Source organism: Mycobacterium sp. IDUB_39 (assembly GCF_055419205.1).
The window spans coordinates 1-57671 of record NZ_JBVAXF010000002.1; the positions used below are offsets into that span (position 1 = coordinate 1).

The 57671-nt window shown below is 64.6% G+C and carries 25 protein-coding genes; 12 read left to right on the plus strand and 13 right to left on the minus strand.

Annotated features, from left to right (window positions below; all coding sequences use genetic code 11):
* Window positions 1–9293: amino acid adenylation domain-containing protein (locus ACZY0X_RS06275; protein WP_463768799.1), on the plus strand; the 9293-nt coding region annotated here is incomplete at its 5' end.
* Window positions 9294–9477: 184 nt separating this feature from the next.
* Window positions 9478–23898, plus strand: a complete 14421-nt coding sequence (locus ACZY0X_RS06280; protein ID WP_463770519.1) for an amino acid adenylation domain-containing protein — start codon at window positions 9478–9480, stop codon at window positions 23896–23898.
* A gap of 1 nt (window position 23899) precedes the next feature.
* Here ACZY0X_RS06280 and htpG read toward each other — a convergent pair whose 3' ends face one another.
* From htpG to pks2, 3 genes are all read right to left on the minus strand, one after another.
* A complete protein-coding gene (htpG, locus tag ACZY0X_RS06285) occupies window positions 23900–25852 on the minus strand; it encodes a molecular chaperone HtpG (protein WP_463768800.1) in 1953 nt (650 codons plus the stop codon).
* A gap of 110 nt (window positions 25853–25962) precedes the next feature.
* Window positions 25963–26796 carry a GAP family protein gene (locus tag ACZY0X_RS06290; protein WP_463768801.1) on the minus strand — a complete coding sequence of 278 codons (834 nt, stop codon included), beginning with the start codon at window positions 26794–26796 and terminating at the stop codon, window positions 25963–25965.
* 2 nt (window positions 26797–26798) lie between these two features.
* Window positions 26799–33107, minus strand: coding sequence for a sulfolipid-1 biosynthesis phthioceranic/hydroxyphthioceranic acid synthase (gene pks2 / locus ACZY0X_RS06295; protein ID WP_463768802.1), 6309 nt, complete (start codon window positions 33105–33107; stop codon window positions 26799–26801).
* 259 nt (window positions 33108–33366) lie between these two features.
* Between pks2 and ACZY0X_RS06300 the strand changes: the two genes are divergently transcribed.
* Window positions 33367–35112, plus strand: coding sequence for an AMP-binding protein (locus ACZY0X_RS06300; protein WP_463768803.1), 1746 nt, complete (start codon window positions 33367–33369; stop codon window positions 35110–35112).
* Here the strand turns inward: ACZY0X_RS06300 and ACZY0X_RS06305 are convergent.
* Window positions 35088–35198, minus strand: coding sequence for a hypothetical protein (locus tag ACZY0X_RS06305; RefSeq protein WP_463768804.1), 111 nt, complete (start codon window positions 35196–35198; stop codon window positions 35088–35090). The genes ACZY0X_RS06300 and ACZY0X_RS06305 overlap by 25 nt on opposite strands.
* Between ACZY0X_RS06305 and ACZY0X_RS06310 the strand changes: the two genes are divergently transcribed.
* The 5 genes from ACZY0X_RS06310 to ACZY0X_RS06330 all read left to right on the plus strand — a co-directional run bounded on the left by ACZY0X_RS06310 (window position 35148) and on the right by ACZY0X_RS06330 (window position 43094).
* Entirely contained in the window at window positions 35148–35894 is a 747-nt protein-coding gene (locus tag ACZY0X_RS06310) for an alpha/beta fold hydrolase (protein ID WP_463768805.1), read from the plus strand. The two genes, ACZY0X_RS06305 and ACZY0X_RS06310, sit on opposite strands and share 51 nt — an antisense overlap.
* Before the next feature lie 553 nt (window positions 35895–36447).
* Window positions 36448–36858: an MmpS family transport accessory protein gene (locus ACZY0X_RS06315; RefSeq protein ID WP_463770521.1), complete on the plus strand. Its 411-nt coding sequence runs from the start codon at window positions 36448–36450 to the stop codon at window positions 36856–36858.
* Window positions 36859–36914: 56 nt separating this feature from the next.
* On the plus strand, window positions 36915–39758 hold the full coding sequence (locus ACZY0X_RS06320; RefSeq protein WP_463770523.1) for an MMPL/RND family transporter: 2844 nt from the start codon (window positions 36915–36917) through the stop codon (window positions 39756–39758).
* 11 nt (window positions 39759–39769) lie between these two features.
* Window positions 39770–42685, plus strand: coding sequence for an MMPL/RND family transporter (locus ACZY0X_RS06325; protein ID WP_463768806.1), 2916 nt, complete (start codon window positions 39770–39772; stop codon window positions 42683–42685).
* Window positions 42686–42755: 70 nt separating this feature from the next.
* Entirely contained in the window at window positions 42756–43094 is a 339-nt protein-coding gene (locus ACZY0X_RS06330; RefSeq protein ID WP_463768807.1) for a hemophore-related protein, read from the plus strand.
* Here ACZY0X_RS06330 and ACZY0X_RS06335 read toward each other — a convergent pair.
* Complete coding sequence (locus ACZY0X_RS06335; protein WP_463768808.1) at window positions 43088–44008, minus strand: IclR family transcriptional regulator; 921 nt, start codon at window positions 44006–44008, stop codon at window positions 43088–43090. The genes ACZY0X_RS06330 and ACZY0X_RS06335 overlap by 7 nt on opposite strands.
* 178 nt (window positions 44009–44186) lie before the next feature.
* On the opposite strand from ACZY0X_RS06335, the gene ACZY0X_RS06340 reads away from it, so the two are divergent.
* From ACZY0X_RS06340 to ACZY0X_RS06350, 3 genes are read left to right on the plus strand one after another with little or no spacing between them, the layout of a single operon-like run.
* Window positions 44187–45314, plus strand: coding sequence for a hypothetical protein (locus tag ACZY0X_RS06340; RefSeq protein ID WP_463768809.1), 1128 nt, complete (start codon window positions 44187–44189; stop codon window positions 45312–45314).
* A 2-nt stretch (window positions 45315–45316) separates the two neighbouring features.
* A complete protein-coding gene (locus ACZY0X_RS06345; RefSeq protein WP_463768810.1) occupies window positions 45317–46099 on the plus strand; it encodes an SDR family oxidoreductase in 783 nt (260 codons plus the stop codon).
* A complete protein-coding gene (locus tag ACZY0X_RS06350) occupies window positions 46099–47247 on the plus strand; it encodes a sulfotransferase family protein (protein WP_463768811.1) in 1149 nt (382 codons plus the stop codon). The genes ACZY0X_RS06345 and ACZY0X_RS06350 overlap by 1 nt, the downstream gene beginning before the upstream one ends.
* A gap of 3 nt (window positions 47248–47250) precedes the next feature.
* Here ACZY0X_RS06350 and ACZY0X_RS06355 read toward each other — a convergent pair whose 3' ends face one another.
* Genes ACZY0X_RS06355 through ACZY0X_RS06380 form a run of 6 tightly spaced genes read right to left on the minus strand, consistent with a single transcriptional unit; the run spans window position 47251 to window position 53479 of the window.
* Window positions 47251–48888: an amidohydrolase gene (locus ACZY0X_RS06355; protein WP_463768812.1), complete on the minus strand. Its 1638-nt coding sequence runs from the start codon at window positions 48886–48888 to the stop codon at window positions 47251–47253.
* A 27-nt stretch (window positions 48889–48915) separates the two neighbouring features.
* Complete coding sequence (locus ACZY0X_RS06360; protein WP_463768813.1) at window positions 48916–49758, minus strand: ABC transporter permease; 843 nt, start codon at window positions 49756–49758, stop codon at window positions 48916–48918.
* The gene (locus ACZY0X_RS06365) at window positions 49755–50696 is read right to left on the minus strand and encodes an ABC transporter permease (protein WP_463768814.1); all 942 of its coding nucleotides are present in this window, start codon (window positions 50694–50696) and stop codon (window positions 49755–49757) included. The genes ACZY0X_RS06360 and ACZY0X_RS06365 overlap by 4 nt, the downstream gene beginning before the upstream one ends.
* Window positions 50696–51826: an ABC transporter substrate-binding protein gene (locus ACZY0X_RS06370; RefSeq protein WP_463768815.1), complete on the minus strand. Its 1131-nt coding sequence runs from the start codon at window positions 51824–51826 to the stop codon at window positions 50696–50698. The genes ACZY0X_RS06365 and ACZY0X_RS06370 overlap by 1 nt, the downstream gene beginning before the upstream one ends.
* 1 nt (window position 51827) lies before the next feature.
* Entirely contained in the window at window positions 51828–52967 is a 1140-nt protein-coding gene (locus ACZY0X_RS06375; RefSeq protein ID WP_463768816.1) for an ABC transporter ATP-binding protein, read from the minus strand.
* Window positions 52964–53479 carry a gluconokinase gene (locus tag ACZY0X_RS06380; RefSeq protein ID WP_241402968.1) on the minus strand — a complete coding sequence of 172 codons (516 nt, stop codon included), beginning with the start codon at window positions 53477–53479 and terminating at the stop codon, window positions 52964–52966. The genes ACZY0X_RS06375 and ACZY0X_RS06380 overlap by 4 nt, the downstream gene beginning before the upstream one ends.
* A 173-nt stretch (window positions 53480–53652) precedes the next feature.
* On the opposite strand from ACZY0X_RS06380, the gene ACZY0X_RS06385 reads away from it, so the two are divergent.
* Window positions 53653–54360 carry a FadR/GntR family transcriptional regulator gene (locus ACZY0X_RS06385; RefSeq protein ID WP_463768817.1) on the plus strand — a complete coding sequence of 236 codons (708 nt, stop codon included), beginning with the start codon at window positions 53653–53655 and terminating at the stop codon, window positions 54358–54360.
* A gap of 15 nt (window positions 54361–54375) precedes the next feature.
* On the opposite strand, the gene ACZY0X_RS06390 is transcribed toward ACZY0X_RS06385, so the two are convergent.
* Both ACZY0X_RS06390 and glpK read right to left on the minus strand, forming a co-directional pair.
* Window positions 54376–56094: a glycerol-3-phosphate dehydrogenase/oxidase gene (locus ACZY0X_RS06390; protein ID WP_463768818.1), complete on the minus strand. Its 1719-nt coding sequence runs from the start codon at window positions 56092–56094 to the stop codon at window positions 54376–54378.
* Between the two features lie 41 nt (window positions 56095–56135).
* Window positions 56136–57653: a glycerol kinase GlpK gene (gene glpK / locus ACZY0X_RS06395; RefSeq protein ID WP_463768819.1), complete on the minus strand. Its 1518-nt coding sequence runs from the start codon at window positions 57651–57653 to the stop codon at window positions 56136–56138.
* Window positions 57654–57671: the final 18 nt, after the last annotated feature.

Here is a 57671-nt window from a genome sequence, read left to right on the forward strand (position 1 = left end):
CGGCCGAGATACGCACGCGACTGGCCGATCGGCTCCCGGCCTATATGGTGCCGACCGCGGTCGTGGTGCTCGAGGCGCTGCCGCTGACCGTCAACGGCAAACTGGACCGCCGTGCCCTGCCGGCTCCGGAGTACACCGATGGCGATCACTACCGCGCACCCACCACACCCGTAGAGGAGATCCTGGCCGGTATCTACGCCCAGGTGCTCGGCCTGGACCGCGTCGGTGTCGATGACTCCTTCTTCGACCTCGGTGGTGACTCACTCTCAGCGATGCGACTCATCGCCGCGGTCAACACCAGCCTGGACGCCGAGCTCGCGGTGCGCACCCTGTTCGACGAACCCACCGTGGCGCAACTGGCACCGCATGTCGGTGAGGGGTCGAGCAGACGAGAGCCCCTGACCGCACAGCAGCGACCAGCAGAGGTGCCGTTGTCCTACGCCCAGAACCGCATGTGGTTCCTGGATCAGTTGCAGGGTCCGTCGCCGATCTACAACATGGCGGTGGGGCTACGGCTGACTGGGCCTCTGGACGCTGATGCCCTGGGCGTGTCCTTGGCCGATGTCATTGCCCGCCAGGAGAGCCTGCGCACGCTGTTCATCGCTGTCGATGGTGTGCCACGACAGGTGGTCGTGCCTGCCGAGCAGGCAGATTTCGGGTGGAAGGTAGTGGACGCCGGCGACTGGCCGGCGGAGCGGTTGGAGGCGGCCGTCAGCGCGGCGGTTTGTCGCAGTTTCGACTTGTCCGCCGAGATTCCCGTACGGGCAACGCTGTTCCGCGTCGACGAGGGTGAGCATGTGCTTGTGGCGGTGGTGCACCATATCGCCGCTGATGGCTGGTCGGTGACACCGCTCGTGGCAGATCTGGGGATGGCCTATGCCAGCCGCAGCGCCGGACGGGGCCCCGATTGGGCGCCGCTGCCGGTCCAGTACGCCGATTACACACTGTGGCAACAGGAGTGGCTCGGTTCGGAATCAGATACCGACAGCGTGGTAGCCGGCCAGCTGGCCTATTGGGAGCAGGAGTTGGCCGGCCTGCCCGAGCGTTTGGAACTCCCGACGGACCGGCCGTATCCGCCGGTGGCCGATTACCGCGGGGCCAGCGTGGCGGTGGAATGGCCTGCGCAGCTGCAGCAGCAGATTACTCGTCTGGCACACGAGCACAACGTGACAAGCTTCATGGTGGTGCAGGCCGCCCTGGCGCTGGTGCTGTCGAAGCACAGCGCCAGCTCAGATGTGGCGGTGGGATTCCCGATCGCCGGTCGCGGCGAGTCCGCGCTGAACGAGTTGGTGGGCTTCTTCGTCAACACGCTGGTGCTGCGGGTGGACCTGGCCGGAGATCCCACCGTGGCTGACCTGTTGCAGCAGGTGCGCCAGCGGGCCTTGGGCGCCTATGAGCATCAGGATGTGCCGTTCGAGGTGTTGGTCGACCGGCTCAACCCGGCCCGCAGTTTGACCCATCATCCGCTGATCCAGGTCATGCTCGCCTGGCAGAACTTCGGTGGGGACCCCGCAGCCGATCTTGCGCTGGGCGATGTGCAGATCACGCCGCTGTCGGCGGAAACGAGTACTGCCCGGATGGATCTGGCGTTCTCGCTGTCTGAACTGTGGACCACTGATGAGGAGCCGGCCGGCATCTCCGGGACGGTGGAGTTCCGTACCGATGTGTTCGATGCCGCTGGTATCGAGACACTGGCGGAACGGCTTCGGCGGGTGCTGGTGGCGTTCACCGCCGATCCGTCCCGCACATTGTCATCGGTCGATGTGCTTGACACGGTGGACCATTCCCGTCTCGACGAGGTCGGCAATTTGACGGCACTGAGCCAGCCCGAGATGGCGATGTCGATTCCGGCGTTGTTCGCTGCACAGGTGGATCGTTGCGCTGACGAGGTCGCGATCAGCGCCGAAGGCTGCCAGATGACGTATCGAGACCTCGATGAGGCATCGAATCGGTTGGCACACTTGCTGGTCGGTCAAGGTGTGGCGCCCGGCGACACCGTGGCATTGCTGCTTGAGCGCTCACCGCGAGCGGTCGTGGCGATGCTGTCAGTGCTCAAGGCCGGGGCCGCCTATCTCGCGATTGATCCGATTGTGCCTGATGAGCGGCTGCGGTTCATGGTGGCTGATGCGGAGCCGATCGTCGCGCTGACCACGGCAGCGTTGGCTGAGCGGCTGCACGGCTCCGACGTTCGGACCCTTGAACTCGACGGTCCCCGGGTAGCCGCCGGTCCTGACACGGCGTTGCCGATGCCATCCCCCGATGACATTGCCTACCTCATCTACACGTCAGGCACTACCGGCACCCCCAAGGGGGTGGCCATCACGCACCGCAACCTGGCTCACGTGGCGGAGTCCATGCCCGCTTTCCTTCCGGCGGCGCAGGTGTGGACGCAGTGCCACTCATATGCGTTCGACTTCTCCGTATGGGAGATCTGGGCTGCGCTGCTGACTGGCGGGCGGTTGGTGGTGGTACCCGAAGCTGTGACGGGATCGCCGAATGATTTCCACGCCTTGCTGATTGCCGAACAGGTCAACGTGCTCACTCAAACCCCGTCGGCGGTGGCTGCACTTTCCTGTGAGGGCTTGGATTCGGTGGCATTGCTCCTCGGTGGCGAGGATTGCCCGTCCGAGGTGGTGGATCGGTGGGCGCCGGGACGGGTGATGATCAACGCCTACGGCCCGACCGAGACCACGATATATGCGTCGATGAGTGCACCGTTGTCGGTGGGATCGCCCGCGGTGCCCATTGGTGCTCCAGTGCCGACCACAGCGCTGTTTGTACTGGATGCGTGGCTGCGGCCGGTGCCGACTGGGGTGGTCGGTGAGTTGTATGTGGCCGGTCGCGGTGTGGGCGTCGGCTACGTGCGTCGGGCGGGGTTGACGGGGTCCCGGTTTGTGGCTTGCCCGTTCGCCGATGCCGGGCTACCTGGAGCGCGCATGTATCGCACCGGGGACCTCGTGCGCTGGGGAACTGACGGGCAGTTGCAGTATCTCGGCCGTGCTGACGAGCAGGTCAAGATCCGCGGGTACCGTATCGAACTCGGCGAAATCCAGACAGTGCTCGCGGATCTGGATGGGGTCGGGCAGGCGGTGGTGATCGCCCGCGAGGATCGTCCGGGTGACAAGCGACTGGTGGGTTATGTCACCGAATCAATCACCGGGGTATTTGATGCAGTGGTGGCGCGCGCCGCCCTGGCGCAGCGGTTGCCGACGTATATGGTGCCTGCCGCTTTGGTGCTGATGGATGCGCTGCCGTTGACGGTCAGCGGCAAACTCGACAAACGGGCGTTGCCGGCACCGGAGTACCAGCTGAGCGCTGCCTACCGCGCGCCATCGGGCCCCACCGAGGAGATCCTGGCCGGCATCTACGCCCAGGTGTTGGGTGTGGAGCGGGTCGGTGCGGACGACTCGTTCTTCGATCTTGGCGGTGACTCGCTACTGGCCATGCGGGTGATCGCCGCGATCAACACCAGTCTGGACTCCGGCCTTGCGGTGCGGACCCTGTTCGACGCCCCGACGGTGGCACAGTTGGCGCCGCGTATCGGTGAGGGATCGAGTGGGCGTAAGCCGTTGGGGGTGCGACAGCGGCCGGCGGAGGTGCCGTTGTCATACGCACAGCAGCGGCTGTGGTTCCTCGATCGGTACGAGGGTGGGGTCGCGACCTACAACATGCCGATCGCGTTGCGGGTCGACGGGCCACTGGATGTCGACGCGTTGGATTCGGCCCTTGATGACGTGATCGCCCGCCACGAGTCGCTGCGCACGGTCTTCCCCGATGTGGACGGCGTGGCGTTGCAGCGGGTGCTGGCCGCACAGGAGGGCATGTGGCGGCGCGGCGGTCCGGCGGTGGTGTCGGTGCCGGAGTCAGATGTGGCCGCCGACTTGGTGGCGTTGGCGGGGTATCGCTTTGATCTCTCGGTTGAGATCCCGATCCGGGCACAGATCTTCCAGGTGGGTCCCGAACAGTATGTGGTGGGGATGGTGCTGCACCACATTGTGTTTGACGGCTGGTCAATGGCGCCGATGGTGCGTGATGTGGCCGAGGCGTATCAGGCGAGGCGCCAGGGCCTGGCCCCACGTTGGGTGCCGTTGCCGGTGCAGTATGTCGATTACACGCTGTGGCAGCAGGATTGGCTTGGATCAGTGACCGATCCCGACAGTGTGATTGCCGGGCAACTGGGCTATTGGCGGCAGGAGTTGGCCGGGCTGCCCGAGGTGGTGTCGCTGCCGACGGATCGGCCTCGGCCGCCGGTGCCCAGTTACCGCGGTGACGGTGTTGAGATGCGGATTGACCCGCAGATCTGGGTGGGAGTCAAGGCGTTGGCGGCGACGCACAACGCGACGGTCTCGATGGTGCTGCAGGCCGTGGTGGCGGTGCTGATGCATCGGAGCGGAGTCGGTGAGGATGTGGCGTTGGGTACGCCGATCGCCGGACGATTGGACGCCGCGCTCGATGGGTTGGTCGGGTTCTTCGTCAACACCTGGGTGTTGCGGGTGGGGGTGAACTCCCACCAGCAGTTCAGCGATGTGGTCGAGCAGGTGCGGCAGAAGGCGCTGGATGCCTACGGCAATCAGGACGTGCCGTTCGATCTGCTGGTCGAGCAGCTCAACCCGGCGCGGTCGACATCGCATCATCCGCTGTTCCAGGTGGCGATGGTCTTCCAGAACAACGTGCGCCCAGAGGTGGCGCTCGAGGGGGTCAGGGTCGAGCCGCTGTCAACTGATACCCGCACCGCCAAATGGGACTTGGACATCGATTTGAGGGAGGTCCCCGGCGAGGGTGCTGCCGGGGTGGTGACATACGCCACGGATCTGTTCGATCGGTCCACGATCGAGCGGCTGGTCGGTTGGTTCGGCCGGGTGGTCGAGGCGGTGGTGGCCGACCCGTCGGTGGTGGTGGGCGATGTGGACCTGCTGGATCGCGGTGAGCGCGAGCTGGTACTAGCGCAGTGGTCTGGTGCACAGGCCGGTGCGCCGGTGGGGTTGGGGCCGCAGTTGTTGTCTGCGGCGGTGGCCGCTGACCCGGATGCGGTGGCCGTGGTCGATGGGGCCCGTCAGTGGTCGTATCGCGAACTCGACGAGGACTCGAATCGGTTGGCCCGGTCGCTGATCGGCGCGGGGGTGGGTCCAGAGCGCGCAGTGGGCGTGGCGATGGGCCGGTGTGCGGAGTTGGTTCTCGCGTGGTGGGCGGTGCTCAAGGCCGGTGGAACCTATGTGCCGGTGGATCAGACCCATCCGGTCGAACGCATTGCCACGGTGCTCGACACTGCTGAGGCGGTGTGTGTGTTGACTCGTGATGCAGATGCAGTGGCAGGGGCTGGGAGCCGTCCGGTGTTACGGGTCGACGATCTGGACGTGTTGGGGCTGTCTGCGGATCCGATCACCGATGCTGACCGGCTCGCGCCGCTGCGCGTGGATGATGCCGCCTACGTGATCTTCACGTCGGGGTCCACTGGCACCCCGAAGGGGGTGGCGGTCAGCCATGCCGGACTGCTGGGTGAGGCCGCAGCGCATCGTGCGGTATTCGGTTTGGAAGCGCGGTCGAGGGTTCTGATGGTCGCAGCACCGACCTTTGACGCCTCGGTGTTCGAGTGGCTGTTGGCGGTTGCGTCGGGCGCGGCGTTGGTGGTGGCGGCGCCGGATTGTTATGCGGGGGAGGCATTGACCGCGTTGGTGGCCGAGCAGCGGGTGGATGCGGCGTTGTTGACTCCCACCGTGCTGGCGACGCTGGACCGATCCCGGCTGGACGGGCTGAGGACGTTGATCACCGGTGGGGAAGCCTGTCCGGCTGAGTTGGTCGCGGCGTGGGCGCCGGGTCGGCGGATGTTCAACGCATACGGCCCCACCGAGGTAACCATCTGGGTCACCTGGAGTGCGCTGTCGACGGGGAAGCCGGTGGGTATCGGCGTCCCGATCGCCGGAGTCAGCGCGCTGGTGCTGGATGCACGGCTCAACCCCGCCCCGGTGGGGGTCGTCGGTGAGTTGTATCTGGGTGGGCCGCCAGTGGCGCGCGGATATGTGGGACGGGCGGCGTTGACCGCGGATCGCTTCGTGGCCAACCCGTTTGGTGATGCCGGGGAGCGCATGTATCGCAGCGGGGATCTGGTCCGTTGGACTGAGGCGGGAACGTTGGAGTATCTGGGTCGTGCCGATGCCCAGATCAAGCTGCGCGGGCAACGTCTGGAACTGGGCGAGATCGAGAACACCCTGCTGGCCTGCCCGCAGGTGTCGCGGGCCGCCGCGGCGGTGCATCACAGCGACACCGCTGAGCACCTCATCGCCTACATCGCCCTAGAGCGCACCAACACCGCCGACAAGGAGGCCGAGGTCGTCGATCAGTGGCAACACGTCTACGACGAACTCTACGACGCTGAGGCCAAGGTTGAGGTGGTCGAGTTCGGCAGTGATTTCCGGGGTTGGAACAGCAGCTACACCGGTGAGGCGATTCCGCTGCCGCAGATGCAGGAGTGGCGTGCGGCGGCGGTGGACCGGATTCTGGCGCTGCGGCCAGGTCGGGTGCTGGAGATCGGTGTCGGTTCTGGGTTGGTGCTGTCACAGGTCGCCCCGGTGTGTGTGGAGTACTGGGGCACGGACTTCTCCGCACCGACAATCCAGACCTTGCAGGCCGCGGTGGCCGGGCAGTCGTGGGGGGATCGAGTTCAGCTGCGGACCCAGCCCGCGCATGTCACCGGGACTCTGCCGCGGGACTACTTCGACACCATCATCGTCAACTCGGTGGTTCAGTACTTCCCGAGCGCGGCGTACCTGGCCGACGTCATCGACAGCGCCGTGGAGCTGCTGGCCCCCGGTGGGGCACTGTTCATCGGCGATGTGCGCAATCACAGCCTGCAGGGTGCATTCCAGACCGGTATCGCATTGGCGCACACCGGAGCCGGTGCTGACGCCGACGAGATCCGGCAACGTGTGCAGCGCGCAATGCTGGGGGAGCCCGAATTGCTTTTGGCGCCAGAGTTCTTCACCACCTGGGCTGCGGAGCATCCGTCCGCGGCTGGGGTGAACATTGCGGTCAAACGTGGGGAGGCCGACAACGAACTCAGCCGCTACCGCTACGACGTCACCATTCACAAGACCCCTACGCGGGTGTGCTCGCTGGCCGGTGCACCGACCTGGGAGTGGACTGACTGTGCAGGGCTCAGTGGACTACACGCCGAGTTGACGGCGCAACGTCCGGCCATGGTGCGCGTCACAGCGATCCCCCGCACCGGTGTGATCGCCGACGTGCACATCCAGCAGGCTTTGGCCGCCGGACTGCCCATGGCGGATGCGCTGGCCCAGGACCCCTGCGAGGTCACCGCGACTGCCGAACAACTGCACCGTCTTGGCGAGACCGCCGCATACCAGGTCGCGGTCACCTGGGGAGCGGCACCGGGCACGCTGGATGCCGTCTTCACCGCCGTCGTTGACGGGCCCGTCGCGGCGCTGACAGACGTGTACCTGACCTCCATCGAGGCCCGGCAGCGCAGCAGCTACGCCAACGACCCCCATACCAACACCAAGGTCAGTGCGGTGCGGCAGTGGCTGAGTGAGCGGGTGCCCGAGTACATGGTGCCCACCCAGATCGTGGTCCTTGATGAGTTCCCGTTGACCTCCTCGGGCAAGATCGACCGAAAGGCCCTGCCGGCACCGGTATTCGCCGTCAGCACCTTCCGCGCACCGCAGACCCCGACCGAGAAGACCGTCGCCGAGGTCTTCGCGGAGGTACTCGGACTCGAGCGGGTCGGCCTCGATGACGACTTCTTCGCCCTGGGTGGGGACTCGTTGATCGCCATCCGGGTCACATCGCGTCTGGAGTCGGCACTGGGCAGGGAAGTGCCGGTGCGCTATCTCTTCGACGCGCCGAAAGTCACCGAACTCGCCGACCACCTGGACCGCAATCTTGGCGATGCGGCCCGCCCACCAATACAGCAGACGCCCCGCCCGCACCCCATCCCATTGTCCTACGCCCAGCAGCGGCTGTGGTTCTTCGATCAGTTGCAGGGCCCGTCGCCGATCTACAACATGGCCGTCGCATTGCGGTTGCGCGGGCCACTGGATGCTGGTGCGCTCGGCCAGGCACTGGACGACGTGGTGGTCCGCCACGAGAGCCTGCGCACGCTTTTCACCACACCGGAGGGGACACCGCAGCAGCTGGTGGTGCCCGCCGAGGAGGCCGATCTGGGCTGGCAGGTCATCGATGCCTCCGATTGGTCGGCGGACCGGGTGAAGGAGGCCGTCGGCGCGGCAGCGCGTCACAGTTTCGACCTATCTGCCGAGATACCGCTGCGGGCAACGCTTCTCCGCGTCGCGGAGGATGAGCACGTGCTGGTGGCGGTCGTGCATCACATCGCGGCCGACGGCTGGTCAGTGACGCCGCTGGTGGCTGATCTGGGGATGGCCTACGCCAGCCGGAGCGCGGGACGGCCCCCGGAGTGGGCGCCGCTTCCGGTGCAGTACGTCGATTACACGCTATGGCAACGAGAGTGGCTAGGGGACGAGTCTGATCCCGAGAGTGTGATCGCCAAGCAGTTGGCCTACTGGGAACAGGCGTTGGCTGGGCTGCCCGAGCGGCTCGAGTTGCCCACCGACCGTCCCTATCCGCCGGTGGCGGAGTACCGCGGCGCCAGTATCGCCGTGGACTGGCCGGCCGAGCTGCAGCAGCAGGTTGATCGAGTTGCTCGCGAGCACAACGTGACCAGTTCCATGGTGGTGCAGGCCGCCCTGGCGGTGCTGCTATCGAAGCTGAGTTCCAGTTCTGATGTGGCCCTGGGAATCACGACCGCCGGCCGAGGAGATCCAGCGCTGGATGATCTGGTGGGCTTCTTTGTCAACACGCTGGTGCTGCGCGTCGACGTGGGCGAGGATCCCACTGTGGCTGAGCTTCTGGCTCAGGTGCGCGAGCGTGGTCTGGCGGCCTACGAGCACCAGGACGTGCCATTCGAGGTCGTGGTGGATCGACTCAACCCGGCTCGCAGCCTGACCCATCATCCGCTGGTTCAAGTGATGTTGGCATGGCAGAACCTGCCCTGGCAGCACAGTGGGGACTCCGCTGCCGGGCTGGCGTTGGGTGATGTGGCTGCCACGCCGATTCCAGCGGAGACCCACACAGCCCGAATGGATCTGGTCTTCTCGCTGGCTGAACGCTTCAACGGTACCGGCGGCCCCGCCGGGATTGGAGGAACAGTGGAGTTTCGCACCGATGTGTTTGACGTGGACGGTGTCGAGCGGCTGATCGAGCGATTGCGGCGGGTACTGACGGCGATGACCGCTGAGGCGGAGGGCGGCAATGACCACTAACCCGCCCCGGCGGCTCTCGTCGATGGATTTGATGGATGAGGATGAGCGCACGCGGCTGGACGAGTTCGGCAACCGGGCGGCGTTGACCCGGCCGACGGGAGAGTCCACCTCGATTCCTGCTGCGTTCGCTGAGCAGGCGTCTCGTACACCAGAGGCGGTGGCGCTGAGCTTCGGCGGTAGATCGATGTCGTATCGCGAGCTGGACGAGGCCTCGAACCGGTTGGCGCACTTATTAGCTGGGTTGGGATCGGGCCCGGGGCAGTGTGTGGCGGTGCTGTTCAATCGGTGCCCCGAGGCCATCGTGTCGATACTGGCGGTGCTCAAGACCGGGGCGGCGTATCTGCCGATAGATCCGGCTCATCCCGATGCACGGATCGAGTTCATGGTGGGCGATGCCGCACCGTTCGCGGCGGTGACCACCGCTGGACTCGCGGACCGGCTGGACGGATGCGATCTGCGGGTTGTCGATATCGATGATCCCGGCCTTGGGGCCCAGCCCAGCACTGCGCCGCCCGCGCCGGCCCCAGATGATGTTGCCTACCTCATTTACACCTCGGGTACCACCGGTGTTCCGAAGGGGGTGGCCATCACCCACCGCAACGTGACCCAGTTGTTGGAGTCCCTGGATGCCAATCTGGAGCTGACGGGACAGGTGTGGACGCAGTGTCATTCGTTGGCGTTTGACTACTCGGTCTGGGAGATCTGGGGTGCGCTACTGCGTGGTGGGCGGCTGGTGGTGGTGCCCGAAGAGGTGACCCGTGCACCGGAGGACCTGCACGCGCTGTTGGTCGCGGAACAGGTGAGCGTGTTGAGCCAGACCCCTTCGGCGTTCTATGCGCTGCAGACGGCCGACGCGCTACAGCCCGAGCTGGGGCGCCAACTGAAGCTCGAGACAGTGGTGTTCGGCGGTGAGGCACTGGAGCCGCAACGCCTTCGGGCGTGGCTGGAGAGCCATCGGGGATCACAGCGCTTGATCAACATGTACGGCATCACCGAGACGACGGTGCATGCCTCGTTCCGCGAGATCAGCGAGGGCGACCTCGAGAGCAGCGCCAGTCCCATCGGGGTTCCGTTGGCCCACCTCGGCTTCTCTGTCTTGGACAAGAGATTGCAGCCGGCGCCGGTGGGCGTGGTCGGTGAGCTGTATGTGGCCGGTGCCGGGCTGGGGTGCGGGTATTGGCGCCGCGGCGGGCTGACCGCGGCACGGTTTGTGGCGTGTCCGTTCGGTGGGCCGGGGGCCCGGATGTACCGCACCGGGGATCTGGCTTCCTGGGGTGCTGACGGACAGCTGCGATACGTGGGCCGGGCCGACGAGCAGGTCAAGATCCGCGGTTATCGCATCGAACTGGGGGAGATTCAAACAGCTCTGGTCGAACTGGATGGGGTCGAGCAAGCCGCGGTGATCGCCCGCGAGGACCGCCCCGGTGACAAACGCCTGGTCGGCTACATCACCGGGACCGCCGAACCGGCCGAGCTACGAGCCCACCTCTCACAGCGTCTGCCGGCGTACATGGTGCCGGTGGCTGTGGTGGTGCTCGACTGCCTGCCTCTGACGGTCAACGGCAAACTGGACAAACGGGCCCTCCCGGCCCCGGAGTACACCGAGGGTGATCACTACCGTGCCCCTGCCACGCCCATCGAGGAGCTTCTGGCCGGTATCTATGCCGAGGTGCTCGGGCTAGACCGGGTCGGTATCGATGACTCGTTCTTCGACCTGGGTGGCGATTCGCTGTCAGCGACGCGGGTGATCAACGCGATCAACACCAGCCTGGATGGCGAGCTTGCCGTGCGTGCGGTGTTTGAGGCGCCCACGGTGGCCCAACTGGCGCCGCGGATCAGTGCGGGTTCGGGTCGGCGGACGCCCTTGACGGCACGGCAGCGGCCCGCGGTGGTGCCGTTGTCGTACGCCCAGCAGCGATTGTGGTTCCTGGATCAGTTGCAGGGACCGTCGCCGATCTACAACATGGCGATGGCGTTGCGGCTGAGCGGACGGCTGGATGGCGATGCGCTCGGGCGGGCGCTGGGCGATGTGGTTCGCAGGCATGAGAGCCTGCGCACGGTGTTCACCGCGCCCGATGGCGTGCCCCAGCAGGTGGTGGTGCCCGCCGGCCAGGCCGATTTCGGTTGGCGGATTGTTGATGCCAGTGGCTGGTCTGCGGGCCGGTTGGGCGAGGAGATCGACGCGACAGTTCGTACGGTGTTTGATCTGTCCACTGAGATTCCGCTGCGGGCAACACTTTTCCGTGTCGCCGAGGATGTGCATGTGTTGGTGGCCGTGGTGCACCATATCGCCGCGGACGGTGCTTCGGTCAGGCCGCTGGTGGCTGACTTGGGGCTGGCGTATGCCAGCCGGTGTGCCGGCCGGCCGCCTGAGTGGGCGCCGCTGCCGGTGCAATACGTCGATTACACGTTGTGGCAGCGCGAGCATCTGGGTGATCTGACGGACGTCGACAGCCGCATCAGTAGACAGGTGGCCTTCTGGGAGCGGGCGTTGGCGGGCCTGCCGGAGCGACTGGAGCTACCGACGGATCGGCCCTATCCGCCGGTGGCCGATTACCGCGGCGCCAGTGTGGTCGTGGACTGGCCGGCACAGTTGCAGCAGCGGGTTACCCGACTGGCCCGTGAGCACAACGCCACCAGCTTCATGGTGATGCAGGCGGCCCTGGCGGTGCTGCTGTCGAAGGTCAGCGCCAGTTCTGATGTCGCGGTGGGATTCCCGATCGCCGGGCGCGGTGACACGGCGCTCGACGAGTTGGTGGGATTCTTCGTCAATACCCTGGTGCTGCGGGTCGATCTGACTGGCGATCCCACCATGGTTGAGCTACTCGGCCGGGTGCGCGAGCACGGTCTGGCGGCCTTTGAGCACCAGGATGTTCCTTTTGAGGTGCTGGTGGATCGGCTCAACCCGACTCGATCGCTGACTCATCATCCCCTGGTGCAGGTGATGTTGGCCTGGCAGAACTTCGCCGGAGACCCCGCATCGGAGTCGGCGTTGGGCGATGTACAGGTCACCCCTCTGCCTGCCGACGTTCAAACCGCTCGAATGGACCTGACATTCTCGCTGTCCGAACGATGGACCGACGTCGGTGAGCCCGCCGGCATCGGCGGGACCGTGGAGTTTCGCGCCGATGTGTTCGACGCGGCCGGCATCGAGGCGTTGACGCAACGACTGCGGCGGGTGCTGGAGTCGATGACGGCCGATCCTGACTGGTCGTTGTCGACCGTGGATGTGCTTGATGCCGGTGAGCATGTCCGACTGGATGAGTTCGCCAACCGGGCGGCGCTGAGCAGGTCTGCGACCGCAGTGTCGATACCGGCGATGTTCGTCGAGCGGGTCGCGGGCCAGCCGGAGGCGGTGGCGATCAGTTTCTGCGGCCGCTCCATGACCTACCGCGAACTCGACGAGGCCTCGAACCGGTTGGCACATCTGTTGATCGGGTTGGGGGTGGGCCCCGGGCAGTGCGTGGCCTTGCTGTTCAATCGGTGCCCCGAGGCCATCGTGTCGATACTGGCGGTGCTCAAGGCCGGAGCGGCGTATCTGCCGATCGATCCGGCGCATCCTCAGTCGCGGATCGAGTTCATGGTGGGTGATGCCACGCCGATCGCAGCGATCAGCACTGCGGGATTGGCTGACCGGCTCGACGGCTGTGATCTGCTGGTCATCGACATCAACGACCCGCGGATCGACTCAGCCCCCCCGGCGGCATTGCCAGCGCCGATGGCCAGCGACATCGCGTACATCATCTACACCTCGGGTACCACCGGTACACCGAAAGGTGTTGCCATCACGCATCACAACGTCACCCAGCTATTGGACTCGGCGAACGCCCACCTCGATCTAGCGGGCCAGGTGTGGACGCAGTGGCACTCGTTGGCCTTTGACGTCTCGGTGTGGGAGATGTGGGGTGCGTTGCTGTATGGGGGCCGGTTGGTGGTGGTGCCCGAGGCGGTCGCGCGTTCGCCGCAGGACTTCTACGCATTGCTGGTCTCCGAACGGGTTAGCGTTTTGAGCCAGACTCCGTCGGGGTTCTACGCGCTGCAGACCGCCGACGCGCCGGAGACCGGGCCGGGAGGCCAGTTGAAACTCGAGGCGGTGGTGTTCGCCGGTGAAGCGCTGGACCCGCAGCGCCTTCGGACCTGGCTGGGCAACCATCCGGGACGGCCACGCATGATCAACATGTATGGCACCACCGAGACGACGGTGCATGCGTCATTCCGGGAGATCCTCAGCCACGACGTCGACAGCAGTGTCAGTCCCGTCGGGGTGCCCCTGGCGGGTCTTGCCTTCTTCGTACTGGATGCCTGGTTGCATCCGGTGCCGCCGGGTGTGGTCGGTGACTTGTATGTGGCCGGACGCGGTGTGGGAGTGGGATATGTGCGGCGACCGGGGTTGAGCGCATCGCGATTTGTGGCCTGTCCGTTCGGTGAGTCCGGCACACGCATGTATCGCACCGGGGATCTGGTGCGGTGGGGTGCTGACGGGCAGTTGCAATATCTGGGCCGGGCCGATGAACAGGTCAAGATCCGGGGCTACCGCATCGAACTCGGCGAGGTGCACGCGGCATTGGCCGATCTGGACGGGGTCGAGCAGGCGGTGGTGATCGCGCGTGAGGACCGCCCTGGCGACAAGCGTCTGGTCGGATACGTCACCGGCACCCTCGATCCGGCACAGGCGCGCGCCGCGCTGGCCGTTCGGCTGCCGACGTACATGGTGCCCGCAGCGGTGGTGGCGCTCGCGGAGTTGCCGCTGACCGTCAACGGCAAACTGGACAAGCGAGCACTTCCGGCACCGGAGTACACCGATGTCGATCGCTACCGTGCCCCGGACACGCCAACCGAGGAGATTCTGGCCGGTATCTATGCCCACGTGCTCGGCTTGGATCGCGTCGGGGTCGACGACTCGTTCTTCGACCTGGGCGGTGACTCGCTGTCGGCGGTGCGAGTGATCAACGCGATCAACACAAGCCTCGACTGTGGCCTTGGGGTGCGAGCCCTGTTCGACGCGCCGTCGGTGGCACAGTTGGCGCCGCATATCGGTGAGGGAGCCGCCAAGCGTAAGCCGCTTGCGGCGCAGCAGCGGCCGGCGGAGCTGCCGTTGTCCTATGCCCAGAGTCGATTGTGGTTCTTGAACCGGTTCGAGGGCGGCGTGGCGACTTACAACATGCCGACCGCTTTCCGGATCAACGGGGCTTTGGATGTGGCGGCACTGGATGCGGCCCTCGATGATGCGATCGCCCGGCACGAGTCGCTGCGCACGGTCTTCCCCGACCGTGACGGTGTGCCACTGCAGAAGGTGCTGGCGGCGCAGGAGGGGATGTGGCGGCGCGGCGGTCCGGCGGTGGTGTCGCTACCCGAGACCGATGTGGCCGCCGAGTTGGTGGCATTGGCGGGGTACCGCTTCGATCTGGCGGCCGAGATCCCGATTCGGGCGCAGATCTTCCAGGTGGGCCCCGAGCGGTACGTGGTGGGAATAGTGTTTCATCACATCGCCTTTGACGGCTGGTCCCTGGCACCGATGGTGCGCGACATCGGTGCGGCGTATGCCTGCCGCTGTGTGGGCCAGGCCCCGAATTGGGCACCCCTGCCGGTGCAGTATGTCGATTACGCTCTGTGGCAGCATGATTGGCTGGGGTCAGAGGCCGATCCCGACAGCGTGATCGCCGGTCAGTTGGGCTATTGGCGGCAGGAACTAGCCAGCCTGCCCGAGGTGGTGTCGCTGCCGACCGATCGGCCTCGCCCGCCGGTACCAAGCTATCGCGGTGACGAGGTACCGCTGCACATCGACGCGCAGACGTGGGCGGGGCTCAAGGCGGTGGCGGCGGCGCACAACGCGACGGCCTCGATGGTGCTGCAGGCTGTGATGGCGGTGGTGTTGCACCGGGCCGGGGTCGGTGAGGACGTTGTGATGGGTGCGCCGATCGCCGGGCGGATGGACCAGGCGCTCGACGATCTGGTCGGGTTCTTCGTCAACACCTGGGTATTGCGAGTGGGAGTGAACTCCGGACTGCGGTTCAGCGATGTGCTCGAGCAGGTACGACACAAGGCCCTGGATGCCTACGGCAACCAGGATGTGCCCTTCGAGCTGCTGGTCGAGCAGCTCAACCCGGCACGTTCCACATCGCATCACCCGCTGTTCCAGGTGGCCACGACATTCCAGAACAACGCGCGTCCCGACGTGATGAAGATCGAGGGGGTCAGCGTTGACCCGCTGGAGGCTGACACCCGCACCGCCAAGTTCGATCTGGACATCCAACTTAGAGAGATGCCCGGCGAGAGTGAGGGTGCTGGTGCGCCGATCTGCGCCGGCACGGTGTCCTATGCCACGGATCTGTTCGACCGGTTCACCATCGAGCGGTTGGCGAGGTGGTTCGGCCGGGTGGTCGATGCTGTGGTGGCCGACGCGTCGGTGGTGGTGGGGGATGTGGAGCTGCTGGATCGCGGTGAGCGTGAGCTGGTCCTGGCGCAGTGGTCTGGTGCTGACGGGGTCGCGCCGGTGGGGCTGGGTACGCAGTTGTTGGCCGCGGCGGTGGCCACCGATCCGGATGCGGTGGCCGTTATTGATGGGGACCGCCAGTGGTCGTATCGCGAGCTGGATGAGTCCTCTAATCGGCTGGCGCGGCACCTGATTGAGATGGGAGTGGGACCGGAGCACGCGGTCGGCGTGGCGATGGACCGCTGTGCGGAGCTGGTGCTGGCGTGGTGGGCGGTGCTCAAGGCCGGCGGGGTGTACGTGCCGGTGGATCGGGCTCATCCGGATGCGCGGATCGCCACAGTGCTCGACACCGCTGGAGCAGTGGGTGTGCTGACCTGTGGCGATGATGTGTTGGGCGCAGCCGGGACTCGTCCAGTCGTGCGCATCGATGGTCTGGATCTGTCGGGTCGCAGTGCCGATCCGATCACCGACGCTGAGCGGCTGGCTCTGCAAAGTGTGAATGATGCCGCGTATGTGATCTTCACGTCGGGTTCCACGGGTACCCCGAAGGGGGTGGCAGTCAGCCACGCGGGACTGCTGGGTGTGGCGGCGGGGCACCGTGAGGCGTTCGAGTTGGGCGCGGATGCGCGGGTTCTGATGGTCTCGGCCCCGACCTTTGACGCCTCGGTGTTCGAATGGCTGTTGGCGGTGGCGTCGGGGGCGGCGTTGGTGGTGGCAGACCCGGATTCCTATGCGGGGGAGGCGTTGACGACACTGCTGCGCGACCAGCGGGTCGATGCGGCGGTGTTGACTCCGACGGTACTGGCGACGCTGGACCGATCCCGGTTGGATGGGCGGCTGGGCACCCTGATCGCCGTCGGGGAGGCCATCCCGGCGGAGTTGATGGCCGCATGGGCGCCGGGTCGGCGGATGTTCAACGCCTACGGACCGACCGAGGTCACCATCTGGGCCACCTGGAGTGCACTGTCGACTGGGCAGCCGGTCCGGATCGGGTCTCCGATCGCGGGGATGCGCGCGCTGGTGCTGGATGCACGGCTCAATCCGGCCCCAGTTGGAGTGGTCGGTGAGCTGTATCTGGCGGGTCCTCCGGTGGCGCGCGGATACGTGGGTCGTGCGGAGTTGACCGCGGATCGTTTCGTGGCCAACCCGTTTGGGGACGCCGGCACGCGCATGTACCGCACAGGAGATCTGGTGCGCTGGGGTGTCGATGGGCAGTTGGAGTATCTGGGTCGTGCCGATGCCCAGATCAAACTCCGTGGCCAGCGTCTGGAACTGGGCGAGATCGAGAACACCCTGCTGGCCTGCCCGCAGGTGTCGCAGGCAGCAGCGGCGGTGCACCACGCCGAGACCGCGGACCATCTCATCGCCTACGTCGCCCTGGAGCGATCGAGCACCGCAGATCATGACGCCGAGGTCGTCGATCAGTGGCAGAACATCTACGACGAGTTGTATGACGCCGAGGGCGCAGACTCAGTGTTCGGTAGCGACTTCCGGGGCTGGAACAGCAGCTACACCGGTGAGGCGATTCCGCTGCCGCAGATGCAGGAGTGGCGCTCGGCCGCAGTGAACCGGATTCTGGCGCTGCGTCCACGTCGGGTGCTCGAGATCGGCGTCGGTTCGGGACTTGTCCTGTCACAGGTCGCCCCGAGGTGTGAGGAGTACTGGGGCACGGACTTCTCCGCGCCGACGGTTCACAAGCTGAGATCAGCGGTGGCCGGGCAGCCGTGGGGGGATCGGGTGCAGCTGCTCGCCCAACCAGCCGATGTGGTCGAGGGGCTGCCGCAGAACCACTTCGACGTGGTGGTCATCAACTCGGTCATCCAGTACTTCCCGAGCGCTGACTACCTGGCCGAGGTCATCGACAAGGCCGTGGACCTGCTGGCCCCCGGTGGGGCACTGTTCCTCGGCGATGTCCGCAACCACAGCCTGCAGGGTGCGTTTCAGACCGGTGTCGCGTTGGTGCACAACGGTACTGGAGCCGAGACCGATGAGGTCCGGCAACGCGTGCAGCGCGCCATCCTCGGCGAGCCTGAATTGATGTTGGCTCCGGAGTTCTTCACCACCTGGGCGGCGCAGAATTCGTCGGCGGTCGGAGTGGAGATTCACGTCAAGCGCGGGGATGCCGACAACGAACTCAGCCGCTACCGCTACGACGTCACCATCCACAAGACGCCGACATCGGTGTCCTCGCTGGCCTCTGCACCGCGCTGGGAGTGGACCGACTGCGCCGGATTGAGCGGTCTGCACGCCGAGTTGATCGCACAACGACCGGCCATGGTGCGCGTCAGCGCAATCCCTCGCACCGGTGTCATCGCCGATGTGGACATCGACGAGGCACTGGCCGCCGGACTCCCGCTCGCCGACGCACAGTCGGCCGCCGCCACCTCCACAGCCGACACAGCCACGCCCGAACAACTACACCGACTCGGTGAGGAGAACGGGTATCAGGTCGAGGTCACCTGGGGTCCTCAACCCGGAACCCTGGATGCGGTCTTCATCGCGGCAAGTGAGTCCGGGAGTGTTCCGGCGCTGACCGATCTGTACCTGCCCCCCGCCGGCGCCCGCCAACGCAGCAGGAGTTACGCCAACGACCCGCACACCAACACGAAACTCAGCGCGGTGCGTCAGCTGTTGAGTGCGCGGCTGCCCGACTACATGGTGCCGACCCAGATGGTGGTCCTCGACGAGCTTCCGTTGACCTCCTCGGGCAAGATCGACCGAAAGGCCCTGCCTGCACCGGTGTTCGCCGTAATCCGATTCCGAGCACCGCGGACCCCGACCGAGAAGACCGTGGCCCGGGTATTCGCCGAAGTGCTCGGCCTGGACCGGGTCGGTCTCGACGACGACTTCTTCGCACTGGGCGGGGACTCGTTGATCGCCATCCGGGTCAGCGCCCGGCTGGAGTCAGCATTGGGCAGGGAGGTGCCGGTGCGGTACCTGTTCGACGCCTCGACCGTCGGAGGCCTCGCCGATCACCTGGACCGTAATCTTGGCGGTGCGGCCCGCCCACCACTACAGCCGATGCCACGCCCGCAGCACATCCCGTTGTCGTTTGCACAGAGCCGGATGTGGTTCTTGAACCGGTTCGAGGGTGGCGTGGCGACCTACAACATTCCAACCGCGTTGCGGATAAGCGGGGCTTTGGATGTGGCCGCGCTGGGTGCCGCCCTTGATGACGTGATCGCCCGGCACGAGTCACTGCGCACAGTCTTCCCCGATGTAGACGGTGCGGCGTTCCAGAAGGTGTTGCCGGCTCGGGAGGGGATGTGGCGGCACGGGGGTCCCGGGGTGCTATCGCTACCCGACTCCGATGTGCTCGGCGAGTTGGTGGCATTGGCGGGGTACCGCTTTGATCTTGCGGCCGAGGTCCCAATCCGGGCCCAGGTCTTCCAGGTGGGTCCCGAGCAGTACGTGTTGGGTATTGTCGTGCACCACATTGCCTTTGACGGATGGTCAATGGTGCCGATGGTGCGCGACATCGGTGCGGCGTATGCCAGCCGTTGTGTGGGCCAGGCTCCCGATTGGACGCCGCTGCCGGTGCAGTATGTCGATTACGCCCTTTGGCAACAGGACTGGCTCGGATCGGTGACTGATCCCGACAGTGTGATCTCCGGGCAGTTGGGCTATTGGCGGCAGGAATTGGCCGGGTTGCCCGAGGTGGTGTCGTTGCCGACCGATCGACCTCGGCCGCCGGTGCCCACTTACCGCGGTGACGAGGCGCCATTGCGCATCGACGCGCAGACGTGGGCGGGGCTCAAGGCGGTGGCGGCGGCACACAACGTGACGGCCTCGATGATGCTGCAGGCCGTGGCAGCGGTGGTGCTGCACCGAGCTGGGGTCGGTGACGACGTGGCGATGGGTGCACCGATCGCCGGGAGGTTGGATGCCGCGCTCGACGATCTGGTCGGGTTCTTCGTCAACACCTGGGTGCTGCGAGTGGGAGTGAACTCCGGACTGCGTTTCAGCGATGTGCTCGAGCAGGTGCGACAGAAGGCGCTGAATGCCTACGGCAACCAGGATGTGCCCTTCGAGTTGCTGGTCGAGCAGCTCAACCCGGCACGTTCCACATCACATCACCCACTGTTTCAAGTCCTCATGGTGTTTCAGAACAATGTGCGCCCCGAGGGTAGGGAGATCGAGGGGGTCAGTGTTGAGCCGCTGGAGGCCGACACCCGCACCGCCAAGTTCGATCTGGACATCGAGCTCAGCGAGATACCCGGCGGGGATGCGGGTGCGCCGATCTGCGCAGGCACGGTGTCCTATGCCACGGATCTGTTCGACCTGTCCACGATCGAGCGGTTGATCAGATGGTTCGGCCGGGTGGTCGAGGCTGTGGTGGCCGACGCGTCGGTGGTGGTGGGCGATGTGGACCTGCTGGATCGCGGCGAGCGCGAACTCGTGCTGAGGCAATGGTCTGGCGCTGATATCGGAGGCCCGGTGGGGCTGGGTCCGCAGTTGTTGGCCGCAGCAGTGGCGGCCAACCCGGATGCGGTGGCCGTTATTGATGGGGACCGCCAGTGGTCGTACCGCGAGCTGGATGAGTCCTCGAATCGGCTGGCGCGGAACCTGATTGAGATGGGAGTGGGACCGGAGCGCGCGGTGGGCGTCGCGATGGGCCGGTCGGCGGAGTTGGTGTTGGCGTGGTGGGCGGTGCTCAAGGCCGGTGGGGTGTACGTGCCGGTGGATCGGGCTCATCCGGACGCGCGGATCGCCACGGTGCTCGACACCGCTGAGGCGGTGTGTGTGCTGACCTATGGTGTCGATGTAGTGGCGGGGGCTGGGAACCGTCCGGTGCTACGCATCGATGATCTGGATGTGTCGGGGCTCAGTGCCGAACCGATCACTGACACTGAGCGGCTGGCTCCGCAAAGTGTGAATGATGCCGCATATGTGATCTTCACGTCGGGGTCCACCGGCACCCCGAAGGGGGTCACGGTAACTCACGCCGGACTGCTGGGTTGGGCTGAGGCGCAGCGCGAACGATTTGGGCTGACCTCTCTCTCGCGGGTGCTGATGGTGTCCGCGCCCACATTCGATGCCTCGGTCGGAGAGTGGTTGTTGGCGGTGGCGTCAGGGGCGGCGTTGGTGGTGGCACCCCCAGATTCCTATGCAGGAGAGGCGTTGACGGCACTGCTGTCCGAGCAGCGTGTCGATGCGGCAGTGCTGACGCCGACGGTGCTGGCGACACTGGATCGAGCCCGGTTGGCCGGGTTGAGCACGCTGATAGCCGTGGGGGAGGCGGTGCCCGCGGAGTTGGTGGCCGCCTGGGCGCCGGGTCGGCGGATGTTCAACGGCTACGGACCCAGTGAGGTCACCATCTGGGTGACATGTGCATTGTTGTCCGTGGGCCAGCCGGTGCGGATCGGGGCACCGATCGCTGGGGTGAACGCGTTGGTGCTGGATGCCCGGCTCAAGCCGGCCCCGGTCGGGGTGGTCGGTGAGTTGTATCTGGCCGGGCCGGCGGTCGGGCGCGGGTATGTGGGTCGGGCGCGATTGACCGCGGATCGGTTCGTGGCCAACCTATTCGGGGAAGCTGGGGAGCGGATGTATCGCACCGGCGATCTCGTGCGTTGGGGTCCTGATGGGCAGTTGGAGTATCTGGGTCGTGCCGATGCCCAGATCAAACTGCGCGGGCAGCGCATCGAGTTGGGTGAGATCGAGAACACCCTGCTGTCCTGCCCGCAGGTCACCAGGGCTGCGGCGGCAGTGCATCACAGCGATGCCGGCAGCGATCATCTGGTCGGATACATCACGTTGGAGCGATCGAGCACCGCAGATCATGATGCTGAGGTCGTCGATCAGTGGCAGAACATCTACGACGAGTTGTATGACGCCGAGGGCGCGGCCGCAGACTTCGGCAGTGACTTCCGTGGCTGGAACAGCAGCTACACCGGCGAGCCGATTCCGCTACCGCAGATGCAGGAGTGGCGCTCGGCGGCGGTGGAGCGGATTCTGGCGCTGCGGCCGAGTCGGGTGCTCGAGATCGGGGTGGGGTCGGGGCTGTTGCTGTCACAGATCGCGCCGAGGTGTGTGGAGTACTGGGGCACGGACTTCTCCGCACCAACGGTTCACAAGCTGAGATCAGCGGTCGCCCGGCAGCCGTGGGCGGATCGGGTGCAGCTGCTCGCCCAACCAGCCGATGTGGTCGAGGGGTTACCGCAGAACCACTTCGACGTGGTGGTCATCAACTCGGTGGTTCAGTACTTCCCGAGCGCGGACTATCTGGCCGACGTCATCGACAAGGCCGTGGAACTGCTGACCCCGGGTGGGGCACTGTTCATCGGTGATGTGCGCAATCACAGCCTGCAGGGAGCGTTTCAGACCGGTGTGGCGCTGGCGCACACCGATATATGCGCTGACGCCGACGAGGTTCGGCAACGGGTGCAACGTGCGATGCTGGGGGAGCCCGAATTGCTGTTGGCACCGGAGTTCTTCACCACCTGGGCCGCCGGGCATGCGTCAGTGGGTGGGGTGGGCATTGCGGTCAAGCGCGGCGATGCCGACAATGAGCTGACCCGCTACCGCTACGAAGTCACGGCCTACAAGACACCAACCGCGGTGCACTCGGTGGCCGGGGCGTCCAACTGGGAGTGGACCGACTGCGCCGGATTGAGCGGCCTGCAAGCCGAGCTGATCGCCCACCGGCCAACCATGGTGCGCGTCAGCGCGATCCCCCGCACCGGCGTGATCGCCGATGTGGGCATCGACGCGGCGCTGGCCGCCGGACTCCCACTTGCCGATGCACGCTCGGCCGCTGCGACCGCGATGTCTGGCAGCGTCACCCCCGAGCAGATGCACCGGCTCGGTGAGGAGAACGGGTATCAGGTCGCGGTCACCTGGGGTCCTCAACCCGGAACCCTGGATGCGGTCTTCATCGCGGCAAGTGACGCCGGATACGGCCGGGCGTTGACCGATCTGTACCTGCCCCCCGTCGGCGCGCGCCAGCGCGGCAGCTATGCCAATGATCCGCACACCAACACCAAGGTCAGTGCGGTGCGGCAGCGGCTTGGCGAGCGGTTGCCCGAATACATGGTGCCATCCCAGATCGTGGTGCTCGACGAGTTCCCGTTGACCTCCTCGGGCAAGATCGACCGTAAGGTCCTGCCGGCACCGGTGTTCGCCACCACATCCTTCCGGGCACCGCAGACCCCAACCGAGAAGACCGTCGCCGAGCTGTTCGCGGATGTGCTCGCGCTGGACCGGGTCGGCCTCGACGACGACTTCTTCGCCCTGGGCGGAGACTCACTGTCAGCAATGCGCCTCATCGCGGCCATCAAGACCGCACTGGATGTCGATCTCTCGGTACCCACGATATTCGAAGCGCCCACGGTGAGAAGTCTGAGTCAGCGCCTGCAGACCGACGCCATGGTTGTGCAAGAGGTAGCGCCCGTTCAGATCCTGAAGAGAGGCACCGGAGTTCCGCTGTTCTGCATCCACCCCGGAGTTGGGATGAGTTGGGCGTATCACTCGCTCTCCAACTACCTGGACTGCTCGATCATCGGAATTCAACAAGTTCTGCAGGACGACGAAGCCGAACCTCATTCGATTCGCGAAATGGCGAGAAACTATGCCGACAGGCTGATCGAGGCGTATCCGACCGGGCCCTACAGCATTCTCGGCTTCTCCTTTGGGGGCGTAGTCGCTCACGAAACAGCCATTGAGCTGCAACGGCGCGGATGCGTAATCGCGCGCCTCATCCTTCTCGACGCTCAACCCGATATGGACAGCAGCGTGTCAGACCGTGCACTGGACAGGAACGACATACTCGAGGGTGTCCTGCGGCTGTCTGAAATAGACACTCCTGAACAGGAGGGCCCGCTCACCGATGAGCAGGTGGAGCAACTGATTCGTGAACACGCAGCCGTGGAGTTCTCTCGATACGAGAAGCTTCTGGACATGGCCGTTCACAACGTCAACACCAACATCGCATTGTTCGGCGATCACGAGCCCAGCGTCTTTCATGGCGATCTTCACGTGTTCTCCGCCCTGCAGAATGAGAACGAAAACGGTTCCTCTGCCCTGCAGAGTTGGCGGCCCTACGTTGCCGGTGACATCACCGAGTACACCGTCGACTGCACCCACGAACAGATGTTGACTGCCGACACTGTCAGCCTGTACGGCCAACAGCTCAAACTCATCTGTGTCGAGGACACCGTCAAGGGGATTCCCTGAGTCACACCGTACGCGCCAGCCGGTTCGCGAGTAGCGCGGCGAACTTCGCAGGGTCCTCGAGTTCGCCACCCTCGGCGAGAATCGCTGTACCGTAGAGTAATTCGGCACTATCGGCGAGATCCTCTGTCAGCGCTGAATCGCCGCCGGCATTCCTGTGCGCAGTTTGCAGTCCGGTCACGAGGGGATGATCTGCGTTGATCTCGAGGATCCGCTTCCCGACTGGAACCACCTGCCCGGAAGCCCGGTACATGCGCGCAAGTGTCGGTGTGATCCCGAAGGCGTCGGTTATCAGGCAGGCCGGTGACTCGGTCAGTCGTGTGGACAACCGCACTTCCTTGACATGATCACTCAACGTCTCCTTCAACCAGGTGAGCAGGTCGGCGAAATCCCGTTCCCGCTCCTGGCGCTCGGCCTCGTGCGCCACCTTCTCATCCTCGGAGTCGAGGGCCACCTCGCCCTTGGCCACGGATTGCAGCGTCTTGCCGTCGAACTCGGCGACCGTTCCCACCCAGATCTCGTCGACCGGATCGGTGAGCAGCAGCACCTCATACCCCTTGGCCCTGAACGCCTCCAGATGGGGCGACTTCACCAGCCGCTGTAGCGATTCGCCTGTGGCATAGAAGATCTGATCCTGACCGTCCTTCATGCGATCGACGTACTCACCCAGGGTGGTGGGTTCGGATTCACCGTGCGTGGAGTGGAAGGAGGAGATGCGCAGCAGCTTGTCCTGGTTGTCGAAGTCCGATGTCAGACCCTCCTTGATGACGGCGCCGAACTGCGTCCAGAACGTGCGGTAGTCCTGCGGCCGCGATGTCTGCAGATCCTTGATGGTCGAGAGAATCTTCTTGGTGAGATGGCGACGTATAGCGGTGATATGCCGATCCTGCTGCAGAATCTCGCGAGAGGCATTGAGTGACATGCCCTCTGCATCGACAACCCCCTGGACGAAGCGCAGGTACCTTGGCATGAGTTCGGCGCAATCGGCCATGACGAAGACGCGCTTGACATACAGCTGCACCCCGGTTGCGGCGTCCCGGTTGAACAGGTCAATCGGCGCGTGCGATGGGATGAACAACAATGCCTGATACTCAAAGGTGCCCTCACCCTTCAGCGAGATGACCTCGAGCGGGTCATCCCAGGCGTGCGCGATGTGTCTGTAGAACTCGTTGTACTCGACATCGGAGACTTCGCCCTTGGGCCTGGCCCACAACGCCTTCATTGAGTTGAGGGTCTGCGTCTCGATCTCGACGCGCTCCTCGCCCTCTTCCTCGGTGGCCGGGATGCGCCGCTCGACCTGCATCCGGATTGGCCAGGCGATGAAGTCGGAGTATCGCTTCACCAGCTCCCTGATCTTCATCTCGGAGGTGTAGTCATGCAGCTCGTCCTCTGCGTCTTGAGGTTTGAGATGCAGTGTCACCGACGTCCCGACCGGAGCCTCGCCATCTGATGAGTCGACGGTCTCGATGGTGTAGGTGGCCTCACCGCTCGATACCCACCGGGTGGCTTCACTCTCGCCGGCCTTGCGTGTGAGTAGCTCGACCTTGTCGGCCACCATGAACGTCGAGTAGAAACCGATGCCGAATTGGCCGATCAGTTCTTCGGAGGAGGCCTTCTTGGCGTCTTTCAACTGCTGACGCAGCTCGGCGGTACCTGACTTCGCGAGGGTGCCGATCAGATCCACGACTTCCTCGTGGGTCATACCGATGCCGTTGTCGCGAACGGTCAGGGTTCGTGGATCGTGGCCAACCTCGATGTCGATGTGGAGGTCGGAGGCGTCAACGTTCAGGTCCTTGTTGCGCAGCGTTTCCAGGCGCAACTTGTCCAGCGCGTCGGAGGCGTTCGAGATCAACTCCCGCAGAAACGAGTCCTTGTTCGAGTAAATCGAGTGGACCAGCAAATTCAGCAGCTGACGTGCCTCGGCCTGAAACTCCAACTGCTCGACGCGTGCGGCCATGTGACTCCATCCCAATCAAACCCTCGACTACAGATTCCGGGAAGATGATACCGAGGGCGCCATCAGTTGTTGCCCGAATCCTTCTGATGCGCAGGTCGTTTCACGACGCCTCAGAGGCCTCCCGTACCCCGCAGTACCAGCGAGAGACCGATCACTGCCAATATGACGGCCACGAACTTCCGATGGTGCGTGCGGGCCCAGTCGTGCACCTGTCGCAGAACCGCCTGGGTCTTCGCCGGCGCAACCAGATTGCTAACCAGAATGAACTCCTCAACCACGAGCACGCCGATCATGTAGGCGATGACGGCGACGACCTGAGTTCCGACCGCGGCTCCCGAGGCCACGATGATGGCGAGTGCGATGAGAACCCCGTCCAGTGGCGGCAGGATGATGACGCCGAGGACGAACGCGATCCACGGGGATCCGTTCTGCCACGCCTTTCCCGTGCGACCCAGTAGCCGCCGAATTGGGGAGCCGCCCTCTGGTTCTCCACTCTGCGGTGGCCGCAGCAGTCGCGAGAGTATGGGTGGCGTAGCCGGTTCAATCGCCAGGGTCGATGTCCTTGAGTCGGCATTGGCATTGGCATTGGCATGTCGTTCCGGCATGGGCTGCCTACGGCCAACACCCGGTGCCGCCACCAACCCACGCACGCCCATCACCGCGGCGATCACCACCAGGACCGCGCCCATGCCGATCGCGATGCGCTGGGCGGCGGGGTTCGCGGCGGGGTCGGCGAAATCCTTCACAAAAGAGGCCGACGTTGTGTTCGAGTGGAGCACGAACAGAGGAATCAGCAGGGAGGCGTTGCCCACTATCAGGGCGCCAGCCCAGTAGGCGAGCAGGTTTTGCATGGGCCGCGGTCGGGAGAGCACCAGAAGGATGAGGCCGAGGCGCACCGGATTGATCGTCGTCATGAGCGCTAGCGCCAGCAGTTGTCCCCACATCGTTAGGCGACTTCCGCGGGTACGAGCTTCTCGCACAGTAACTGCGCCAAACCGTGAATCGTGGTGATGTCGGTGGCGGAGATCCGCACCCCGGTCCCGGTCTCAATGCGGGTACGTAGTTCGAGTGCGCCCAGTGAATCCAGACCGTATTCCGACAGCGCCCGGTCGGGATCGATACTGCGACGAAGGATCAGGCTGACCTGGTCGGAGATCAGCCGCCGCAGCAGGGTGGGCCGATCGTCTGGTGGCAGCTCACTTAGTTCGGCGCGTAATTTCCCTGAGCCCGTTGAGTTCTGCTGGGTGGAACGGAACGCCCGGGCGAACGGGCTGCGCTCGGCGAAGGCGGTCAACCACGGATCATCCGAGATTGGTGCGTAGCCGGTGTGGGGGCGATCGTGGCGTAGCAGCGCCTCGAATGCGTACGCGCCCTCACTCGGAGCGATGGCAGCGCCGGCATCGCCCGCCCTGGCTGTACCGCGTCCGATCTGGCTCCAGGCGCCCCATGCAATCGCCGTGGCAGGAAGGCCTTCGGCCCGTCGCCATCGGGTGAACGCATCCAGCCAGCTGTTGGCCGCAGCATAGGCGCCTTGTCCGGGCGAGCCCACCAGCGCGGCCGCCGAGGAGAACGAGCAGAACCAGTCCAATGGCTGGTCGGCGGCGGCGGTGTGCAAGTTCCACGCACCGTATACCTTTGGCGCCCAGTTACGTTCTATCAATTCGTCGGTGATGTTGGGCAGGGTGGCGTCCTCGATCACGCCCGCTGCGTGTAGCACCCCGCGCACTGGGAGCCCGGTAGCGGTCGCCGCTGCCATTGCCCGGTCGGCCGTCTCGGGTATGGCGATATCGCCGCACTCCACCACCACATCGGCACCGCCCGAGCGGATGAGCTCGATCGTCTCCAAAGTCAACTCATCGGGCTGGGAGCGGGAGGTGAGCACAATTCGCCCACAGCCTCCGGTGGCCATCTTCTGGGCGAAGAACAAACCCAGCCCGCCAAGGCCGCCGGTGATGATGTAGGAGCCGTCGGCGCGGAATGGACGAACTTGGTTGGGCGGTAGCACCATATCGCTGGCCCCCTCGCGGGGAATGTCAAGGATGAGTTTTCCGGTGTGTTGGGCGGCACTCATCTGGCGGAGTGCGATGGCGGCATCGGCGAGCGGATAGCGTCTACTCTCGGGCATTGGCAGCGCACCGTCTGCGGTAAGTGCGTATACCGTCGTCAGCAACTCGCGCACCCGATCGGGATGACTGACTGACATCAAACCCAGGTCGAGGCCGTAAAACGTCAGGTTGCGACGGAACGGGAACAAGCCCAGCTTGGTGTCACCGTAGATGTCGCGCTTGCCGATCTCGACGAACCGTCCACCGAGAGCGAGTAGTTCGAGACCCGCACGCTGGGCGGTGCCAATGACCGAGTTGAGCACTATATCGACGCCGTATCCGTCGGTGTCGCGGCGTATCTGGTCGGCGAAGTCGATACTGCGGGAGTCGTAGACATTCTCAATACCCATGCCGAGCAGGAGTTGTCGGCGCTGCTCGCTGCCCGCGGTCGCGAAGATCTCCGCGCCGGCGGCACGGGCGATCGCGACGGCGGCTTGGCCGACACCGCCGGTTGCGGAGTGAATCAGCACCTTGTCACCGGCCTTGATCCGGGCCAGATCGGTGAGGCCATACCAGGCGGTCGCATGCGCGGTGGTCACCGCCGCGGCCTGATGGTCGGTCAGGCCAGGTGGCAGCGGCACTGCCATTCGGGCATCACAGGTGACATACGTCGCCCAGCAGCCCTCTGGAGACAGGCCGCCGACACGGTCGCCGACCGCGTGATCGGTGACACCAGGTCCCACGGCAGTCACCACCCCGGCGAAATCGGTCCCCAGTTGTGGCAGCTGTCCGTCAAAGGCGGGGTAGCGGCCAAATGCGATCAGCACGTCTGCGAAGTTGATACTGGATGCGGTGACTGCGACCTCGATCTGTCCCGGACCAGGTGGAACCCGTTCGATGGCAACGAGTTCTATCGAGGTCAGGTCACCTGGAACACGAATCTGCAGACGCATCCCGTCGCGCTGCTGGGCAGTGGTCGTGAGCTGTCGATCCTCGGGGCGTAGCGGAGCAGGGCACAATCGCGCGTTGTACCAGTAGCCATTTCGCCAGGCGGTCTCGTCTTCTTCAGATCCGCTGACCAGTTGCTGTGCCAGTTGCTTGGAGTCGGTGGCTTCATCCATATCAATCTGGGTGGCGCCCAAATGCGGGTATTCATTGCCGATTACACGGATCAGACCCCGTAGCCCGGCCTGTTCCAGGCTTGGCCGCTCGCCTGCCAGCACGCTTTGGGCGTCACAGGTCACGACGTATATGAGAGGCAGCTCGCCTTGGATCTTCAGCACCTCGTTGGTGATGCGCACCAGATGCCGGACCATCTCGCCGCCGAGCAGGGGTGTCTGACCGACTGCTTCGAGGTCTGCGGCGTCGCTCGGTCCCATGAGGAGCGCCAGACGGGTGAAACCGCCGGCACGCACTTGAGCTTCAAGCTGCTCACCGTTCGTGTGGTCGACGCTCACAGGCCAGGACACCGTGGCGCACTGCGCCCCATGCCCGCTCAGAGCTTCGGCTAACGCCGTCGCAAGCACATCCGCGCCGGCGGTGGCACTGATCAGCAGCCAGGTTCCGGCGTCGGCATAGTCGGATTGCGGCAACGGTCGTTGCTGCCATTCGATGGCCAACAGTCCCTCGGCCAGCAAGCGATTCCTGTGTGCTTCGGCGGATTCGATCCCGAACCGCAGCCCCTGCACCACGAGGAGCACCGCGCCGTGGTCGTCGAGCACGTCGATGTCGGCCTCGAACCCGGCGGCGTCGGTGCTGGTGACCCGCGTGTAGCAGTAGTGAGCGTTGCGCACGGAGTCGTAGGCGCGCAGCCGCCGGACGCCCAGCGGCAACCCAAGTACGTCCGCACCCATGGCCCGGATATCCGGATGCGCTTCGACGGACTGGAAACACGCATCCAGTAGTGCCGGGTGCACGCCGTACGCGTCCTGTTGTGAGCGGATCGAGCGGGGCAGCGCGACCTCGGCTAGTACAGTGCCGGTTTTACCGTCACCGGTGTACACGGCGGCCAGACCGGTGAACGCAGGCCCGTACTGCATCCCACGCTGGTCCACGCGCTTGCGAACCTCGTCGCCGTCCTCGCGAGATGGATGTGCGGCGAGTAACGCGGATATGTCCCATGCAGGTGGCCGCTCGTCGGTTGCGTCATGCAGGACTGCCGAGGCGTGGCGCGCTTGCTCGCTGCCCTGATCGGACTCCACCGAGAACTCGATGACGCCGGGCGCCGACAGCGACGCGGCGGCGCCGACCGTGGTCTGCTCACCAAGCAGTAGCGCCTGCTCGAAACGGATGTCACGGACCTCGCAGGTCTCGCTCAGGACAGTGCGGGCGGCCGCCAGCGCCATCTCGCAGTAAGCCGCTCCCGGAAACACGGCCACATCGCGTATCTGATGATCAGCGAGCCAGGATTGGCTGGCGGTTCCGACGTCGGCCTGCCACACATGGCGCTCCGGTTCGCCCTGCAACCGCACATGCGGACCCAGAAGTGGGTGCACCTCAACGGTGCAACCACCGTGTGTCGGGGATTCCTGGCTACCGCTCAGCCACACCCGTCGTTGCGTCCAAGAGGGCAGGGGCGCGTCCACCAGCCGCCCGCTCGGGTAATGCGCGGAGAAGTCGACCGCGACGCCCGCGCTGTGCAGATCCACCAGGAACTCCAGCAGCCCGTATGGCAGCGATTGGTCGCGACGCATGGCGGCCAGCGCCGCCAGCGGTATGTCGCGGCTGCGGGCGGTCTGCTCGAGCGCGTGGGTGAGTAGTGGGTGCGGCGACAACTCGGCAAAGACGCGGTGACCATCGTCCATGGCGGCCTGCACGGCCGCGGCGAAGCGCACCATGCGGCGCATGTTCGTTGCCCAATAGGCGCCGTCGCACACAGGCTGTTCTCGCGGGTCGAAAAGAGTCGCCGAGTAGAAGGGGACATCCGGTGTCATCGGGTTGAGATCGGAGAGTGCCTCGGTGAGTTCGTCGACGATCGGATCGACTTGAGGCGAGTGAAAGGCAACATCGACGGGGATCTCGCGGGCCATCACCTCACGCTGAGTCCAGGCCAGGACCAGGTCGCGCACCGATTGCGTGGCACCGGCTATCACGGTGGACTGCGGGGAGGTCACCACGGCCACCACAACGTCATGGATCCCGCGGCCGGTCAGTTCCGAAAGCACCTGTTTGGCAGGCAATTCCACTGCTGCGGTGGCCCCTCCGCCGGCGATGCGGGACATCAGGCGCGACCGGCGGCAGACCAGCCGCACGCCGTCCTCGAGTGACAGCGCACCTGCGACGACGGCTGCGGCGGCCTCCCCGAGGGAATGCCCGACGACCGCGCCGGGGCGGACGCCATGGGCCCTCATCGCGGCGGCCAGACCGACCTGCATCGTGAACAGCGTTGGCTGGATGCGATCTTGACCGACAACCACCTGCGGCGCGGATATCGCGTCGGTCACCGAGAACCCTGCCTCACTGGCGATCAGCGGCTCAACCTGCGCGATGGTGGCGGCGAACGCCGGTTCGGCCGCCAGCAGCTCCGCACCCATGCCCGCCCACTGCGAACCCTGCCCGGAGAACACCCACACCGGGGGCCGGTCGTCGCTTCCGACCGCCGCCTGAAACTGGGTATCGCTGTCGGCGACCTGGCGCAGGGCCTCGGTGAGCTGCGGTCGGGTTCTGGCGATGACGGCGGTGCGCACTGGGCGGTGCGCACGCCGACGCGTGAGGGTGTAGGCCAGATCCGGCAGCGTCACGTCGTCATGCGCCTGTATCCAGGTGGCCAGCCGGCCGGCGGTGTGGCGCAGTTCGTCAGCCGAGGTGGACGACAGCGGGAATAGCAGTGGTGTTGACGGTGATGCGATGTGCCCATTGCGTTGTGACTCAGTGTTGGTGGTTTCGGGAGCCTGCTCCACAACGGCGTGTGCATTGGTTCCGGAGACTCCGTACGACGATACGGCGGCGCGCCGCGGTGTGTGATCGGACGTGGGCCACGGTGTGTTGTCCTGCGGTACAAAGAGATTGGTCTTGATTCTGGCCATGGCATCGGGCAGGCGATTGAAGTGCAGATTCTGCGGAATCACACCATGCTGAAGCGCGAGCACAGCCTTGAACAGTCCGAGAGCTCCAGAGGCCGCTTGAGTGTGTCCGAAGTTGGTCTTCACGGCAGCGAGCGCACAGGGACCGTCGCGACCGTATACCTCGGCCAGGCTCGCGTACTCGATGGGATCACCGGTGGCGGTGCCGGTGCCGTGGGTTTCCACCATCCGCACGCTGTCCGCGTCCACACCGGCGGCTGCCAGCGCCTCCCGGTAGGCGGCGACCTGCGCGGGTTGTGATGGCGTTGAGATGTTGACCGTGTGGCCATCTTGATTGATCGCCGTACCGCGTATGACAGCCATGACTCGGTCACCATCACGCTGTGCATCGGGCAGCCGCTTGAGCAAGAACATGACGCAGGCCTCGCCGGGCACGAACCCGTCCGCCGCGATGTCGAAGGCGTGGCAGCAGCCGGTGGGCGACAGCATGCCCTCGGCTGACCCGGACGCCCACTTCCGCGGGTCCAGTGTCAGCGTGACGCCACCAGCCAGCGCGAGCGCACTCTCGTGCTCATGCAGGCTGCGGCACGCCAGATGCACAGCGGTCAGGCCAGAGGAACAGGCGGTGTCCACTGTTAGCGCGGGACCGTGGACCCCGAGGGCATAGGCCACCCGCCCCGACGCCAAGCTGAAGTTGTTGCCGGTGAAGCCGTACGGTCCCTCCACGGCGTGCGCATCGGCGGCCAGCAGCTGGTAGTCGGCATGCGTCAATCCCACGAATACCCCGGTGAGCGTGTCGACCAGGTTCTCCCGGGTGAGGCCGGCGTGTTCCATGGCCTCCCACGATGTCTCCAAGAGAAATCGGTGCTGTGGGTCGCTGGCGGTGGCCTCGCGCTCGTTGATCCCGAAGAACTCGAAATCGAAGCCCGCAACGTCATCGAGGAACGCGCCCCACTTGGACACCGACCGGCCGGGCACCCCGAGTTCCGGGTCGTAATACTCGTCGGGATCCCACCGGCTGAGCGGAATCTCGGTGACCAGGTCGTCACCTCGCAGCAATGCCTCCCATAGCTGCTCCGGCGAGTCGATACCGCCGGGAAGTCGGCAGGCCATGCCGATGACAGCAACCGGAGTGACGGGTGTGGTGTGCGCGTCGAGCGAGATTGGCGCGGTTTCGGATACAGCCATGTGTCCCCCTCACAAGCGGACCCAGCAGCGGTCATGCCGCAGCTAGGCTCGCTTCCCCCCTGGTGTGAGCTGTCTACCTACGCCGGCGTCCTCAGCTGCCCCCAGCCTCGTCGGCGTAGATAGCGGACAGTCACATACGTCAACGGTAAATTCGCGCGGCCGAGTTGTCTTGAAATCCGCGCAATCAACCGCCTGCGCGCGAGAACTAATGGGGTGCTGTCATTTCTTGACATCCGGTCGCTATGACGGAGATACCCTGATGTGCGTGGGGGGCACATCTATTTTGACTTTGCTGAGCGAGCGTGCGGGCCTGCAGGGCGACGACCCGGCCGTCACATTCATCGATTATGAGCAGGACTGGGCCGGCGTCGCGGAGAGCCTGACGTACGCGCAGTTGTATCGGCGGACGCGCAACGTTGCGCGGGAACTCGAACAACGCGGGTCAACGGGTGATCGAGCGCTGATCTTGGCGCCACAGGGGCTTGACTACATCGTCGGGTTTCTCGGCGCACTGCAGGCGGGGCAGATCGCGGTTCCATTAGCCGTTCCGCTGGGTGGCGTCAGCGATGAACGAGTCAGCTCCGTGCTGCGTGACTCGTCACCCTCGGTCATCCTCACAACATCCCCAGTTGCAGGCGCCGTAGCGGAGCACTTGAGGTCTGCGCCTGGAGCGGCAACACCATCAATAGTCGAGGTCGACTCGCTGGATCTCGATGCACCGACAGGATCGGTTGCCGTGAGCGAAAGCCGCACGGATACAGCCTATTTGCAGTACACATCTGGGTCGACCCGTGCGCCTGCCGGGGTCATGATGTCGCACCGAAACCTACTGGCCAATTTCGAACAGGTGATGGCCGGCTACTTCGCCAAATACGGAAACATCGCGCCGCCGGGTGCCACCATCGTGTCCTGGCTGCCCTTCTACCACGACATGGGTTTGTATCTGGGAGTCTGCGGCCCGGTTCTGGCGGGCATTCCCGCGGTGGTGACCAGCCCGGTGGCGTTCCTGCAGCGACCGGCCAGGTGGATGCAACTGCTGGCAGGCAACAGTCGCGCGTACTCCGCCGCACCGAACTTCGCATTCGAACTGGCGGCGGGAAAGACCTCGGACGACGATATGGCCGGGCTCGATCTCGCGGATGTGCTTGTCATCGTCACCGGAGCTGAACGGGTGCACCCTGCAACGCTTCGACGATTCGCGCAGCGATTCGCGCCGTTCAATCTGCGCGAGGCGGTGCTGCGACCGTCCTATGGGCTCGCCGAGGCAACGGTGTACGTGGCGACCGGGGCACCCGACGAACCACCGGCCGTGGTGCGCTTCGACTCCGAGAACCTGTCGGCTGGCAAGGCGCAACGATGCGGGGACGAAGGTGGTACACCTCTGGTCAGTTACGCCATACCGCAGTCACCGATGGTCCGCATTGTGGACTCGGAGACATGTAGCGAGTGTCCGAGTGGAACCGTTGGCGAGATCTGGGTGTATGGCGACAACGTTGCGACCGGCTATTGGCACAAACCCGATGAGACAGCGGCCACCTTCGGTGGACGGCTCGTCGATCCGTCGGTTGGCACACCCGAGGGGTCGTGGCTGCGTACGGGCGACTTGGGATTCACCTCTGGGGATGAGTTGTTCGTCATCGGCCGGATCAAGGACCTGCTGATCGTGTACGGGCGCAACCACTCGCCCGACGACATTGAGGCGACGGTCCAGGAGATCACCCGGGGTCGGTGTGCGGCCATAGCAGTTCCGAACGGTTCCACGGAGAAACTCGTCGTCATCATCGAAGCCAAGATGCGGGGTGAGTCCGGCGATGAGTCCATGGCCAAGCTCTCCGTCGTCAAGCGTGAGGTGACCTCGGCGATTTTCAGTTCGCACAGTCTTGGCGTCGCCGATCTGGTTCTGGTGTCGCCGGGTTCGATTCCGATCACCACCAGCGGAAAGATCAGGCGAGCGGCGTGCGTCGAGCAGTATCGGCACGGTCAATTCGCCCGCCTAGACGCATGAACCTGGCTTTCAATGACCACGGTGACGGCGATCCGGTGCTGTTCATTGCAGGCCAGGGTGGTGTTGGACGCACATGGGATCTCCATCAGGTGTCCGCATTCCGGGAAGCTGGGTACCGCGTCATCACGTTCGACAACAGGGGAGTGGGCGCGACCGCGAATGCCGACGGCTTCTCAGCCGCGGCCATGGTGGCTGATACGGCCGAGTTGATCGAGCGGCTCGACGCCGCCCCCGTCCGGCTGGTGGGTGTCTCGATGGGAAGCTACATCGCACAGGAGTTGATGTTGGCCCGGCCAGAGTTGGTGAGGCAGGCGGCATTGATGGCGACTCGCGGGCGCCACGATCGCCTGCGCGAGTTCTGCCGCACAGCCGAACGGGACTTTCTCGACATCGGCGTCCAACTGCCGCCTTCCTACGCAGCGAAACTTCGTCTGCTCGAGAACTTCTCACCACGGACCCTCAACGATGACAAATCCGTTCGAGACTGGATCGACACCTTTACGATGTGGCCCACGAAGGCAACCCCCGGGACCCGTGCTCAGCACGGTGTCTACCCAGCCGAGGACCGACTGCCCGCCTACGCCTCGATCACCACACCGGTGTTGGTGATCGGATTCGCGGATGACCTGATCATGCCCCCGCACCTTGGCGCAGAGGTCGCAGACGCGCTTCCGAATGGGCAGTATGTGGAGATTGCTGACACCGGTCATCTGGGCTTTCTGGAACGCCCGCACGCGGTGAACTCGGCGATTCTTGACTTCTTTGCCGCCGCTCCTGGGTGACGTGATGAGCTGACGGGCCCAGGTGTCGGTGATCGTCATGTGGCGAACTCGCCGAAGCCGCTCTGCGGCTGCAGCGGCGTCGAGGCCGGGGTTCGCCGGCAGCGCCCCGGGCTGTGGCACGGCGGCGACGGCGACGGCGACGTAAGGCCAACGGCACCAGCATCATTGACGGCGCATAGGCGCGCCTTTGACCAGGACGATCAAGGGCGCTTGGCGCGACAAATTTGCAGCCAATCACAAGCGATTGCACAGTTTCTGCAACCGGTTACGACCGATCGAAACTTTCCGTACCGTGTCTGTGCGTACGCGGTATGCATTACGATCCCATATCACAGTGGGGAATGGCTCGATATGGAGGGGGGCCTGCATATTTTACTCGCCAGGTTCGGATTGTGCGTCTGGGGCGACGCACGTTTGCCGTGACCCCCAACACGGCTGGCCTCGGACGCTTAATGCTGCAGAGGTGCCGGCGTCTAGCGTGCCGCGATCGATGGGTATTGCCGGTCTCATAGACGGGTGAAGGGGGTTCGCGATTTTGGGGGTTCTAAGGCGGCTGTGGATTCCGCTGCTGATACTCGTGGTGCTCGCGGTTGGGGGATTCACGGTGTCCCGCCTGCACGGCGTATTCGGCTCCGAGAATCGCCCCGTCTATGCCGATACTGAAACTGAGAAGCGCCAGCCGTATGACCCCAAACAGCTGGTTTACGAGGTATTCGGGCCTCCGGGGACGGTGGCACGCATCAGCTATTTCGACAGCGATGCCGAGCCGCGGTTCGTCGAGGGAGCAAGTCTGCCGTGGTCATTGAAGTTCGCGATGACCGAGGCGACCGCGGGGGCGAACATCGTCGCGCAGGGCGACACCGACAGCATCGGCTGCCGCATCACCGTCGACGATGAGGTGAAAGCGGAGCGAATCAGGCAAGGGCAAAGTGCGTTCACCTTCTGCCGGCTGACAGGCGCATGAGTAACCAGCAGGCGAGCGCCCAGCAGACGAGCACCCGCCCGCCGTTCATACCGCGAATGATCCATCGACTCGCGGTGCCGATCATCCTTGCGTGGCTGGCGATCGCCTATGTCTTGGCTGCGACCGTCCCCCCGCTGGAGAAGGTTGAAGAAGCGCGCTCAGTGTCGATGATTCCCAACGATGCGCCGTCGTTCGATGCGATGCAGCGCATGGGTGAGAACTTCGAGGAATCCAATTCCAACAGTGTGGCGTTGATCGTCCTGGAGGGCGAGGCACCCCTCGGCGATGACGCACATCGCTATTACGACGACCTGATTCGTCAGTTGAAAGCTGACACGGCGCATGTGCAGCATGTGCAGGATTTCTGGGGGGATCCGCTCACGGCGGGCGCGGCGCAGAGCGCCGACGGTAAGGCCGTGTACGTGCAAATGAGCCTCACCGGTGACCTTGGCCAGGGCATGGCGAACGATTCCCTGAAATCCGTCCGGGACATCGTGAATCGCACGCCACCGCCCCCGGGGGTCAAGGCCTATGTCACCGGCCCGGTGGCGTTAATCTCGGATTTGAGTCAGAGCGGCAACAAGACAGTCATCCTGGTCACCGGGTTGAGTCTTGCAGTGATCTTGGTGATGCTGCTCTTCTTTTACCGCTCGATCGTCACCGCCATTGTCCTGCTGATCCTGGTGGGGCTTCAATTGCAGGTGGCCCGAGGGGTCGTCGCATTTCTCGGCGACCATGAACTCATTGGTCTTTCCACATATGCAGTCAATCTATTGGTGACGCTCGGACTCGCGGCGGGAACGGACTACGGCATATTCTTCGTCGGCCGGTATCATGAGGCGCGTCAGGCTGGCGAGGACCGGGAAACTGCTTTTTACACCACTTATCGCAGCGTTGCGAAGGTGGTCTTGGCCTCCGGCTTGACCATTGCCGGAGCGGTTTTCTGTCTGAGCTTCACTCGGCTGCCCTATTTTCGAACCCTCGGTATTCCTTGCGCGCTGGGAATGATTGTCGCGGTTGCGGTGGCACTGACGCTGATTCCGGCGGTTCTTGCCGTGGGAGGCCACTTTGGTCTTTTCGAGCCAAAACGGAAGATCATCGTCCGTCGATGGCGGCGGGTGGGCACGGCGATCGTCCGGTGGCCGGCACCCATTCTCGTGGCGACATTCGCCGTGTCGCTTATCGGGTTGCTGGCGCTGCCGGCGTACCAGCCCGGCTACAACGACCAGAAATACCTTCCCAAAGACATTCCCGCCAACGAGGGATATGCGGCCGCTGACAGGCATTTTCCTCAGTCGCTCATGACGGCGCCCGATATCCTGATGGTCGAGGCCGACCACGATATGCGCAACCCGGCAGACTTCCTGGTGTTGAACAAACTGGCCAAGCGCGTTCTGGCCGTTCCGGGAGTTTCCAGAGTGCAGGCGGTGACCCGGCCCGAGGGCACTCCCCTGAAACACACCACGATCCCGTTCATGATGAGCATGTCGAATGCCAGTCAGCTGCAACTTCTGCCATTTCAGAAAGCGCGCATGGACGATATGCTGACGCAGGCCGGCGAAATGACGAAAACAATTGACGTCATGCAGCGAATGTATGGGCTGATGCAACAGCTCGCCCGTACGACGAGCGATATGGTCGGCAAAACTCATGAGCTGGAAGACGTCACGAATGAGTTGCGCGATCACATAGCGGATTTCGATGACTTCTTCCGGCCTCTCCGCAACTACTTGTATTGGGAGCCGCACTGTTTCAACATCCCCGTCTGTTGGTCGATCAGATCCCTGTTCGACGCAATCGACGGAATCGACCAGATCAGCGACAAGATGCACGCTCTCGTCGGCGATCTCGATCAGCTGAATCTGCTTCTGCCGCAGATGATTGCACAGTTTCCGTCGATGATCGCGACCATGGAGAGCACGCAGACCATGATGCTGTCGATGCACAGCACCATGTCGGGAGTCCTAGCGCAAATGGAGGACGGGAGTCAGAACGCCACCGCCATGGGCAAGGACTTCGACGCCGCGCAGAACGACGACTCGTTCTACCTGCCCAAGGAGATCTTTCAGAACAAGGACTTCAAACGCGTCATGGACGTGTTCATGTCACCGGACGGGAAGTCGGCGCGCATGCTCATCACGCAACGCGGCGATCCCGCTACGCCCGAGGGCATCTCGCGCGTCGATCCGATGAGGACCGCGGCCGAGGAGGGTCTCAAGGGAACTCCACTTGAGAGCGCCAAGATCTACCTCACCGGCAGCGCGGCGATGGCGAAGGATCAGGTGGACGGATCGGCATACGACCTCTTGATCGCGGGAGTCGCCGCGCTCTGTCTCATCTTCATCATCATGCTGATCATGATCCGGAGTCTTGTCGCCGCACTGGTCATCGTGGGCACGGTGGCGCTGTCGCTGGGCGCGGCCTTCGGGCTGTCCGTGCTGATCTGGCAGCACATTCTCGGTTTCCCATTGAACTGGCTCGTGCTCGCGATATCCCTGATCATTCTCTTGGCGGTCGGATCTGACTACAACCTGCTGCTGGTCTCACGCATGAAGGAGGAGATAGGCGCCGGTATCAACACGGGCATCATCCGGGCGATGGCCGGCACCGGCAAGGTCGTCACCTCTGCGGGGCTGGTGTTCGCCTTCACCATGATGGCGATGTTGGTCAGCGACGTGCGCACCATCGGTCAGGTGGGTTCGACCATCGGTATCGGCCTGCTATTCGACACCTTGGTGGTTCGCGCGTTCATGACACCCTCAATCGCCGCGCTGCTGGGGCGCTGGTTCTGGTGGCCACTGCCGGTGCGGCAGCGCCCGGCCAGCGCAATGCTTCGGTCGTCGGGCCCCCGGCCGCTGGTAAGGGCTCTGCTGCTGAAACCAGAAGAGCGCGCACCGTAGATGAAGGCCGCATGAGCATCGGCGGGCAGGAGCGAAGCGACCGGGGAATTGATGCCGACGGTGGAACTGGGGGCCGCCCGCCCTTCATCGCGCGGAAGGTCCATCAGCTGGCGGTGCTCATCATCCTTGGGTGGCTGGTGGTCGTCGGCGTTCTGACCTTTGCCGTTCCATCGTTGGAACAGGTCGGCCGGGAATTCTCAGTTTCCCTGGTACCCAAGGACGCACCCGCGTTCGAGGCGATGCAGCGCATGGGCGAGAGGTTCGAGGAGTCCACCTCAGACAGTGTGGCGATGATCCTATTGGAGGGTGAGGCCCCCCTCGGCGATGAGGCGCACCGCTATTACGACGATTTGGTTCGTCAGTTGCGCGCCGATACGGCGCATGTGGAGCACGTGCAGGACTACTGGGGGGACCCCCTCACGGCCACGGGTGCACAGAGCGCCGATGGCAAGGCCGCGTATGTCCAACTGAATCTCGTTGGCAACCAAGGCGAATCCGTGTCGAACGAATCCGTGGAGGCCATCCGGCAGCTCGTCGCTCAGACGCCACCGCCCCCGGGGGTCAAGGCCTATGTCACGGGCCCCGCTCCGTTGGTGGCGGATATGAACCATGCCGGCGACAAATCCATCATCAAGATCACGGCGGTCACCCTCGTGGTGATCTTGGCGATGCTGCTCTTCGTCTACCGCTCGATCGTCACGGCCGTACTTCTGTTGGTCATGGTCGGAATGCAAGTGCAGGTGGCGCGAGGAGTGGTCGCGCTTCTCGGCGAACACGAGGTCATCGGACTGTCGACATTCGCCGTTAATCTGTTGGTGTCGCTCGGACTCGCGGTCGGTACGGACTACGGCATCTTCTTCGTAGGCCGGTATCACGAAGCACGTCAGGCTGGCGAGGATCGCGAATCTGCCTTCTACACCACATATCGCAGCGTTGCCAAGGTGGTGTTGGCCTCCGGGTTCACCATTGCGGGCGCGATCTTCTGCCTGAGCTTCGCCCGATTGCCCTACTTCCAAACCATGGGTGTTCCCACTGCTGTGGCCATGGTCGTTGCGGTTGCGGTGGCCGTGACGCTGATTCCGGCAGTTCTCGTGGTCGGTGGCCGTTTTGGGCTGTTCGAGCCCAAGCGGAGGGTCAATGTCCGTCGATGGCGGCGAGTGGGCACGGCGGTCGTCCGGTGGCCCGTGCCCATACTGGTCACGGCTTCCGTGGTTGCGCTCACCGGGTTGTTGGCCTTGCCGGGGTACAAGACCAGCTACGACGACCGGTTGTATGTGCCGCAAGACATCCCCGCCAATGTGGGATACGCCGCCGCTGATAAGTACTTTCCCCAATCACGAATGATGCCCGACATCCTCCTGGTCGAGGCCGACCACGATATGCGGAACCCGGCGGATTTTGTGGTCCTGGACAAACTGGCAAAGGGCGTCTTCGCCGTTCCGGGCATTTCCAGGGTGCAGGGGATAACTCGGCCCGAGGGAACCCCGATCGCACGGACATCGATACCGTTTCTGCTGAGCCTGCAGAACGCCAATCAGGTTCAGCTTCTGCCATTTCAGAAGAATGGCATGAAGGATCTGCTGGCCCAGGCCGATGGGCTGACGAAGATGACAAACACCATGCAGGGCATGTACACCGTGATGCAAAAGCTGGTCAACACGACCCATGGCACGGTCCTCAAATCGCATGAGCTGGAAGCGCTCACGAATGAGTTGCGGGACAATGTCGCGAATTACGACGACTTCTTCAGGCCGGTCCGCAATTACTTCTATTGGGAACCGCACTGTTTCGATATTCCCATCTGCTGGGCTCTCAAAGCCGTATACGACTCACTCGACGGCGTCAACGAGGTCAGCGACAAGACGCACGAGCTGATCGGAAGTCTCGATCGGCTCGACGCGCTCATGCCGCAGATGATCGCCCAGTTCCCGGCGATGATCGCGTCCCTGAAGTCAATGCGGACCATGATGCTGACGATGTACAGCACGATGTCGGGGATGTTTGACCTGATGGACGCCACTAGCACGGACGCGACCGCCATGGGCAGAGATTTCGACGCGGCCCAGAACGACGACACCTTCTACCTGCCGCCGGAGATCTTCCAGAACAAGGACTTCAAGCGCGCCATGAACTTGTTCTTCTCACCGGACGGCAAGGTGGTGCGGCTGATCGTCTCGCATCGGGGCGATCCCGCGTCGGCCGAGGGAATCTCGCGCGTCGACGACATCGAGAATGCGGCTCAGGAGGCACTCAAGGTGACTCCACTGGAGAACGCCAAGATATCTCTTGCCGGGACAGCGGCGACGTTCAAGGACATGCGGGACGGTTCAACCTACGATCTGCTGATCGCGGGAGTCGCGGCGCTCTGTCTCATCTTCATCATCATGCTGATCATGACGCGAAGCCTTATCGCGGCGCTGGTCATCGTGGGCACGGTGGCGCTGTCGCTGGGTGCGGCCTTCGGGCTGTCCGTGCTGATCTGGCAGCACATTCTCGGCATCGAATTGCACTGGCTCGTACTCGCGATGTCCGTCATCATCCTGCTGGCGGTCGGCTCCGACTACAACCTGCTGCTGGTCTCACGCATGAAGGAGGAGATAGGCGCCGGTATCAACACAGGCATCATTCGAGCAATGGGCGGCACAGGCAAGGTCGTGACGGCCGCCGGTCTGGTGTTCGCCGTCACCATGATGTCGATGGTGGTCAGTGACCTGCGCATCATCGGGCAGGTGGGTTCCACCATCGGTATCGGTCTGTTGTTGGACACCTTGGTGGTTCGCGCGCTCATGACACCGTCAATCGCTGCGCTGCTGGGGCGCTGGTTCTGGTGGCCGCAGCGGGTACGCCAACGCCCGGCGAGTGCACTACTTCGGCCCTCGGGCACCCGATCGTCGACCCGTTCGCTGCTCGGGCAGGAAGAGCGCTGATTCGTCTGCGAAACCCCGAAGAAGTTCGGGTGCAGTGCTTAGAGTGGGGCTTGGGGGAGGAGGTCAATACATGACCGAAAAATTGTTTACCAGAATTGCCGCCGCAGTCGGCGGTGTGGCGTTATCACTGACGGCCGGGACCGGGATCGCGGCCGCCGAACCTGATCTGGGGCCGATCGTCAACACAACCTGCAGCTACGAGCAGGTGATGTCGGCGGCGAATGCTCAGGATCCGGCGGCTGCCGCGCAGTTCAGTGGATCCGCGCAGTCGCAGGGCTACTTGCGGCAGTTCCTCGGGTCGCCGCCCGATCAACGCCAGCAGATGGCCTCGATGATCGTGAACACGCCGGGAAATCAGCAGTACCTTGGCTTGATGCAGCAGATCTTCGGCAGCTGCAACAACTACTGAGGCGATTGAGCTGGGCGCTGCGGCTTGATCCCGCCGAGTTGCTTGGTCAACTCGTCGGCGGTTGCCGCCAGCGCCTGGGCGCGCTCGGTGATCTCCTTGTCGGTCAAGGCCTTTCCGATGTGCAGTGAGGCGACCATGACTTGGCGCTGGTGATGGTCGAACACCGGCGCGGAGATGACGCTGATGTCGTGCGGCGTGCGACCGCGCGGACTCTCGTCGCGCAGATACACCCGTTCGCCGATATCGGACACCAGTTCGCCAAGTAGCGCGCGCAGCTCGTCGGGCAGGTTCGTCGTCGACATCCCAGCCATCAGCGCGTACAGCCGTCTGCCTCCCGGGGTCAGGCACTCCACCAAATATCCGTCTGCGCGGCAGTTCTCGATCACTCGGTTGAGTTGAGCGGTCTTCGTGCGCAGCGGCAGGGTGGGCTCCTTGGCGAGCCAGTCGCGTAGCGCTTCGTCGTCCCAGAGCACGAACATCAGCCCGACCGGTGGTGCGAAGGGGTAGCTCTGGCCGACCTCCACGCCGGCGCGGAAACCGGGCGGCTCGACCAATTCGATCAGCGTGATGCGATCGTCGATCACTCCGGACAGCGCGGCGGCCACCCGGAAGCGCGCGGACAACCGACCCAGTTCGTCGCGCGCGGCCGGGCTCACGCGCAGGGACTCCTGTGCCTTGTGTCCCAGCGTGATCAGTGCGGGGCCCAGTCGGTAGGTCTTGTCCTGCGCGTCGCGCACCAGGTACCCGGAGGCGGCGAGTGTCGTGACGATACCCAGGCAGGTCGGCTTGCTCACCCCTGCGCGGCGGGCCAGCTCGGAGAGACCGAAGCGGTCGTGTGGATGGCTGGCCAGGAACTCGAGGACGGTGACAACGCGTGTGGTGGGTGGAGACGCCCGGCCGGATTCGCCGTCCATGCTGCACCCCCGTCGCTGGAACGTCTTCGCTGGAACGTTGACTGAGATTAGAACGCGTTCTAGTCTCAGGTCGGAAACTCTACCAGCACGGTCCAATATTGAACCGCCGAAGACGACGATGCTGCGAGGAACGAGCCGCGGAGGAGTCGAGCAGACGATCACGGAGGCAGCAATCCGTATGTATTCACAACCGTTGGTCGACGCCATCGCCGAGGCCGAGCACCTCGTCACGACGGCACCATTCATCGAGTCCGAGGCCGACCTGCTCGAGGGTCTGCAGTACCTGGCCGGTTGCATCGCCGCGTGCACACACGTCGCGTTCGACTACGACCGCGATCACCCGTTCCTCCACGAGGGGACAGGGCCATTCACCAAGATGGGCCTGGACAACCCGGACACGATGTACTTCGGCACCCGGGTGCAGGCCAACCGCGAGTACGTCGTCACGGGCAGGCGCGGCAGTACCACCGACGTGAGCTTCCAGTTGCTCGGCGGTGAGTACACCGACGACAACGTGCCCGATAGCGAGACGGCATTCGACGACCGCAAGCTCGACATCGCCGCAGACGGCACCTTCGAGTGGCGATTCACACCCACCAGTCCGGCCCAGCTCGTCATCCGCGAGGTGTACAACGACTGGTCGGCGCATCGCGGCTCCTTCGCCATCGCGCGCACCGATACCGAGGGCACCGCGCCGCCGCCGCTGACCAAGGAACTCATCGAGAAGCGTTACGCCGTAGCCGGTAAGCAGCTCGTTCAGCGCGTCAAGACGTGGTTGCAGTTCCCGAAGTGGTTCTACGACGACTTGCCCGTCAACACGCTGACCGCCCCGCGCCTGACCCCGGGTGGGCTGGCCACCCAGTACTCGTCGGTCGGGCACTTCGACCTGAAGCCCGAGCAGGCCATCGTCATCACGCTGCCGGTCACCGACGCGCCGTACCTGGGCTTCCAGCTGGGCAGCCTGTGGTACATCTCGCTGGACTACATCAACCACCAGACGTCGCTCAACGGCACCCAGATGCAGGCCGACCCGGACGGCAAGATCCGCATCGTCGTGTCCGACGCCAACCCCGGCGTGACGAACTGGTGCGAGACGCTGGGCCACGGCAAGGGTTACCTGCAGTTCCGGTGGCAGCGGGTCTCGCGTGAGTTGACCGAGGCCGACGGCCCGACGATGGAACTGGTCGACATCGAACAGGTGGCCGCGGCGCTGCCGTACCACGAGGCGAACAAGATCTCCGAGGAAGACTGGCGCGCGCGTATCGCGCTACGTCAGAAGCAAATTGGCGACAGGATGGTGGGCTAGCCGTGGGTGGCATTCTCAAGGACAAGGTCGTCGTGATCAGTGGCGTCGGACCCGCGCTGGGTACGACGCTGGCGCGCCGATGTGCCGAGGAGGGGGCCGATCTGGTGCTCGCGGCGCGGACCGTCGAACGGCTGGAGGACGTGGCGAAGACCGTCACCGATCTGGGGCGACGGGCAGTGTCGGTCGGCACGGACATCACCGACGAGGCTCAGGTGAACAACCTCGTCGAGGAGGCGCTGAAGGCCTACGGCAAGGTCGACGTGCTGATCAACAACGCGTTCCGGGTGCCGTCGATGAGGCCGTTGGCCGACACCACGTTCGAGCACATGCGGGACGCGATCGAGCTCACGGTGTTCGGGGCGCTGCGCCTCATCCAGGGCTTCACGCCGGCGCTGGCCGATGCCAACGGCGCCGTGGTGAACGTCAACTCGATGGTCGTGCGGCACTCGCAGGCCAAGTACGGCGCCTACAAGATGGCGAAGTCCGCCCTGCTCGCGATGTCGCAGTCGCTGGCCACCGAGCTGGGCGATCAGGGCATCCGGGTCAATTCCATTCTGCCCGGCTACATCTGGGGTGGCACGCTGGAGAGCTACTTCAACCACCAGGCGGGCAAGTACGGCACCACCGTCGACGAGATCTACAAGGCCACCGCAGCGGCGTCCGACCTCAAGCGGCTGCCCACCGAGAATGAGGTGGCCTCGGCCATCCTCTTCATGGCCAGCGACCTCTCCAGCGGAATAACGGGCCAGGCGCTCGACGTGAACTGCGGGGAGTACAAGGCCTGATGAACCCGGCACGCACCGACGTCGGAACCGTCGACGACCTGCACGCATCGGCAACCAAGGCCTGCGGTCTCGATGACTTCGGTGTCGACGACGACAACTACCGTGAGGCACTCGGCGTGCTTCTGGAGTCCTTCAGGCGTGACGCCGACCTGACCGAACTCGGAAGCAAGATGAACCGGTTCTTCGTGCGCAACGCGCTCGTCGCCCGGCTGGTGTCCGAGGCGGCATTCGCGCAGTATCCGCAGCACGTCAACGTGCCGATCGAGCGGCCGATATTCGTCACCGGGCTGCCGCGCACCGGCACCACGGTGATCCACCGCCTGCTCACCGCGGACCCACGCCACCAGGGGCTGGAACTATGGCTCGCGGAGTTCCCGCAGCCTCGACCGCCACGCGAAACCTGGTCGCAGAACCCGGTGTTCGCCCAGCTGGACGCCCAGTTCACCAAGGCTCACGAGGAGGACCCGGACTACACGGGCCTGCACTACATGACCGCCGATGAGGTGGAGGAGTGCTGGCAGTTGCTGCGTCAGTCGCTGCACTCGGTGTCCTACGAGACGTTGGCGCACCTGCCCACGTACTCGAAGTGGCTTGCCGGTCAAGACTGGACGAAATCCTATCTGCGGCACCGCAAGAACCTGCAGCTGATCGGTCTCAACGATCCGGAGAAGCGCTGGGTTCTCAAGAATCCGAGCCATCTGTTCGCGCTCGACGCGTTGATGAAGACGTACCCGGATGCGCTGGTGGTGCAGTGTCACCGGCCGGCGGAGACCATCATGGCGTCCATGTGCTCGTTGGCGCAGCACACCACGGCGGGCTGGTCCAACTCGTTCACCGGCGCCCAGATCGGTGCGGACGCCCTGGAGACGTGGTCGCGAGGTCTCAAGCGGTTCAACGATGTTCGGGCCGACCATGACCCGGCTCAGTTCTGCGATGTCGACTACTTCGAGTTCGTCAAGGATCCGGTCGCGGCCGTCGAGGGCATCTATGAGCACTTCGGCATCGGGTTCACCCATGAGGCCCGCACGGCGATCGCCGACAGTCACGCGGAGAGCCAGAAGGGCCCCCGCGCGCCCAAGCACACCTACTCGCTGTCGGACTACGGGTTGACCGACGAGCAGGTCAAGGAGCGCTTCGCCGGGCTGTAGCCATCACCGGGCCGCCGGCGTGACTGCGCCGCGTTCGAAGACGACATCGCCACGCACGATCGTCGCGGCAACCGATACGTCGTGGAGTTCCTCGTTGGGCACCTCGGCCAGAGTACGGTCGAGCACAACGAGATCGCCTTGCCGACCGGGCTCGATCACCCCGCGTGCGTCCTGTCGTGCCGCCCTGGCGGCACCGCTGGTGGCCGCTTCGAACGCCATTCGGACTGACAGCGCCTCCTCCGGCAGGAACGGACCATCGGTATCCCCGGGATAGTCGCGGTTGACGGCGACATGGATCCAGTCCATGGGGTTGGGTGTTGTCACGGGCCAATCGCTGCCGAAGGCCAGCGAGACGCCGGCGCGTGCCATGGAGCGGAACTGATACTGAGTGGCGCGAAGCGATTCCGCGAGATACGGCAGTGTCATCTGCGTCATTTGAGCATCCGACTGCGCCCAGAAGGGCTGGACGTTGGCGATGATGCCGAGCGCCGCCATGCGGTCGATGAGTGCGGAGTTGGTGATCTGCAGATGCGCGATCTGGTGGCGGTGATCGCGGGCGGGCGCACCGCGCATGAAGCTCTCGAACACGGTGAGGATTTCGTCGGTTGCCCGGTCGCCGATGGCGTGCACGTGAATGTCGAATCCGGCATTGTCGATGTCACGCATGATCGATGCGAGTTGAGCCGGTTCGAAGAAGGTGAGCCCGGAGTTCGTCTGCGTGTCATCGGTGTACGGCTGCGAGATGGCGGCGGTGAACGTCTCGCAGACGCCGTCGTACATCACCTTCACCCCGTTCAGGGCCAGGTGATCGTTCGGCGCGACCCGTTCGCGGGCTGCAATGAATTCCGGCAGGGCCTGCTCGGGATGCTCGCGGGGGAGCCAGAGATTGCCGGTCGCCTGCCCGACGATCTCGCCTCGCTCCAACGCCGTGAGGTAGGTCCCGAAGACGTTGGTGGTGGGGACGAAATCGCCGACGATCGCCTCCTGCCAGCCCGTAACCCCCAGCGCCAACAGGTGCTTCTGGCCCGCCCGCAGGCCGGCCAGGCGGGTCGCCTCGTCCATCGGCGGCATCAGCTCGGAAACCAACTGCATGGCCGACTCGTGCAACAGCCCGAGCGCTCGGCCGTCGGCATCGCGTTCGATGCGCCCTCCGGCCGGGTCCGCGGTGCGATCGTCGACGCCGGCCCGGGCCAGCGCCGCGGAGTTCACCCAGGCGCTGTGCCCGTCCTTGTTGGAGAGATACGCCGGGCGAGCTCCGGTGATCGCATCGAGTTCGCCAAGCATGCGGCCGGTGTCCTCGAAGTGATCGAGTGACCATCCGCGACCGATGATCCAGTCGGCGTCGGAGTGTGCACAGTAGTCGGCGATTCGGGCGAGCGCCTCATCGCGAGAGCCGGTGGCAGACAGGTCGCATCGCGCGAGTTCCACGCCCGACTCCACGAGGTGTACGTGTGCGTCGGTGAAGGCGGGGATGACGGAGCGGCCATGCGCATCGAACACCGCGGCGTTGCTCACGGAGTGGTGCGCTGCCATCGGCTCGACTGCCGTTATGGTGCCGTTCGCCACGGAAACGGCATGCAGCCCATCGATATCGAGAAGGGGCAGGTCACAGTTGACGAGGGTGAAATCGGCAACGGTCATGTTTCGACTCTCCAATGAAAAAGGGGGTCAGCCGACGAACGTTCGGGTGACGTCGCGTGACGAGGAGCCGCCGGCGCGCAGAATCACGATGACGACCGCCAGCACCAGCAGGGTGCCGACCAGCATCACGGTGGCCATCGCCGCGAGTTCCGGGCGCAGGCCGGCCTTGATCGAGCTGAACACGTACACCGGCCAGGGCGTGCTGCCGGTGGCCTGTACGAACGCAGAGATGATCGTGTTGTCGAGGCTCAGGGTGAACGCCATCAACCCACCGGCCACGATCGACGGGAGCAACTGAGGCAGCATGATCTGCCGGAAGCCATTCCACTGCGACGCATAGAGATCCGCGGCAGCCTCGGCGAGTGCCGGGTCAAGCGAGCGCACTCGCCCGCGGACGAGGAACGACACGACCGCCGTCGCGAACAGCGAGTGTCCGATCGCGAGCCGCAGCACGCCGTTCTCCAGCGGCCAGATTCCCGCGTCGATGACCAGCGAGGTGAGCCATGGCAGCAGTGATACGGCCTGCACGATCTCGGGTGTCACCAGCACGAGGCCGATGACGCCGACGATGACCGAGGTGACCGCACCGCGGCGCATGCCGATCCCGATGCCGAGGAACGTGCCAAGCAGCGTGGCGATCAGGGTCGCGAGGATCCCGGCCTGGATCGAGACGACGACCGAGTCGAGGATCGCGGAATTGTTGAATGCACCCTGGTAGGCGTCGATGCCGGCGCCTTCCCACGCGCCGAGCAGCCGGCCCGTGTTGAACGAGTACACGACGATCACGAGGATGGGCGCGAACAGGAAGCACAGAACCCCAATGCCCACCACGAGCAGCGCCCGATCGATTGCCGAACGGTTGTTTCTCACGAGGCGGTTCCCCCAATGCCAGCGGTTTCCACAGCGAGTCTGTTGTGCCGGCGAGAGATGCGCATTGCCACCAACCCGGCGACGCCGATGAGCGCGATCGTCAACAGAGTGATCAGGATCAGCATGACCGACATGGCCGATCCGAGCGCCCAGTTCTGACCCTGCTGGAACTGGCCGGCGATCATCTGCCCGACCATGTTGCCGCGCGCGCCGCCGAGCACCGACGCGGTGATGTAGTCACCCATCAGCGGGATGAACACCAACAGCACCCCGGAGATGATTCCCGGACTCGCGAGCGGCAATGTCACCTGACGGAAGGTCGCCCACCGCCCGGCCCCCAGATCCGTACTCGCCTCTCGCAGCGCCGGACTCATGCGTTCCAGCGCGACGAAGATCGGCAGGATCATCAGCGGCAGATAGTTGTAGACGACGCCGAGTTGCACGGCCTGCTTGGTGTAGAGCATCGAGAACGCGCCGTCGACCAGGCCAAGGGAACGCAGCAGTCGGGTCGCCGGACCCTCGGGCGCCAGGATGATCTGCCAGCCAATGGTGCGGACCAGGAAGTTCGTCCAATACGGGATGAACACCAACGCCAGCACCACATATCGCCACCGCGTCGACACCTTGATTGCCAACCAGTACGCGAACGGCAGGCCGAGTGCCAGACAGATCGCCGTGCCCAGGACCGCGATCTGAAGCGTGTTCACGAAGGTCGCCAGGAAGGAGCCGCTGAGCGCCTCCTGATATCGGCCAAGGGACAGTGTGTCATTGGCGTGCGTCGCGTACAGGCTGGGCTTGTGGCCCAGGCTGTACCACACGACCACCAGGATGGGGACGACGAAGAACAACGCGAACCACAGCGCGCCGGGAATGGCGAGAGCGGTGAAGAGACCGCCGCCTCGCAGACGACGGCGCGTGGCAGTCAGCAGGCCAGTCATCAGCCCCCCGCTCGGGCTTTCATCTCGCTGACGATGTCCATCCGCACCTGCTGCGCGTCGTTGATGACACCGGTGTACATACGTGTCTTCTGCTCCGCGGTCGGGAAGATCATGTCGAGCAGTTCGGCGTTCTCGGAGACGAGTCGTTCCTGCGTGCCGGTGACGCCGGTGCCGTACCCGACGAACTCGGTGTTGCGTGCCGCCTGGTCCACGCCCAGCGAGTAGTTGATGAACTCGTATGCGGCATCGCGGTTCGGTGCATCCTTGACGATGGCCCAGTTGTCCATCCACAGGTTGGTCTGCGGGGTCGGCAGGACCCACTTCCAGCGCTCTGGCGTGGGGCTGGACAGGATGCCGCGCCTGGCGTCGCCGTTCCAGCTGTGCATGAGAACCTGCGTGCCCTGCGGGATCGCGCTACTGCCGGGTGACGAGTCGAACGACGAGATGCACGGGGCGAGTTCGTCGACGAGGAATGTGCGGATCTGGTCGAGCTGGGCCGGATCGGTGGTGCTCTGATCCCAACCCCGGGCAAAGCAGAGGATCGCTGCGATCTCACCGGGATCGTCGACGAGCGAGGTCCTGCCCTTGGCCTCGCCCTTGGCGGCGGAGATGAAATCGTCCCACGAGGTGAGTTCCCGTTTGATGACCGTGGTGTCGTAGACGAATCCCGTTGTGCCCCAGAACTTGCAGACGGAGTGGGTGTTGTCGGGATCCCACTTCTGGTTGCGGAAGGCGCCGTCGATATTGGTCACGTTGGGCAGCCTCGACATGTCGAGTGTCTCGAGCAGGCCGTTCTCGGCCATCTGCGGGATGAAGACACCGGTGGGGATGACGATGTCATAGCCGCTGGTCCCGCGTGCTGCAACGAGTTTCGCGATCATCTCCTCATTGGAGGAGTAGGCGTCGATCTTGACCGGCTCACCGAAGCCCGACACGTTCTCGTCGGCGTCGTATCCGGCCCAGGAGTAGACGCGAAGGTCGCCCGATGCGGTCGACCCACCGGGCTTTGAGCACGCGGCGAGTGCGACCGCGGCACTGACGCCGGCGACGCCGCCAAGGAACAGGCGCCGACTGATCGCAGCCTCGCGGCCCCTCGGCACGAGCAATCTGGGCGCTCGGTTCAGTGTCATCTCAATTACCCTTCGTGAGTGCCGGTTCGGGCGTCGTCGCCTGAGCCGTCGGTGAATTGGCCGGGAAGGCCGCGACCGCTGTGTCTGCCCAGGAGCAGGTCACCGTGTCGCCCACGACGATGCTCTCGTCGATGTCTCGGCGCGGAATTCGCGCGATGATCTCCTGGCGCGCAGCCGAGTGCAGCACGTACTGCACGACGTCGCCGAGATAGCTGCGGGCGACGACCGACGTTTCGATGGCGTCGCTGTCGGTGGGATGCTCCACGGCGCGCAGACGCACGGCTTCGGGTCGCACCGCGAGTGTGACCGGATCCCCGGGCATGAGCCCGTGCGGGGCCTGGGTCAGGCTGAAGCGAGTGTCGTCGGCTGTCGCGAACCGTCGGTCGGTGTCCACGACGCCCTCGAAGAAGTTCTGCTGGCCCACGAACCCGGCGACGAACCTGCTCGCCGGTCGGGTGTAGACGACGTCGGGGGCATCCAACTGCTCGATCCGGCCATCGTTCATGATCGCGATGCGGTCGCTCATCGCCAGTGCCTCGTGCTGGTCGTGGGTCACGAACAGGAACGTGGTGTTGAGCCGATGCTGGATGAGTTGCAGCTCGATCTGCATCTGTTCGCGCAGTTGACGATCGAGCGCCGCGAGGGGTTCGTCGAGCAGCAGTACCTGGGGGCGATTGACGAGAGCACGGGCGAGGGCGACCCGCTGCTGCTGTCCGCCCGATAGCTGGGCTGGTCGCCGGTCCGCGAGCGGGGTGAGGCGTACCAGGTCCAGGGCATCGGTGACGCGGTCCTCGATCTCGCTCTTGGCGACCTTGCGCTGCCGCAGCCCGTAGGCGATGTTGCCCGCGACGCTCAGGTGCGGGAAGAGCGCATATGACTGGAAAACGGTGTTGACGTCGCGCTTGTTCGCCGGGGTGTCTCTGACCGAGACACCACCGAGCCGGATGTCGCCCGCGTCGACCGATTCGAATCCGGCGATCATCCGAAGCGTCGTGGTCTTACCGCATCCCGATGGGCCGAGTAGCGAGACGAACTCACCGGGTCGCAGCGTCAGGTCGATGCCCTTGACAACGGTGTTGTCCCCGTAGCGTTTTGTGAGACCGCTCAGTTCGAGGGCGCCGCTGGCATGCGTGTCGGTCATTTCTCCTCAATTCGCTCATCGGCGGCAAATGGTGCGCCGTCCAGCCACGTGACCACGCGATCGATGATGTGTCCCGGTGTCATGGAGATGTCCACCCGGAGACCGTGCTCGTCATCGCGCAGTGGCTCGAGGGCGCCGAGCTGAGACTCCAGCAGTGTCGACGGCATGTATTCATGGGTGCGTTCGCTCAGTCGATGGGCGATCAGCGATGCCGTGCCGTCCAGGTGGACGAATACGACGGTGGGCGCGAAGGACCGTATGCGATCTCGATACTTGGCCTTCAGCGAGGAACACGCGAGGACAGGTGACGCACCGAGTCGCACCTCTCGTTCGATCGCCTGCCCGGCTCGGGTGAGCCACGGCGCGCGGTCCTCATCGGTGAGCGGTATGCCACGCGCCATCTTGGTCTTACTGGGCTCATCGTGTAGATCGTCGGCGTCGATGAACGGCTCATTCAGCCGTGTGGCCAGGCCCATGCCGACGGTGGTCTTCCCTGTGCCGGAGACCCCCATGGCGACTATTGGGGGAACGCGTCGAACTCTCGACACTGGTGATCCCACTTCGCTCCATCCTCTTGCCACTGTGCTTGCAGTCACACTATCGCTTAATAGGCATACGAATGCAACCAAATGATCGACATCGTATGTCTTCAACCACAGGGACCTAGCTATGACAGGATGTATGGGTGGACGGGGACGCGATAGTCGGTGCATTGCATGAGAGTCTGTTGACCGCGCTCGGCACCGCGATCGTGTCGGGGCAGTACGCGTCCGGGCATGTGCTCACTCTCGATCGGGTGGGCGTGGAGCACGGTGTGTCGCGCAGTGTCGCCCGTGAGGCGATCCGGGTTCTGGAGTCGATGGGCATGATTGCGTCGCGTCGCCGCGTCGGTATCACGATTCAGCCGGCGGAGAAGTGGAATGTGTTCGACCCCAGGATGATTCGCTGGCGTCTCGAGTCCGGCGACCGAGCCGCGCAGTTGGTGTCGCTATCCGAACTGCGCCGCGGTGTCGAACCGACCGCGGCGGCGTTGGCCGCCCGACGGGCCGATCCGCACCAGTGCCGGACCATGGCGGCCGCGGTATCAGACATGGTCATGCACGGCCGTTCAGGTGATCTTGAAGCGTATCTCCTGGCGGACAAGGCCTTTCATCAAACACTGCTCGAGGCCAGCGGTAACGAGATGCTACGGGCACTCAACGGCGTGATTGCCGAGGTGCTCACTGGCCGCACCCATCACGGCATGATGCCGGAGAGACCCAACCCGGCCGCCATCGAGTTGCACGATGAGGTCGCGAGAGCGATACGGCTGGGTGATGAGGTGGCCGCCGAGCGTGCCATGCGGGCGATCATCGATGAGGCGGCGGCCGCTGTCGGTGACGGCCTCGACTAGAGGCACCGTGGGCGATCACTGCTCGGCGAGTTCGGCACGTACGTCGGGTGCGCCGAGCCTTGCCGCATCAGCGGTCTGATCGTCGGGTTGGCGCTGCGATTCGATCTCGGCGCTGACTCGAGCCCGGAAGTACGCAACCTCTCGCCGGGTGTGCAATTCGTCCCAACCCAGCAGCGGCGCAACCAATTCGGCGACCTCCTGCGCGACGTCAACGCCCCGGTCCGGGGTTTCGATCGAGATCCGGGTGCGGCGGGTGAGAATATCGTCCAGGTGCAGTGCCCCCTCGTGAGATACGGCGTAGACCACCTCGGCCCGCAGATACGGTGAGTGCGGCGAGATGCGTCGGGCCAGGGACGGATCAGCGTCGACGACACTCAGGATCTCGGTGATCGCGCTGCCGTAGCGGCCGAGCAGGTGTTCGACAGTGGCCAGGTCCAGACCCGCCTCGGTGGCGAGCCGTGCCCGCGCCGCCCACATCTCGTGGTAGCCGGGGGCACCGATCAGTGGAAGCTGATCTGTGCGCGACTTCTCCGCACGGAGGCCTCGCACTGCCGCGTCGATAGCGTCCTTGGCCATCACCCGGTAGGTGGTGTACTTGCCGCCGGCCACGATGACCAGCCCGTCAGCCGGGCTCACCACGGCGTGCTCGCGCGACAGTGTGGAGGTCTGGTCGGAGTCGCCGGCCAGCAGGGGACGCAAACCGGTGTACACGCCGACGATGTCGTCGCCCGTGATGGGTGTCTGCAGCAGCCTGTTGACCTGTTCGAGGATGTAGTCGATGTCCGAGGCGCTGGCTGCCGGATGGGCGAGGTCTCGGTCCCAACTGGTATCCGTGGTGCCGATGACCCAGTGCAGGTCGCTCCACGGGCAGGGGATGACGAAGAGGAGGCTCTTCTCCGTCTCGGTGATGATGCCGGTGCGGGAGTCGATGGCGGCCCGGGGCACGACGATGTGAACGCCCTTGGACGCGCGCACTTCGAAACCGCCTTGGCGGCCGAGGATTTGCGCAACCTCGTCCGTCCACGCGCCTGTCGCGTTGACGGTCCGTTTGGCGCGGACCGCGATCTCCCGGCCAGTCTCGAGGTCCTTGACTCGTGCGCCGACAACACGATCGCCCTCCCGGAGGAACCCGACCATGCGGGCGCTGTTGGCGCACAGCGCGCCGTAGCTGGCGGCAGTGCGCGCGAGCATCATCGTGTGGCGGGCGTCGTCGAGGTGGCCCTCATAGAAGCTGATGCCGCCGTGCACGGCCCCCAGCTTTGCGCCGGGAAAGCTCTGCAGTGTCTTGCGCCTGCCGAGGTGCCGGTGATGGGTGGGTACGCCCCGCCCTGCGCCGAGCACGTCGTAGACGCCCACACCTGTGCCGACCCAGGCGCGGTCGATGCCGCGACGCATCAGTGGATACAGGAACTCAACGGGTCTGGCCAGATGCGGCGCGAGGCTGTCCATGATGAGGGAACGCTCCCGAAGGGCCTCGAACACCAGGGCGAAGTTGAGCTGTTTGAGATAGCGCAGTCCGCCGTGCACGAGTTTCGAGGAGCGACTCGATGTCCCGGCCGCGTAGTCACGCGCCTCGACCACGCCGGTGATGAGGCCGCGAGTGACCGCGTCCAACGCCGCGCCCGCCCCGACAACGCCGGCGCCGATGACCAAAACGTCCAGTTCGGTAGTCGCCATGGTGTCCAGCGCGAGACGACGGGATTCGGGACTCAGGGGCAGGGGGGTGAGGGTCATGGGCTGTCCTTTGATCGAAACAAGTTGTGGCATAAGGCGTGTCAGTTCACGTCGACCCAGTCCAGGGTTCGCTTGACCGCCTTGCACCATCCGCGATAGCCATGCTCGCGCTGTTCCTCGTCCCACTGCGGATGCCAGCGGGTGCTCTCGTGCCAGTTCTGCTGGAGCTCGTCGGTGGTGTTCCAGAAACCGACAGCCAACCCGGCGGCGTACGCGGCGCCCAGCGCGGTGGTTTCGGCCACGACCGGTCGGCTGACCGGGACGCCGAGCACATTCGCCTGGATTTGCATGCACAGGCTGTTGGCCGTCACACCACCGTCGACCTTGAACACCTCGAGCGGTACGCCGGAGTCCCTGTACATCGCGTCGGCCACCTCGCGGCTCTGGTAGCAGATCGATTCGAGAGTGGCGCGCGCGATATGGGCTTTGTGGTGGTAGCGCGTCAGTCCGACGATGGCGCCGCGGGCATCCGAGCGCCAGTGTGGGGCAAACAGGCCGGAGAACGCCGGTACGAAGTACGCCCCGTCACTGTCTTGCACCTGCGCAGCGAGGGATTCGCTGTCGGCGGCATGCTCGATGATCCCGAGTTGGTCGCGTAGCCACTGCACCGCCGAGCCCGTCACGGCGATCGAGCCCTCGAGTGCAAATGTGGCTGGCTGGTCCCCGAATTGGTAACACACCGTCGTGATGAGTCCGTTGCTGGATCGAACGAGTTGTTGGCCGGTGTTCAGCAGCAGGAAGTTTCCGGTGCCATAGGTGTTCTTCGCATCACCTGCGGACAGGCAGAGCTGTCCGATCATGGCGGCCTGTTGGTCGCCCACTGCGGCTGACAGTGGTATCGCTGACCCGGTCGGCCCCACAACTACTGTGTGCCCGTACAGATCTGGCGCCGAGGAGGGGCGGATCTGGGGAAGCATCTGGCGTGGAACGCCGAACAACGCCAGTAGTTCGTCATCCCAGTCCAGCGTCTCGAGGTTCATCAGCATCGTGCGACTGGCGTTGGTGACGTCGGTGACGTGTGCGCCGCCGCGCGGACCGCCGGTCAGGTGCCACAGCAACCAGGTGTCGATGGTGCCGAACAGTGCGTCACCGTTTTCAGCCGCTGCCCTGACACCATCGACGCTTGCCAGGATCCAGGCGAGCTTTCCGCCGGAGAAGTACGGCGCCGGCGGCAACCCGGTCTTGTGGCGGATGACGTGACCTGCCTCGCCTGCGTCGAGCTCGGCTGACATCCGGTCCGTGCGAGTGTCCTGCCAGACGATCGCGTTGTAGTAGGGCAGACCGGTGCGCCTGTTCCACACCACGGTTGTCTCACGTTGATTGGCAACTCCGATGGCGGCGAGGTCGGCGGGGCGCAACCCGTGCTCGTTCAAGGCCTCGTTGATAACCGATTCCGTCTGCTGCCAGATCTGCACCGGATCGTGTTCAACCCACCCTGGGCGGGGAAGAAGCTGTTCATGGGTGAGTTGGTGGCGGGCGATCACACGCCCGCCGTGATCGAAGACCATGAAGCGGGTGCTGGTGGTGCCCTGGTCAATGGCGCCGACGAAATCTGGCATGAGACAGGTCCTTTCACG

What these genes read in the sequence shown, in the direction of transcription:
- ACZY0X_RS06305 (WP_463768804.1), bottom strand. Translation starts at nt 35,198, where the DNA reads ATGGAGATCCCATGTGCGTCCAACACCACCCTGGCCTGCAATGAACAG.
- ACZY0X_RS06390 (WP_463768818.1), bottom strand. Translation starts at nt 56,094, where the DNA reads ATGACCCTCACCCCCCTGCCCCTGAGTCCCGAATCCCGTCGTCTCGCG.
- ACZY0X_RS06325 (WP_463768806.1), top strand. Translation starts at nt 39,770, where the DNA reads ATGAGCATCGGCGGGCAGGAGCGAAGCGACCGGGGAATTGATGCCGAC.
- ACZY0X_RS06370 (WP_463768815.1), bottom strand. Translation starts at nt 51,826, where the DNA reads ATGACACTGAACCGAGCGCCCAGATTGCTCGTGCCGAGGGGCCGCGAG.
- ACZY0X_RS06330 (WP_463768807.1), top strand. Translation starts at nt 42,756, where the DNA reads ATGACCGAAAAATTGTTTACCAGAATTGCCGCCGCAGTCGGCGGTGTG.
- ACZY0X_RS06365 (WP_463768814.1), bottom strand. Translation starts at nt 50,696, where the DNA reads ATGACTGGCCTGCTGACTGCCACGCGCCGTCGTCTGCGAGGCGGCGGT.
- ACZY0X_RS06350 (WP_463768811.1), top strand. Translation starts at nt 46,099, where the DNA reads ATGAACCCGGCACGCACCGACGTCGGAACCGTCGACGACCTGCACGCA.
- ACZY0X_RS06300 (WP_463768803.1), top strand. Translation starts at nt 33,367, where the DNA reads ATGTGCGTGGGGGGCACATCTATTTTGACTTTGCTGAGCGAGCGTGCG.
- ACZY0X_RS06340 (WP_463768809.1), top strand. Translation starts at nt 44,187, where the DNA reads ATGTATTCACAACCGTTGGTCGACGCCATCGCCGAGGCCGAGCACCTC.
- ACZY0X_RS06380 (WP_241402968.1), bottom strand. Translation starts at nt 53,479, where the DNA reads ATGGGGGTCTCCGGCACAGGGAAGACCACCGTCGGCATGGGCCTGGCC.
- ACZY0X_RS06335 (WP_463768808.1), bottom strand. Translation starts at nt 44,008, where the DNA reads ATGGACGGCGAATCCGGCCGGGCGTCTCCACCCACCACACGCGTTGTC.
- ACZY0X_RS06320 (WP_463770523.1), top strand. Translation starts at nt 36,915, where the DNA reads ATGATCCATCGACTCGCGGTGCCGATCATCCTTGCGTGGCTGGCGATC.
- ACZY0X_RS06375 (WP_463768816.1), bottom strand. Translation starts at nt 52,967, where the DNA reads ATGACCGACACGCATGCCAGCGGCGCCCTCGAACTGAGCGGTCTCACA.
- ACZY0X_RS06355 (WP_463768812.1), bottom strand. Translation starts at nt 48,888, where the DNA reads ATGACCGTTGCCGATTTCACCCTCGTCAACTGTGACCTGCCCCTTCTC.
- pks2 (WP_463768802.1), bottom strand. Translation starts at nt 33,107, where the DNA reads ATGGCTGTATCCGAAACCGCGCCAATCTCGCTCGACGCGCACACCACA.
- ACZY0X_RS06280 (WP_463770519.1), top strand. Translation starts at nt 9,478, where the DNA reads ATGTCGTATCGCGAGCTGGACGAGGCCTCGAACCGGTTGGCGCACTTA.
- ACZY0X_RS06290 (WP_463768801.1), bottom strand. Translation starts at nt 26,796, where the DNA reads ATGTGGGGACAACTGCTGGCGCTAGCGCTCATGACGACGATCAATCCG.
- glpK (WP_463768819.1), bottom strand. Translation starts at nt 57,653, where the DNA reads ATGCCAGATTTCGTCGGCGCCATTGACCAGGGCACCACCAGCACCCGC.
- htpG (WP_463768800.1), bottom strand. Translation starts at nt 25,852, where the DNA reads ATGGCCGCACGCGTCGAGCAGTTGGAGTTTCAGGCCGAGGCACGTCAG.